Source organism: Parabacteroides sp. ZJ-118 (assembly GCF_011038785.1).
GTDB lineage: Bacteria > Bacteroidota > Bacteroidia > Bacteroidales > Tannerellaceae > Parabacteroides.
Genome location: NZ_JAAKDT010000001.1, coordinates 1 through 57,671, shown reverse-complemented (window position 1 = coordinate 57,671; position 57,671 = coordinate 1). Strand labels below are relative to the sequence as shown.

General features: G+C 46.3%; 52 protein-coding genes (1 of these 52 running past the window's edge). 18 read left to right on the top strand and 34 right to left on the bottom strand.

Annotation, left to right across the window (positions count from 1 at the left end; genetic code table 11):
- From G7Y39_RS00255 to G7Y39_RS00135, 26 genes are all read right to left on the bottom strand, one after another.
- Positions 1 to 262, bottom strand: the 5' portion of a protein-coding gene (locus G7Y39_RS00255; RefSeq protein ID WP_165153927.1) for a sugar-transfer associated ATP-grasp domain-containing protein. It extends 872 nt beyond the left edge of the window; 262 of the gene's 1,134 nt are visible here — the first part of the coding sequence; the start codon lies at positions 260 to 262; the stop codon falls past the left edge of the window.
- 30 nt (positions 263 to 292) lie between these two features.
- The gene (locus G7Y39_RS00250) at positions 293 to 1,399 is read right to left on the bottom strand and encodes a glycosyltransferase family 1 protein (protein ID WP_165153925.1); all 1,107 of its coding nucleotides are present in this window, start codon (positions 1,397 to 1,399) and stop codon (positions 293 to 295) included.
- Positions 1,400 to 1,485: 86 nt separating this feature from the next.
- On the bottom strand, positions 1,486 to 3,003 hold the full coding sequence (locus G7Y39_RS00245) for a lipopolysaccharide biosynthesis protein (RefSeq protein ID WP_165153923.1): 1,518 nt from the start codon (positions 3,001 to 3,003) through the stop codon (positions 1,486 to 1,488).
- A gap of 145 nt (positions 3,004 to 3,148) precedes the next feature.
- Positions 3,149 to 3,907, bottom strand: coding sequence for a DNA-binding domain-containing protein (locus G7Y39_RS00240; protein ID WP_165153922.1), 759 nt, complete (start codon positions 3,905 to 3,907; stop codon positions 3,149 to 3,151).
- Between the two features lie 63 nt (positions 3,908 to 3,970).
- Complete coding sequence (locus tag G7Y39_RS00235; RefSeq protein ID WP_165153920.1) at positions 3,971 to 5,095, bottom strand: hypothetical protein; 1,125 nt, start codon at positions 5,093 to 5,095, stop codon at positions 3,971 to 3,973.
- Between the two features lie 56 nt (positions 5,096 to 5,151).
- Positions 5,152 to 6,420: a nucleotide sugar dehydrogenase gene (locus G7Y39_RS00230; protein WP_165153918.1), complete on the bottom strand. Its 1,269-nt coding sequence runs from the start codon at positions 6,418 to 6,420 to the stop codon at positions 5,152 to 5,154.
- 16 nt (positions 6,421 to 6,436) lie between these two features.
- Positions 6,437 to 7,411 carry an SDR family oxidoreductase gene (locus G7Y39_RS00225; RefSeq protein ID WP_165153910.1) on the bottom strand — a complete coding sequence of 325 codons (975 nt, stop codon included), beginning with the start codon at positions 7,409 to 7,411 and terminating at the stop codon, positions 6,437 to 6,439.
- Complete coding sequence (locus G7Y39_RS00220) at positions 7,393 to 8,148, bottom strand: tyrosine-protein phosphatase (RefSeq protein WP_165153908.1); 756 nt, start codon at positions 8,146 to 8,148, stop codon at positions 7,393 to 7,395. Before G7Y39_RS00220 ends, G7Y39_RS00225 begins: the two co-directional genes overlap by 19 nt.
- Entirely contained in the window at positions 8,149 to 10,521 is a 2,373-nt protein-coding gene (locus G7Y39_RS00215) for a polysaccharide biosynthesis tyrosine autokinase (protein WP_165153906.1), read from the bottom strand.
- Between the two features lie 8 nt (positions 10,522 to 10,529).
- A complete protein-coding gene (locus tag G7Y39_RS00210) occupies positions 10,530 to 11,327 on the bottom strand; it encodes a polysaccharide biosynthesis/export family protein (RefSeq protein ID WP_165153899.1) in 798 nt (265 codons plus the stop codon).
- 40 nt (positions 11,328 to 11,367) lie between these two features.
- A complete protein-coding gene (locus tag G7Y39_RS00205) occupies positions 11,368 to 11,925 on the bottom strand; it encodes a UpxY family transcription antiterminator (RefSeq protein ID WP_165153897.1) in 558 nt (185 codons plus the stop codon).
- A 2-nt stretch (positions 11,926 to 11,927) separates the two neighbouring features.
- Positions 11,928 to 12,053 carry a hypothetical protein gene (locus tag G7Y39_RS13785; protein ID WP_255452997.1) on the bottom strand — a complete coding sequence of 42 codons (126 nt, stop codon included), beginning with the start codon at positions 12,051 to 12,053 and terminating at the stop codon, positions 11,928 to 11,930.
- A gap of 262 nt (positions 12,054 to 12,315) precedes the next feature.
- Positions 12,316 to 13,248 carry a site-specific integrase gene (locus tag G7Y39_RS00200; protein WP_165153896.1) on the bottom strand — a complete coding sequence of 311 codons (933 nt, stop codon included), beginning with the start codon at positions 13,246 to 13,248 and terminating at the stop codon, positions 12,316 to 12,318.
- Positions 13,249 to 13,418: 170 nt separating this feature from the next.
- Positions 13,419 to 13,691, bottom strand: a complete 273-nt coding sequence (locus tag G7Y39_RS00195; protein WP_165153894.1) for a hypothetical protein — start codon at positions 13,689 to 13,691, stop codon at positions 13,419 to 13,421.
- Positions 13,692 to 14,095: 404 nt separating this feature from the next.
- On the bottom strand, positions 14,096 to 15,013 hold the full coding sequence (locus tag G7Y39_RS00190; RefSeq protein WP_165153892.1) for a DUF368 domain-containing protein: 918 nt from the start codon (positions 15,011 to 15,013) through the stop codon (positions 14,096 to 14,098).
- Between the two features lie 18 nt (positions 15,014 to 15,031).
- Complete coding sequence (locus G7Y39_RS00185) at positions 15,032 to 16,489, bottom strand: tetratricopeptide repeat protein (RefSeq protein WP_165153891.1); 1,458 nt, start codon at positions 16,487 to 16,489, stop codon at positions 15,032 to 15,034.
- A 10-nt stretch (positions 16,490 to 16,499) separates the two neighbouring features.
- A complete protein-coding gene (locus G7Y39_RS00180) occupies positions 16,500 to 18,242 on the bottom strand; it encodes a glutamine--tRNA ligase/YqeY domain fusion protein (RefSeq protein ID WP_165153889.1) in 1,743 nt (580 codons plus the stop codon).
- Positions 18,243 to 18,294: 52 nt separating this feature from the next.
- Positions 18,295 to 19,548: an Nramp family divalent metal transporter gene (locus tag G7Y39_RS00175; protein WP_165153887.1), complete on the bottom strand. Its 1,254-nt coding sequence runs from the start codon at positions 19,546 to 19,548 to the stop codon at positions 18,295 to 18,297.
- Positions 19,549 to 19,675: 127 nt separating this feature from the next.
- Positions 19,676 to 20,995, bottom strand: a complete 1,320-nt coding sequence (locus tag G7Y39_RS00170; RefSeq protein ID WP_165153885.1) for a PAS domain-containing sensor histidine kinase — start codon at positions 20,993 to 20,995, stop codon at positions 19,676 to 19,678.
- Positions 20,985 to 22,334, bottom strand: coding sequence for a sigma-54 dependent transcriptional regulator (locus tag G7Y39_RS00165; protein ID WP_165153883.1), 1,350 nt, complete (start codon positions 22,332 to 22,334; stop codon positions 20,985 to 20,987). The genes G7Y39_RS00170 and G7Y39_RS00165 overlap by 11 nt, the downstream gene beginning before the upstream one ends.
- Before the next feature lie 19 nt (positions 22,335 to 22,353).
- Positions 22,354 to 23,127, bottom strand: a complete 774-nt coding sequence (locus G7Y39_RS00160; RefSeq protein ID WP_165153882.1) for a prephenate dehydrogenase/arogenate dehydrogenase family protein — start codon at positions 23,125 to 23,127, stop codon at positions 22,354 to 22,356.
- Between the two features lie 8 nt (positions 23,128 to 23,135).
- Positions 23,136 to 24,206, bottom strand: a complete 1,071-nt coding sequence (locus tag G7Y39_RS00155; RefSeq protein ID WP_165153880.1) for a bifunctional 3-deoxy-7-phosphoheptulonate synthase/chorismate mutase type II — start codon at positions 24,204 to 24,206, stop codon at positions 23,136 to 23,138.
- A 34-nt stretch (positions 24,207 to 24,240) separates the two neighbouring features.
- The gene (locus tag G7Y39_RS00150; protein ID WP_165153878.1) at positions 24,241 to 25,419 is read right to left on the bottom strand and encodes a pyridoxal phosphate-dependent aminotransferase; all 1,179 of its coding nucleotides are present in this window, start codon (positions 25,417 to 25,419) and stop codon (positions 24,241 to 24,243) included.
- Positions 25,394 to 26,239 (bottom strand): prephenate dehydratase, encoded by an 846-nt coding sequence (locus G7Y39_RS00145; RefSeq protein WP_165153876.1) that lies wholly within the window; start codon positions 26,237 to 26,239, stop codon positions 25,394 to 25,396. Before G7Y39_RS00145 ends, G7Y39_RS00150 begins: the two co-directional genes overlap by 26 nt.
- Positions 26,240 to 26,594: 355 nt before the next feature.
- Positions 26,595 to 27,431, bottom strand: coding sequence for an AraC family transcriptional regulator (locus G7Y39_RS00140; RefSeq protein ID WP_165153874.1), 837 nt, complete (start codon positions 27,429 to 27,431; stop codon positions 26,595 to 26,597).
- A 95-nt stretch (positions 27,432 to 27,526) separates the two neighbouring features.
- Positions 27,527 to 28,108, bottom strand: coding sequence for an HdeD family acid-resistance protein (locus G7Y39_RS00135; protein WP_165153872.1), 582 nt, complete (start codon positions 28,106 to 28,108; stop codon positions 27,527 to 27,529).
- 159 nt (positions 28,109 to 28,267) lie between these two features.
- Between G7Y39_RS00135 and G7Y39_RS00130 the strand changes: the two genes are divergently transcribed.
- A complete protein-coding gene (locus G7Y39_RS00130; RefSeq protein WP_165153870.1) occupies positions 28,268 to 28,672 on the top strand; it encodes a lipocalin-like domain-containing protein in 405 nt (134 codons plus the stop codon).
- A 19-nt stretch (positions 28,673 to 28,691) separates the two neighbouring features.
- Here the strand turns inward: G7Y39_RS00130 and ybaK are convergent, their stop codons facing one another.
- Positions 28,692 to 29,174 (bottom strand): Cys-tRNA(Pro) deacylase, encoded by a 483-nt coding sequence (gene ybaK, locus G7Y39_RS00125; RefSeq protein ID WP_165153868.1) that lies wholly within the window; start codon positions 29,172 to 29,174, stop codon positions 28,692 to 28,694.
- A 3-nt stretch (positions 29,175 to 29,177) separates the two neighbouring features.
- On the bottom strand, positions 29,178 to 31,304 hold the full coding sequence (locus tag G7Y39_RS00120; protein WP_165153866.1) for a Tex family protein: 2,127 nt from the start codon (positions 31,302 to 31,304) through the stop codon (positions 29,178 to 29,180).
- A 152-nt stretch (positions 31,305 to 31,456) separates the two neighbouring features.
- Between G7Y39_RS00120 and G7Y39_RS00115 the strand changes: the two genes are divergently transcribed.
- On the top strand, positions 31,457 to 32,965 hold the full coding sequence (locus tag G7Y39_RS00115; protein ID WP_165153864.1) for an ATP-binding protein: 1,509 nt from the start codon (positions 31,457 to 31,459) through the stop codon (positions 32,963 to 32,965).
- Positions 32,966 to 32,987: 22 nt separating this feature from the next.
- On the opposite strand, the gene G7Y39_RS00110 is transcribed toward G7Y39_RS00115, so the two are convergent.
- The 4 genes from G7Y39_RS00110 to G7Y39_RS00095 all read right to left on the bottom strand — a co-directional run bounded on the left by G7Y39_RS00110 (position 32,988) and on the right by G7Y39_RS00095 (position 37,277).
- Positions 32,988 to 34,346, bottom strand: a complete 1,359-nt coding sequence (locus G7Y39_RS00110; protein WP_165153862.1) for an ATP-binding cassette domain-containing protein — start codon at positions 34,344 to 34,346, stop codon at positions 32,988 to 32,990.
- On the bottom strand, positions 34,343 to 35,251 hold the full coding sequence (locus G7Y39_RS00105; protein WP_165153860.1) for an ABC transporter substrate-binding protein: 909 nt from the start codon (positions 35,249 to 35,251) through the stop codon (positions 34,343 to 34,345). The genes G7Y39_RS00110 and G7Y39_RS00105 overlap by 4 nt, the downstream gene beginning before the upstream one ends.
- Positions 35,252 to 35,525: 274 nt before the next feature.
- Positions 35,526 to 35,951: an acetolactate synthase gene (locus G7Y39_RS00100; RefSeq protein WP_165153858.1), complete on the bottom strand. Its 426-nt coding sequence runs from the start codon at positions 35,949 to 35,951 to the stop codon at positions 35,526 to 35,528.
- 24 nt (positions 35,952 to 35,975) lie between these two features.
- On the bottom strand, positions 35,976 to 37,277 hold the full coding sequence (locus G7Y39_RS00095) for a phenylacetate--CoA ligase family protein (RefSeq protein ID WP_165153856.1): 1,302 nt from the start codon (positions 37,275 to 37,277) through the stop codon (positions 35,976 to 35,978).
- A gap of 198 nt (positions 37,278 to 37,475) precedes the next feature.
- On the opposite strand from G7Y39_RS00095, the gene G7Y39_RS00090 reads away from it, so the two are divergent.
- Together G7Y39_RS00090 and G7Y39_RS00085 are read left to right on the top strand one after the other, a co-directional pair.
- Positions 37,476 to 38,747 carry an ATP-binding protein gene (locus G7Y39_RS00090; RefSeq protein ID WP_165153854.1) on the top strand — a complete coding sequence of 424 codons (1,272 nt, stop codon included), beginning with the start codon at positions 37,476 to 37,478 and terminating at the stop codon, positions 38,745 to 38,747.
- A gap of 11 nt (positions 38,748 to 38,758) precedes the next feature.
- Positions 38,759 to 39,331 (top strand): DJ-1 family glyoxalase III, encoded by a 573-nt coding sequence (locus G7Y39_RS00085; RefSeq protein ID WP_165153845.1) that lies wholly within the window; start codon positions 38,759 to 38,761, stop codon positions 39,329 to 39,331.
- A 99-nt stretch (positions 39,332 to 39,430) separates the two neighbouring features.
- On the opposite strand, the gene G7Y39_RS00080 is transcribed toward G7Y39_RS00085, so the two are convergent.
- Complete coding sequence (locus tag G7Y39_RS00080) at positions 39,431 to 40,753, bottom strand: Gfo/Idh/MocA family protein (protein ID WP_165153843.1); 1,323 nt, start codon at positions 40,751 to 40,753, stop codon at positions 39,431 to 39,433.
- A 4-nt stretch (positions 40,754 to 40,757) separates the two neighbouring features.
- Positions 40,758 to 42,248, bottom strand: a complete 1,491-nt coding sequence (locus G7Y39_RS00075; protein ID WP_165153841.1) for a cobyric acid synthase — start codon at positions 42,246 to 42,248, stop codon at positions 40,758 to 40,760.
- Between the two features lie 66 nt (positions 42,249 to 42,314).
- On the opposite strand from G7Y39_RS00075, the gene G7Y39_RS00070 reads away from it, so the two are divergent.
- The 14 genes from G7Y39_RS00070 (at position 42,315) to G7Y39_RS00005 (ending at position 57,488) form a co-directional block, all read left to right on the top strand.
- Complete coding sequence (locus G7Y39_RS00070; RefSeq protein WP_165153839.1) at positions 42,315 to 43,253, top strand: site-specific integrase; 939 nt, start codon at positions 42,315 to 42,317, stop codon at positions 43,251 to 43,253.
- 499 nt (positions 43,254 to 43,752) lie between these two features.
- A complete protein-coding gene (locus G7Y39_RS00065) occupies positions 43,753 to 44,862 on the top strand; it encodes a transcription termination/antitermination protein NusG (RefSeq protein ID WP_165153837.1) in 1,110 nt (369 codons plus the stop codon).
- A gap of 42 nt (positions 44,863 to 44,904) precedes the next feature.
- Positions 44,905 to 45,294, top strand: coding sequence for a hypothetical protein (locus G7Y39_RS00060; protein ID WP_165153835.1), 390 nt, complete (start codon positions 44,905 to 44,907; stop codon positions 45,292 to 45,294).
- Positions 45,291 to 45,956 (top strand): sugar transferase, encoded by a 666-nt coding sequence (locus G7Y39_RS00055; RefSeq protein WP_165153833.1) that lies wholly within the window; start codon positions 45,291 to 45,293, stop codon positions 45,954 to 45,956. The genes G7Y39_RS00060 and G7Y39_RS00055 overlap by 4 nt, the downstream gene beginning before the upstream one ends.
- 47 nt (positions 45,957 to 46,003) lie before the next feature.
- Positions 46,004 to 46,765 carry a DNA-binding domain-containing protein gene (locus G7Y39_RS00050; protein ID WP_165153831.1) on the top strand — a complete coding sequence of 254 codons (762 nt, stop codon included), beginning with the start codon at positions 46,004 to 46,006 and terminating at the stop codon, positions 46,763 to 46,765.
- A 508-nt stretch (positions 46,766 to 47,273) separates the two neighbouring features.
- Complete coding sequence (locus G7Y39_RS00045) at positions 47,274 to 48,719, top strand: lipopolysaccharide biosynthesis protein (protein WP_165153829.1); 1,446 nt, start codon at positions 47,274 to 47,276, stop codon at positions 48,717 to 48,719.
- A gap of 16 nt (positions 48,720 to 48,735) precedes the next feature.
- Entirely contained in the window at positions 48,736 to 49,881 is a 1,146-nt protein-coding gene (locus G7Y39_RS00040) for a glycosyltransferase (protein WP_165153814.1), read from the top strand.
- Positions 49,882 to 49,953: 72 nt separating this feature from the next.
- A complete protein-coding gene (locus G7Y39_RS00035) occupies positions 49,954 to 51,210 on the top strand; it encodes an EpsG family protein (protein ID WP_165153811.1) in 1,257 nt (418 codons plus the stop codon).
- 11 nt (positions 51,211 to 51,221) lie between these two features.
- Positions 51,222 to 52,328 carry a glycosyltransferase family 1 protein gene (locus G7Y39_RS00030; RefSeq protein WP_165153808.1) on the top strand — a complete coding sequence of 369 codons (1,107 nt, stop codon included), beginning with the start codon at positions 51,222 to 51,224 and terminating at the stop codon, positions 52,326 to 52,328.
- Between the two features lie 242 nt (positions 52,329 to 52,570).
- The gene (locus G7Y39_RS00025) at positions 52,571 to 52,909 is read left to right on the top strand and encodes a serine O-acetyltransferase (RefSeq protein WP_165153805.1); all 339 of its coding nucleotides are present in this window, start codon (positions 52,571 to 52,573) and stop codon (positions 52,907 to 52,909) included.
- 56 nt (positions 52,910 to 52,965) lie between these two features.
- The gene (locus G7Y39_RS00020) at positions 52,966 to 54,117 is read left to right on the top strand and encodes a glycosyltransferase family 4 protein (RefSeq protein ID WP_165153802.1); all 1,152 of its coding nucleotides are present in this window, start codon (positions 52,966 to 52,968) and stop codon (positions 54,115 to 54,117) included.
- A complete protein-coding gene (locus tag G7Y39_RS00015) occupies positions 54,108 to 55,208 on the top strand; it encodes a polysaccharide pyruvyl transferase family protein (RefSeq protein WP_165153799.1) in 1,101 nt (366 codons plus the stop codon). Before G7Y39_RS00020 ends, G7Y39_RS00015 begins: the two co-directional genes overlap by 10 nt.
- The gene (locus G7Y39_RS00010; RefSeq protein WP_165153796.1) at positions 55,205 to 56,425 is read left to right on the top strand and encodes a Coenzyme F420 hydrogenase/dehydrogenase, beta subunit C-terminal domain; all 1,221 of its coding nucleotides are present in this window, start codon (positions 55,205 to 55,207) and stop codon (positions 56,423 to 56,425) included. The genes G7Y39_RS00015 and G7Y39_RS00010 overlap by 4 nt, the downstream gene beginning before the upstream one ends.
- 25 nt (positions 56,426 to 56,450) lie before the next feature.
- On the top strand, positions 56,451 to 57,488 hold the full coding sequence (locus G7Y39_RS00005) for a glycosyltransferase (RefSeq protein WP_165153793.1): 1,038 nt from the start codon (positions 56,451 to 56,453) through the stop codon (positions 57,486 to 57,488).
- Positions 57,489 to 57,671: the final 183 nt, after the last annotated feature.

Genomic DNA, 57,671 nt, shown 5'->3' with positions numbered 1-57,671 from the left:
GAATTGGCTGTATTTGCAACTGCATAGCTTCAGTTGGAGGAATATCTACATTTGGGCCAAGGAATCCGGCATATTTACGATAATATTTTACGGTAGGGTGCTTTATTAATGGTGACCATTTCTTCCGCCACTCCTTTTCCCCCTCCATTGGAGATGGAATATTCTTATATCTTCTACGTACAGCTATTCTACACGCTTCTATTATTATCAATGTATAGAATCTGTTGATGTTATTTGTTAATTTTTTTAACGTGCGTATCATATTAATTAAATGTTTATAAGATTGGTGGGATTATTTATGAATACTCGTATAGTAAAATTCTGTTAATAGAGATGTTGATTGCTTTACATCATATTTAGATTTAGATATTTCAATGAAAGCCTCTTTGTTACATTCTTTGAGACTTGTTATAATGACATTTGCCCAATACTCTGATGTCGCATTCAGATTAACGAAAGAAATATTCTTGGTTATGTTTACCGTATGATCAATCGTGTCAGATATAACACATGGAAGTCCTGCCGCTTGTGCTTCAATGACTGAAACAGGAAATCCTTCTAATATAGATGGCATGACAAATACATCAAAAGTCTGTAGCCATTCATTTATATTTGACTGAATTCCAATAAACCGAACACTATCAGACAAACCAAGTAAAACTGTTTTTTTCTTAACTTCCTCCAATAATGCTCCAGAGCCTATCAGGATGAGATAGCTATTAGCATGTCTCCTTTTTAAAGCTTTAAAAATATCAATTAGAAAAAGATGATTCTTTACATGTACGAATCTGCCGACATGCCCTATGACCAATGCGTCTAAAGGTATGTCCAACTGTTGACGAAGCTCACAGCCGACCTTGGGATTGAGTGTGAAATTAGTCGAATTAATAGATATAGGAATGATTTCATACTTTTTTGAATTCCCAAAATAATCAATACCTGCCATTTTTCCACATGCAAATAAATGTGTCGAGTATTTAAGCATATATGGCTTTAATAATTGAACCATCAAATATTTGGGATTAATTTTAGAAACATAGGTTCCTACAGAATGAACATGAGTAATCCTAACTTTGACACCACATTTCTTAGCTACTCCAACAATAGCTCCTGCCAGACTAAAATAGTGTATATGAATTATCTTATATTCTGGATGAGCCGTGAATAGATTTCTCCATGCTTTTTGGTATTGAAAATGATTGTATCCTTTATATTTAGGAATGTGGAAAATGCGTCCTCCCATAGAGCGGATTTCTTGGTCATAGGCGCATTCTTTAGTTGTATGGTTGACAAAATCGAATTGGATCTCGTTGCGGTCAATATTTCTATAATAATTCATTATCATAGTTTCCGCACCTCCACGATCTGTTAAACCGAAAACATGTAATACTCGAATCATAAATTAGTGATTAAGAATGTATGTTATATTAAAAGTAAATCTGTATTATTGGATTTTTATTTATAGGTAATTGTATCGGATTTTTATTATGTTTGTTTTTTTAGTATAGATATCAGTTTTTTTCGTTCTTGATTTGTAAACATAATAATAAAAGAAAGTACAGAGCCAATTAAACCGTACCCTGTTGCGAATATGATAGTTGATAGTGGGGTATATTGAATATGAATAAAATGGTGATGAATAGTAAATAGTATAATAAAAATAATAATACATATTATTACTCTAGTTAATACTACTTTTAAAAATGTTAGAATGTTGAATCCTAAAAGCTTCTTGCAGAGAAATAGTTTTATGATAAGGTTAATAAATTCAAGCATACTCATGATGATGAATACACTATAGTATGGAAATCCTAATTTTAATGAAATCCAAGATAATGGTAAATTTAAAAACGTGATGGCGGCATCATATAATTGGTAAAGTTTAATATTACCCGAAGCTTTAAATAATATATCGATAGAGTAATAAAAACTATGAATGAGAGTGAATAGAAGATATGTTTGAATGAAAATTACAGCGTTTTCTGGAACTATATCTAGCCACAATTGGAGAATAGGATAAGTCATACATTCGATTACAAAGGTTAGGATAATTGTTATCATAAATGTGGCTTTGCTGCTAAAAAAAACTAATTGTAAACATTTGTCCATATCTTTTACGGCGTAATTATTGACAATTTGAGGGCGGAAACTGACATTTAAATCAGAAGTGAATTGCTCTATCATTCCTTGTACTTGATATGCGATAGAGCGTGCGGCATTTATTGTTACTCCTCCAAAAATGTTTATTACAAAGTTTACTCCTGTATTAGCAATTGAATAACAGGCGTTTCCTAGGAATTGCCATCCAGCAAATTTTGTCATTTCTTTCATGAGAGAATCATCTTTTACTTTGCTGTATTTAGCTATTTCTTTGAATGTTTTTTTGCAATAAATAGCGTTTGTAAACCTTACAAGAAGAGTGACGAGAAAAATTAGAGCGCTATAAAATATTACTCTTTGTACAGGACTGAATATAAGTAAAAATATTACCCCTAATTTGAGCGTATATTCGACTATAGAGATAACTGCGTACGCATTGAATTTTTCATTTGCTATGATTAGGGCATCATAGGGCACGGTCATTATAGAAACTATCGCCGTGAATATTGAAAATTGTAAAACCCAGTATGCGGCATTTTCCTTTCCTGATGGTATGTTAAGATCGGGAATCATTATTAATCCAGCGATCTCAACGATTATGAAAAATAGGATTGCTATTACTGTATGTATCTTAATGCCAAGGCTGAATATTTTATTAATCTTTGCTTGATTTTGTTTGCCTATCTCTACATTTATGAATCGTTGAATAGATGATGCGAATAAGCTACGCAGCGAGTTGAATAATATTACAATTGAACCAATCAAACCATAAAGTCCAAATTCTTCTACTCCTAACATCTGAAGAAGTAGTCTTGATGTATACACATTTATAGCGATGACTATTATTTTTCGTAGATAAAGGAACAGTGTGTTTTGAGCAATCTGTTTATTCTTGTTTGACATACTGTGATAATTAATCTGAATAGGGTTAGTAGACAATTTTTTGTGAAACCTTTCCATCAGTCCTAGTGGAGGTGTTCCACTAACTCTGGTGGAGGCCCTCCACTAGGACTGGTGGAAGGTCTCCACTAGAGAGGGGACGAGTTGATCAAATCTCGTCGGGAGAATCATTGTCACCTCCATCAGCCGGTTTCCCACCGATCCAGATCTGCGTGCTGACGCTACGCGGCGTTTTTAGCAATGTGCCGGAGCTGGAATATTGGGTCGTGATCGTCAGTGTGTATTCCCCTTCGGTCAATTCCGCCGGTAGGAGAAGCGTGAGGGAGGAGGGGTTGTTGATGGTGATTAGGTCGTCTGTCAATTTCGTGACAGTCTTAGCCGCGTTGGTCAATGTTACGCCTACCGTCTCATCGTCTCCGGCAACTTTCAGCATCGCGCCGCGTACGAAGAAGTTGCGGCCAGCCGTCGCGCTACCATCCTTCAAGCCCGTTTTCTTATCCTCGGTCTCAAGGATATACATGATGTTCGATTTCTCTCCAAGAATCTCTACTACGGTCTGGGCGATCGCCTCGCGCAAGGCTTTATCTTGCGTGATAGAGACGTAGATGGAGTTGGTCTCCTTGTTCCACACGCCTCCCTCGATCACGCCGGTGAGCTGCGCGACAGCTCGGAAAAGGCCCGTGTTTACGCTGTACCCGTTTAAGATCAAGTCCATTACTACCCGGTGGTAGAGTGTCACCGCATGACGCATCGTCTCCGGACGCAAACCCGTGTCTTGTTTCTGCATCTCTTCCAAAACATCATCGAGAACCAAATTCCCCGCCGATTGTAGCAGCAGGATCTTATCTGTCTTGTTGTTTACGGTCACCGCATTGTCGATGAGCCAACCTTTCAATACTTTCTTCATGTGTAATTAAAATTTAAGTGGAAAGTTTTCACTTCCTGGTTAATACTATGTTGGATTTAACGTTTAATCTTCTTTTTCGTTGGTTCGGATATGAGAAATAGCATAAGCCATTGCGATTGTAGGCATTAATTTAGTACGATGGCGAAATGCTGTTCCTGCATTTGATGTGCCATAGCTGAAGATGAAAGCGGCGGATAAGAATGTCGCAATCAGGAATCTCTTTAAATAGAAGTTCTCTTCTGTCGCATGGCTTTTCATAATGAACCAACACATCCACATATAAATACTTCCGTCTATCGCAAATCCGATGATATCACTTACACGATGCCATTCGGTCGGTAGTGGAGCGAAAAGGAAATAGAACATACGCAGAGGAGCCACTAATAACCCTACTATGGGATTGCTGATAGGTGGAAGCCATGTCAAGTATCCGGAATTTCCAACTCCAGCCTTGTTGGCGTATCGCAGGAATGCTTCAGGGGAATCCGGATCGAACGACTGGAATTTGCCTAGAAACATTGCGGAATTTTCTGAGAACAAAAGAAAGAATATTCCCAGTAGGACGATAGATGATATGGTTTTGGGTGTGAACTGTACTGTTTTTTTCCTAGGGTCGTAAGCTAAAAATCCAGTTATGTATCCTCCTAACAATCCAATAGTTCCGGCATGCATGTAGGATGCCGCAAGGACAAAAAGAATGCATGTGGCCATATTGGATTGTTTGCCGGTCTGATACCAAATGATAAATTGTAGAGCGGATGCCGCTACGAAAAATTCTACCCATGCTTCTCGCAAAAGGATACTTGAAAAAATCACAATGTTGGGCATAAAGGCAACCAGATAGAGGACTTGTTTTTGCCTTTTTAGGGGTATATCAAGTAACCTGAAAACTTTAATTAATATCAGAAGGATGCCAATTCCAAAGAGGATATTGATATATTGGGCGAATAAACGAGAGCTTCCGGAAATAGAATATATGAAAGTAAGGAATCCCGGATAACCTGATTTATGAGTCGGCTCTGCCAGCGAAAGGTTCCTTCTTGCGATCATATCGAACATTTCCGTATCTGCTCCCGAGTTCAATATCGGAAACCAATGTTCTAAATCCGCGATCATAAGGAAGAAACGTAGTACGAATGCCAATAATAATATATTGGTCATTTCCTCGCCATGCTTGATGATATACATGACGAGGATGATACTTACAGTTATTATGGTAATATATACGAACATTCAGCGTAAAATCACAGTCGTGCGTCTACCTCCTCCTGCGGTAATACCGCCTTCACATCGAAAATCACATGATTGGAGGCGAGGAGGGCTTGGATGTCTAACTCCGCGAACTCCTTGTGGGCTACCGCCAATATCGCCGCGTCGAAGTGATCGGCCGGAAGCTCGTTGGTAATCTCGATGCCATATTCATGGCGGGCTGTCGCGGGATTGGCCCAAGGGTCGTAAACCGTCAGGTTGACATTGTATTCGGCCAACGTGCGATAGATGTCGATCACCTTGGTGTTACGCACGTCCGGACAGTTCTCCTTGAAGGTGAAACCTAGGATCAGGATCTTGGCTCCGAGCACTTGGATGCCTTTTTTCAGCATTTGCTTGATCGTCTCGGTGGCTACGTACTCGCCCATGCCATCGTTCATGCGGCGGCCGGCGAGGATGATTTCCGGGTTGTAGCCGTGGCGTTGGGCGCATTGTGCCAAGTAGTAGGGGTCTACGCCGATGCAGTGGCCTCCTACCAGACCCGGCTTGAACGGGAGGAAATTCCATTTCGTGGAGGCTGCCTCTAATACGTCTTGCGTGTCGATGCCTAGTTTGTTGAATATCTTGGATAGCTCGTTGACGAAAGCGATGTTGATGTCGCGCTGGGAGTTCTCGATCACCTTGGCGGCCTCGGCTACCTTGATGCTCGGTGCCAGATGGGTGCCGGCGGTGATGACCGAGGCATATACCTCGTTCACGATCTTTCCGATCCCGGGCGTGGAGCCGGAAGTGACTTTCTTGATCTTCTCTACCGTATGCAGCTTGTCGCCCGGGTTGATGCGCTCGGGCGAATATCCCGCGAAGAAGTCTTCGTTGAGTTTCAAGCCGCTCACCTTTTCTACCACCGGGATACATTCGTCTTCGGTCACGCCGGGATAAACCGTGGATTCGTAGACCACGATGTCTCCCTTGGATATTACCGTGCCCACGGTCGTACTGGCTCCGTATAGCGGGGTCAGATCCGGGTTGTTGTTCTCGTCCACCGGGGTGGGTACCGCTACTACGTAAAAGTTGCAATCGCGGATGTCTTCCGGGTTCGTGGTACATGTAAATCCGTTCGCCAGCGCGGATTGTAACAATTCGTCCGATACTTCAAGGGTCGCGTCGTGTCCTTGCGTCAACGCATCCACACGTTTTTGGCTCATGTCGAAGCCCACTGTTTTATACTTCGTGGAGAATAAACGAGCTAAAGGTAAGCCTACGTAACCTAAGCCGATTACGGCTATTTTCACTTCTGTATGCATGATTTGTCTTTTTGATTTAAATATTTTCCCAATACCATTTAACTGCCTCTTTCAATCCTTGTTTCATGCTGAATTTTGGATCGTAACCCAGCAATTGCTTTGCTTTGTCCACACTAGCCAAGGAGTGGGGGATGTCGCCGGCGCGGTTGGGGCCATGGGTAGGCTCTACGTGCGCGATTTCCGGATCGAAAGCCGAAAGAAACTCTTTCAGGTAGCCGACCAATTGGTTGAGTGTCGTGCGCTCGCCGAAAGCCGTGTTGTAGATCTGGTTGACCGCTTCCGGGTTTTCCGTGCGCATGGCGAGCATGTTCATTTGGATCACGTTGTCTATATAGGTGAAGTCGCGGCTGTAGTTGCCGTCGCCGTTGATGTTGGGGCTTTCGTGGCGCATGAATTGCTTGACGAATAGCGGGATCACCGCGGCGTATGCCCCGTTGGGATCCTGACGGCGACCGAAAACGTTGAAGTAACGCAGGCCGATGTATTCCGTGCCATACGTGCGGGCGAATACATCCGCGTACAGCTCGTCCACGTATTTGGTGATCGCGTAAGGAGACAAAGGCTTGCCTATCACTTCCTCTACCTTGGGCAGCGAGGTGCTGTCACCATAGGTTGAAGAGCTGGCCGCGAAGATGAAACGTTTCACTCGTGCGTCGCGGGCGGCGAGTAGCATATTGAGGAAACCTCCGATGTTCACGGCGTTGGTGGTAGCCGGGTCTTTGATGGATCGGGGCACCGAGCCTAGGGCGGCCTCATGGAAAACATATTCCACCCCTTCCACCGCCTTACGGCAATCTTCCGGGTGGCGGATGTCGCCGACTAACAGTTCATAACGATCTGCGTATTGTTCCGTAAAGCCAATTACGTTTTCCCATTTCCCGGTAGCGAAATTGTCTAAGCAACGGACATGATAACCCTGTCGTAACAGATGTTCGCTTAAATTGGAGCCGATAAAACCGGCTCCTCCGGTTACTAATACTTTGATTGACATATTTTATTCGATTGTTGATGCGAATGGATATTTAAAGAGGATAGAGGGCGTATGAACGCGGCGGTATGCGCCATCCGTTCCAGCGCTTCGCTTTGTCGAGGGGTATGCTGATCCGATCCGATCCGGTCGTACAATCTCCCCGCGCAAAGTTTCTCCGCTTTTACCTTGGCGTGCGGCCCGTAGAGGCCGGTGAGCGAGAGCAGGTTCAATTGGAACCGTACGCCTAGGCCTTTTAGTCGGTGATAATCCGGTTCGCTCATGTAGTTATAGCGTTCGGGATGTGCCAGCAGCGGGGTGTATCCTTTCTCAGCGATACGCGCCAATAACTCGCGCAAATGCTTGGGAGCGTCGAAGTAGGAGGTTTCCACCAGCAGGTGGTCGTCTATCGTTAACAGGTCGTCGGCCTCCAAGCGTTCGGACAGTAGCGGATCGATCATGTACTCGGCGGCTAGGCGCAGACGGATCGGTCCGGTGTAGGCTTGCCGCAATCGCTCGAATATCGTTCTCAACCGATCGGTCGTGTTCGGGATATCTTCCATGATATGTGGGGTAAGCCACACCTCCTCGAAACCTAGTCGCTCGTGAGCCTCCAGGCAGCGCAAGGATTCTTCGATGGTCTCTACGCCATCGTCCACACCCGGCAGGAGGTGGGTGTGGTAATCGGTGAGACCCGCGAACAGGCTTTGCGCACGGGATTTCCCTGTCCGGGTGTATCGGAATAGGTCTAGGAGATGCATTTAGCTCTTGTCGGATGTATAATGGTTATAATTGCCGTAGCCATAACCGTAACCGTATTTGTACCCGTAATGGAAACCTTTCATCGGCGTGGCGTTCAATACGACTGCCATGTTCTTGTATTTTTTCGATTCGTAGATCTTCTCCAGATCGGCCAGCATCGAACGATCGAATACGCCTGTGCGGATCACGAAGATCATCCGGTCTGCCACGGTCTCGATGATCTGTGCATCGGCTATCATCTCCAAGGGCGGGCAGTCGATGAGAATGGTGTCATAGTGTTTCCGGAGTTCCGCTATCAGGCTGGAGAAACGGTCAGACTCCAACAGCTCGGTAGGGTTGGGGGGGATAGGGCCGACCGGCAGTATGCTTAATCCCGGGGTGAGGGTATCCGCTACGATCAGTGAGCCAATCTCTTCTATCGTTCCGATCAGGTAATCGCTGACCCCTTTTCGTGGCGAGCCTACGTATGCGGAAGCGGAGCAGCGACGCATGTCGCCATCGATCACCAATACCTTTTTTCCTTTTATGGCGAGACTCGTACCTATGTTCAAGGCAAGGAAGGTTTTTCCCGATCCGGGGTTGAATGACGAGAGCATGATCACGCCGCATCCGTTGTCTTGGGCGGATAAGAAACTTAGGTTGGTGCGCAGCACGCGGAATGCCTCGTTTATCACATCGCGTTTTCCATGCTTTACCACGATCTTCGTGTCGGAGGTCTCGCCTTTGCGGTTCTTGGCAAAAGGGATCTCTCCCAAGAATGGGGCGGAGAGGACATCGAGATCCTTGCGCCCGCGTACTTTCGTGTTGTTGCTTTCGATGAGGTAGGTTATGCCAAATGGCAAGAACAGACCGATCACGAATGCGCCCAGCAAGATCTTGCTTTTCGCCGGGGCTGTCGGGACATTCGAGCCGTTGGGCTTGGTGATCACTTGCGTATTGTAGGCGGTGAACGCTTGTGATAGCTCGTTTTCTTCCCGTTTTTGCAGCAAGAACAGGTATAAGGATTCTTTTACTTTCTGTTGGCGCTCCACGGAAAGCAGGTATTTGGCTTGTGATGGATTAGCGGAGAGTTGGACGGTGATCTTGTTTTTGCTCTGTTGCAAGTTCTTGATCTGGGTGTTCAATGCGGTGATCCGGTTGTCGATCGTAGAGATAATGGCGTTGCGCATACCGGCTAATACGGCATCTAGGTCTATGACCAGCGGATGCGTGTCGGAACTGTTGGCCGCGTATTGGTTGCGTTGCGCCATCTTCGTGTTGTATTCGGCGATCTGGCTCTCGATCGACATGTTGCCGATACCGGAGTTAGCCGGCAGCAATTGTTTCTTGTTGGACTCGTTGACCAAGTAGCTGCGCATATAACGTGTCATTTGCAGCTGGTTGCTTAGGTCGAGTATTTGTGCGGAGGCGGTTTGATTTTCGGACATGTACATACTGGCCGCCTGCTGCACGTTGGGGATGAGGTGCTCGCTTTGGTAGGAGGATATGTCTTGATCTACCGATCCCAGCTCTTGCTCGATCCGGCCGAGACGCTCGGTGATGAACTCGGAGGTGCTGATTGATATTTGGTTGCGGTTCTCGATCCATTTCTCGTTATATACGCTGATGACCGTATTGAGCAGGTCTTCGGCGCGTAAGGTGGATTGATCTGTGGCTGTTAGGTTGATGGTGCTTCCTTTGTCGCTTTTAAGCGCTACAACCAGTTTCCCGGAGAACATTGCGATCGCTGATTTCAAGGGGATTTTCGCGGCGTAGATCCGGTAGTCCGTGCCGGGCTGGAAATAGGCGGTCTTATGGATTGCGACCGGCCCAAGAGGAGAGGAGAGGGTGTCGCCGGAAATCGCTTTCGGTGAAAACGTGACCTCCTCCCCGTTATGGGTGAGATCGGATAGGGTTAGCGTGCCGCTCTTCGAGATGTCGATCGTTACGGACGCGCTCTCGCTTTCCAGCAAGGAGGGGAACGAGACGGATAGGGGAAGCGACGGGCCGTAAACGATCTCTCGGTGGAAACGTCCGTCTGTCCAATACCCCATGTCCAAGTGCAGGCGTTTCACCACTTCCTCCATGATGTCGGGTGACTGGAGCTTGTTTATCTCATCGTTGATGTTCGTGTTTGTCTGGATAAGCCCCATGTCGGAGAAGGCATCCAACTCCGCTGAGGCGGATTTCCCTTTCGAATCGTCTTTGATAACGATGGCTGCGGTACGGGTATAGGTAGGTTGGCTGCGCAGTAGGTATAGGTAGGCTCCTCCTACGCAGATCGTAAGCGAGGCTAGGATCCAGTACCATTTCTTGAGGGTGATAAACAGGATGTCGCTGATCTGGACTTGACTGATCGCCGGGTTCTTCAAGGTGTTTTTTCTCGCTGTCATAATCGATCTTATTTAAAGACAAGTACTGATATGGTCGTGAGTAAGGATATGATGGATATCCAAAGGCTGGGGGTTTGTACCGTGTTGCCGTTGACCGTGGACTGCCGTTTCTTCATGTCGTTGGGCTCGACATACACAATGTCGTTCTGACGGAGATAGAAGGCGGGTGATTGGAACAGGGATTGCGCGTTTGTCAAGTCCAGACGGTAGGCGATGTTTTTCCCGTCTTTTTTGCGTACGACCAATACATTCTCTCGTAAACCGGTTATGTTGAGATCTCCCGCTTTGCTGATAGCCTGTATGACGTTCAAATCATCTCGGTCTATGGGATATTCTCCCGGACGGCTGACATCTCCTAAGACAGAGACCGTGGTATTCATGAACTCTACCGTGACGACAGGATCCTTTAGCAGGTTTTGGGAGATCAACTCTTTTTGAATGAGCTGGGCTACCTCTTGCCGGTTCAGTCCTGCGATGTATATCTCTCCGATGACCGGATAGTTTATAAAGCCACTGGGAGAGACCGTAAACAAGGCGGTTTGCTGCATATTGTTATTGGTGATAGACTGTCCGACTTGATGACGTGCGACCGCTAAGTTAAAAACTTCGGCAAGTTCCGGATCTTTGGAACTGACTACGATGGACAGCTTGTCGTCCGGCTGAACGGTAATCCTGCTTTGCTGTATGATTTCCTGTGGCATTTCCTCAAACACGCCTTGCATGTAAGTGATGCCTTTAGGCGTGGAACAGGAACTTAGTAATGCGATGGAAACGAGTACGTTGATGAATGTGTATCTTAAACTCATGTTTGTTTATGTTGTTTTGAATGATGATTTTTCTCTGTTGTTAATCGATCAGCATGATATATTCCGGATTTACCTCGATCGCGACTGCCAATAGATTGGGTAATTCCACGAGCAAGCGTTTTATTCGTGAACCTCGTACTGTGACCAAATGGCCCTCGTAATTATTCAACGCTCCTCCGATTATCCGGATTCTGCGCCTATACATATTTGGAGTGATTTCTTCCGGTAGGTAGAAACATGGGGTGTCGCTACTCTGCACGGCATGAATGAAACGTTCCATGTAATCACTTCTTACGATCATAGGCTCATGCTGTTTGCCTCCGCGTACGTAGCGGTGCTGAAGTTTCGGCTCCTCTTGGAGGATAGGCGCAAGTTCTTCTAGGGAGGAATAGGCGAAAAGTAAATCTTTTATCACCGGTACTTGTTCACGTGTTTGTATTCCCGATTTTCCGGTTAATTCCCATTTCATCGGAGTGAATACACGAATCTGTTTTTTCTCAAGCAATTTGTAGCCCGGAAGCTTTGCGTTAGAGCGTTTGAGATCGCGCATCACATACCAGTATTTGGATGTCTTTGTAGAGCCGATTATAGAAGCCATGGTTAGATAAAGGGTAATTCTTTAAATCCTGCAAGACAGTTCTTTCTACTAGAAGTCAAGCAGTTATTGTTATTTGAGCCATAAGTAGAGGAAGATTCCCCTAAAGTGTTACCTTTTTTTTCTTTCATCTGAAAACAGGTATTATGTATAGATCTCTCCGTAAGAGATGAATAATGGGTTGTGTCTGTTTTATAATATGTTAATGAGCAATGATTTATGTGTTTTTTTTATGAATGCTACTTGTTTAGTGTTTATCCTTACGTTTGTAGAGTTGGCATATATCGTAGAATTTTTTTGCGATGAGTAGTGCTATTTTTCAAAGTTTTCATTAACTTCGCACCCGTTGTTCATCTCTTACGGAGAGATGAACATTCTTCCTATCATCTCAAACTATTGTAACAAGTTTAATATTAATTTATTGGCATTGTCTATCGTTGTTGTATCCAATGAAGCTAAGTAGATTCTGGTTGTGGCCTCCGAGTTATGTCCTAAGGCTTCACTGATGACAGAAATAGGTATATTCTCGCTTTTTGCGATACTGGCCCATGTGTGGCGGGCCACATATAAAGTTAAAGGGAGGGGGAGACCCAACTCTTTTCCGATGTTTTTGAGATGCCGATTGATTCGATGCGACTCATTGATGTATTGTTTTCTCTCGTTGGTTCCCGGTTTACTGATAATGGGGAGTAGATAGGGGGAGTCCGGAATGTCGTATTGGTCGATAATCTCTTGCATGCATGTTTCCCATTTGATAAAGAGTTGTTGCCCCGTTTTTTCCCGTCGATAAGAAAGGATGCCGTTGGTGATGTCCCTCTTTTTCAAGAAAGCCATGTCGATCAAAGACATTCCCCTTGTATAAAAACAGAGGAGAAACATATCCCGGGCATAACGTCTGGGAGGATCGCTTGTCAGATCTAGTGCCTTGATTTGTTGGATAGCGCGAAGGGGAATGGCTCTTTTGGCCGTTTTCTCGATCCCGGTATATACCGGTTTGAATGGATATTGTTGAAGGATCTGTCCTTTTTCAACCGCCCGGTTGTAGGTAGCTCTTAGGATACGCATGTAGAAAGAGATCGTGTTCATGGAAATATTCTTCGATCGCAACCAAGTCTCATAAGTGACCATCAGATTTGCGTCGACTTCATCGAGTGACAGATCTTTACCTCTCCTGAACCGCATGAAGCTGTTTAGGGTGGTGAGGTAGGTTTCACTTGTCCGAGTTTTCCCTTGTTGTTTGAGTTTGGAGATCACCTCCTGCATGAATGCGAAAAAAGATGTACCGTTTGTACGCGATGGTCTGGATTTAACTTTAATACTTACCATAATTCTTCATTTATTGAGTGTAAGCGTTCGGTGAAAGCCGACTTGTTTGTATCACAAACAGCCTGTACCACTTATTTTAATAATTGATAAAGATTAAATATCACAAGGGTGACCTTGACAGGATTCAGATCATGTTCTCCTGTTTACCCAATTTTGGGGCAAAAGATCCTTCAACATATCTTCGGGAGTACCCTCACCACGACAGACAAGTTGCGCACGACAACCCATTCCTTGCGGCGCTCCTCGTCAAACTTGGCCTCCAGGCTTGCCTTATATCCGGCGCACCCACGTTCCACCAGTTCATTACGAAGCACCTGTTCGGCCATGAGCCGCTCATCCTTCTCGGCGGCGCTGGAGAGCGCCGCCCGGTACAAGGCCATCAGTTCGGCATATTTGGCTTCCGAAACATAGCTTTGGGGAGCTGTATCTTTATGATTGTCCATGACCGAATCCCTTTTTATTAGGGCATAAAGGTACAAAAAATCAGCGGATTACGCAAATAAACTGACAACTTTTCCCGTCCGCAAGAATACGTGGAACATGAAAACCTCGTCTCCTATCAGGTAACGGCCGAACTGTTCCACTTACTATTGAGTGAATGCTATTTGAAAGAGGCAAAGTTATTCTTGTCAAATCCAAGACAATCGTTTTGTCCGGTCTTCTATGTGTTGCTACTTCTTTATCACCTTACTGGTATGGAGAGGATTTCGCTTATTGGAAAAGTACGATGTGCGATGATAAAATGTAGGTAAATAACAATGGGCATCGTAAGCTCTTTACAATGCCCATTCAAAGAAGGTTATAACGGGCATTCTAATCACCTTATAATGCCCATTGTAATATCCGGTTACGCCTTAGCGCTTTTTTGTGAGAGTTTTTCCAGAAAATATACGATCCCGAAACCTAAGATCATCAATCCGACGGCTTCCCAGACAAACTGATTCGGGGCGATATTCGCCTCCACCAACGGCTTCGTGATGCCATGGCTATCCACATAGGTCTCGATCGTTTGTTTCCAAGGCCATACCTTGTTAAGCGAACCCAGCATGAATCCGGACAATACGGCGATCGTTATATCATGGAATTTACGAAGAGCGAAAGACAATACCCGGGAGAACGTCGTGATACCGATAGCCGCGCCCGCTATAAACACCAACATAACGGGAGCGTTAAACGTCTTGACCGCCTCCATGATATAGAAATACTTCCCGAGCAGCACTAAGATAAAGCTACCCGAGATACCCGGCAAGATCATGGCGCAAATAGCGATCGCTCCACAGAGGAAGATAAAGAGCAAATTACTCGGAGTCTCGGCGGGAGTCGCCACGGTGATATAAAAAGCGACCACCGCCCCGACCACGAAGCTCAAGATCGTCTTCCAGTTCCATCGCTTGATATCCTTAGAGACGAACCAGGTAGAGGCCAGTACCAAGCCAAAGAAAAAAGACCATACCAAGATCGGGTGATGCACCAAGAGATACGTAATGATCTTCGCCAGCGAGAATATGCTGATACTGATACCGGCCACGATAGAAAGCAAGAATTTAGCGTTGATTCCTTTCCAGAAGGCGGCTATCTCCCCTGTGAATAATTGTTTCAACGCCGTCCCGTTAATGCTTTTGATAGCGTTGATCAGTTCCTCGTAGATGCCTACGATAAAGGCGATCGTTCCTCCCGACACGCCGGGAACGACATCCGCCGCTCCCATACCCATACCTTTTAATACTAAAAAAACGTAGTCCTTGAGATTTCGTTTGTCAGGCATATTGCATTACCGATTTGTCTAATTACTGTTATCTTTATTCTTTAAAAACTCTTTTGCCAGATCCTTGGGTTGGATAGGTCCCTCCTCGTTATCAGAATCGATGTCAAGGTCCCCAAACGCGCCCGATTTTATTTTACGAATCAAGCGGAAAAGATCTTCTTCGGGTATCTGATTGATATGATTCGCGAAATTTTTCAGATCTTGGTTATGCAGATAAGCCATGGCCAAATGAATATGAATCAGCGGGGTCTTCGGGTTGATTTGAAGGACTTTCTTGTAATAAGAGATCGCTTTGTCCACCTCTCCTATAGAAAGCAAATATTCCCCGGCATGAATCAATCTGTTGCATTCCTCTTGAATTTCCGGATCGATGTTATTGCTATCGATGATCTTGAATATCTTATTCGTAATTTCGACAGACTCCTCCTTTTTCCCGCTGTCAAGCAGGCTAAGCGATAAAAGAGAAAGGATACGGACATTGTCCGGATACAATTGCACTGCCTTGGTTAACTTGCTGGAAGCTTCGTCGTTACGTCCGGTCTCGGTACAGCAATTGATATAATTGATATAATTGGTTGCCCCATCCTCCATATCCGGATCGTTTATGACCGTGGAAAGCAGTTGGTAAGCCTTCTCATATTGCTCCAGCCTCACATAACATTTCGCCATGAGAGGAGAGATACGCCGCGTCACTTCCTCATCACCCTCGATCTCTTGATATTCCTCGATCGCCTTCTCGTAACTCCCGTTCATGTACAGGCAGTACGCTTTCAATATTTTCAGTTCCGTATCGGAATCGTCGCACGTCAAGGCGAAGTCAAAAGCCTCGATCGCCTTCTCGTAATCGCCAACCGTGGAATGTAGCCTTCCCAACGTGAACCAATACTCGTATGAGTAAGGATTCTTATCGATCAACTCATTACACAACTCGATCGCCCGGGGGACGTCTCCTTCCGCCTCAAAGATGTAGCAAAGCTCATTCTTAAGAATCAAGTTATCCGGGAATAAAGCCAAGCCGCGGTCTACGAAATCCCGGGCCTCTTCATTCATGTCTAAATCAGTCAGGATGGGAGAGATCTCCTCGAATACTTCCTCCAAATAGTCACAATCTCTGGCGATCAGTTCTTCCGTGATTTCCAGAACCTTGGAATATTGGTCGAGCGAGCAATAACATTCCAGTTTTAACATATCCAGATCTTGGTTATCGGTTTCCGCTATATTCTTGAGCATAGCGAGAGCGCTCTCATAATCCTCGTTATACACAAATTGCCTGCTTTTCTTGATTCGCAGGGCGGAATTACCGGGATGAAGCTTCAGCCCGAGGTCTAAGACTTCATCGAAGTAAGTATAATCATTCGAATCCTCAAAACTACTTAGCATTTCATCGATTTGATCGGCATCGAAATAGGGTTCCTTACCCTCTTCTTTCGCTGAGAGGTAACGTTGTAACAAGCGTGAGATATCGTCTTTTTTCATTTGCTGTTTTTTATTTGTTAATCTTGCTCCATGTATCCTTTAGCCCTACGGTGCGGTTGAATACCAAGTTGTCGGGGGTGGAGTCGCTATCTATGTTGAAATAGCCGATGCGTTGGAATTGAAGGTAAGAAAGTGCGGGCAAGGTAGCCGCGAACTTCTCTACGTAACAGTTTTTCCGGATCTCCAAGGAGTCCGGGTTGATGATTTCCTTCATGGCCTCTAGCGGAGAGCAATGCTTCTCCTCATGGATAGCGGCCAATTCGTCTCTAGGGTTCTCCACCTTCCAAAGGCGGTCGTATAGGCGTACTTCCGCTTTTTGGCAATGGGCGCGGCTTACCCAGTGCAAGGTGCCTTTTACTTTACGGTTAGCATCCGGCATACCGCTGCGGGTGTTCGGATCATATTCGCAATATACCTCGGTAATCTCGCCGTCCTCGTCTTTCTTGCAGCCCGTACATTTTACGATATAAGCGTTTTTCAGACGAACCTCTTGTCCCGGTGTCATCCGGAAATATTTCTTGGGAGCGTTTTCCATGAAATCCTCGCGTTCCATCCACAGCTCGCGGCTGAACTCGATCGTATGGCTGCCGGCTGCCGGATCTTCCGGGTTGTTGATCGCTTCCAGCTCCTCGACCTGTCCTTCCGGATAGTTGGTGATAATCAGTTTCACCGGATTGATCACGGCGGATACACGGGTGGCGCGGGCATTCAGATCCTCGCGTACGGCGCTTTCCAGCAAGGCGAACTCGTTCAGGGCGTCGTAGGTCGTATAACCGATCTTGTCGATGAACTTACGAATAGACTCCGGAGAGTAGCCCCGGCGGCGGAAACCGCGGATGGTCGGCATGCGAGGATCATCCCAGCCGTTTACCAAGTTCTCTTTTACCAATGTAAGCAGGTTACGCTTGCTCATCAGCGTATAGCTCAGGTTCAGTTTGTTGAACTCGGTCTGTCTCGGACGGTTGTCGTTCAAGTCCTCGCCTCCCTTCAGCCAGTCGATAAACAAATCATACAGAGGACGGTGTACGACAAACTCCAAGGTACACAAGGAATGCGTCACACCCTCGAAGAAATCACTCTGCCCGTGGGCGAAATCATACATCGGATACGCTTTCCATGTCGTACCCGTACGATGGTGCGGATGGTTAACCACCCGATAGATGATCGGGTCGCGGAAGTGCATGTTCGGGTTTGCCATGTCAATCTTCGCGCGGAGTACCATGGCTCCTTCCGCTATCTCACCCGTGTTCATCTTCTTGAAGAGAGCTAAGCTTTCCTCGATCGGACGGTTTCGATAGGGGCTCTCGATGCCCGGTTGTGTAGGTGTGCCCTTTTGCCGGGCTATTTGTTCGGATGTCTGCTCGTCAATATATGCTTTACCTTCCTCGATGAGGCGGATCGCGAAATCCCATAATTGTTGGAAGTAGTCGGACGCGTAATAAATAGTTCCCCATTGGTATCCCAGCCATCGGATATCCTCCTTGATCGCCTCCACATATTCCTCATCCTCCTTCACCGGGTTCGTGTCGTCGAAACGGAGGTTGCAGATACCACCATGGCGCTCAGCGATGCCGAAATCCAGGCAAATGGCCTTCGCGTGGCCGATGTGAAGGTATCCGTTGGGCTCGGGCGGGAAACGAGTTTGTACACGTCCTCCGTTCTTGCCTTCCGCTAAATCTTTCTCCACGGCTGCCTCAATGAAATTCAGGTTCTTCTTGCCTTCTTCTCCTTCGTTTGTATTGATATCGCTCATACTTAAAAATTGATAGTTTTTCTTCGAATGGGGCAAAGGTAGCGATTTCTTTTTAAAATAGGCTGGTAAGCAGGGCTATATTTAGGGCGGTTACCATCGTTCCCAGTAGTAAGAGGAGGATCGTTGTAGAGCGGCTGTTCGCATAGACACCCATCACCTTCTTGCTGGAGGTGAGATACACTTGCGTGAAGACCGTGATCGGCAATTGCACGCTCAACAGCATCTGCGACAGAATCAGTCCCCTGAACGGATCGCCGATCAGGAAGATGACGGCCAAGGCGGGGACGAACGACAGCAGGACTCCCAGCTTTGAGTGCGGGTCGGTAGGATGGTACGCCTCGCCATAGAATCCGGCGAAGATGGAAGCCCCGGCGATACCGGATGTGATGGTCGAGGAGATTCCTGCCAGTAATAGGGCGGCGGCGAAAATCACCCCGGCGTTGTTTCCTACGAGGGGTACCAATAGTTGCCCGGCTTGTTCGAGCTCGTCTACGGCGATGTTTTGCTTGAAGAAGGTAGAGGCGGCCAAGATGATCATCGCCGAGTTGATCGCCCAGCCGATCACCATGGACAGAAGCGTGTCGTAGAACTCGTACTTCAGTTGTCTCTTGATAACCGACTCGTTCTCCAAGTTCCATTCCCGGCTCTGTATCACCTCCGAGTGCAGAAACAGGTTGTGAGGCATCACGACGGCTCCCAGTACGCTCATGATGATCAGCATGGAGTTCTCGGGGAAGGTGGGTTTCACCCAGCCTGCCGCGGCTTTCCCCCAGTCTACGTCTACCAACGCCAGCTCGTATAGGAACGAGAGCCCGATAATGGACACGAACGTGATGATCCAGCGTTCGGTTTTGTTGTATGTATTACTGAATAGCATGGCAAGGCATGTGATGGTGACGATCACCGCTCCCGCCTTGATCGGCACACCGAACAACATACGGAGGGCGATAGCTCCGCCGAGTATCTCGGCGAGGGAGGTGGATATGCTGGCGAGCATGGCCGATCCCAGGATCGGGCGGCTTAGCATGTGGGGCATGTATTTGTTGGTCGCCTCCGAGAGGCAGAGGCCTGTCACGATACCGAGGTGGGCCACGTTGTGCTGGATAATGATCAGCATGACGGACGAGAAGGTGACGACCCACAGAAGGGCGTAGCCGAACTCGGAGCCTGCCGCGAGATTCGTCGCCCAGTTTCCGGGGTCGATAAAGCCTACGGTGACGAGTAATCCGGGACCGATATATTTTAGCAAATCCAATGCCCCGGAGCGGGGGCGGTGGTTGATCTTCAGTTTGTCTAGTAAATTCATGTCTGTAGGGATCTTTTTTTAATTAAAAACAGCGTAAAGATACGAATGGTTTCGTTGTTACCTAACGGTGGCCGAAAATACGTTCGACGGTCGCGTATCCGCGGTTATGCGGATACGGTAAGCGAAGCTATGGGAATGTCAGCACAAAGGTAGTCTGCCGCTGGGCGGGGTTGCTTCTCAATGCGATGCTGCCGCCGGACAGGCGCATGATCTGCCGCGAGATGGACAGCCCGATACCGCTTCCGCCTTCTTTCGTGGTAAAGAACGGCACGAATATATGCTCGGCTTCCTCGGGGGGGATGATGGGGCCGTTGTTCGTTACTTCCAGGATCACCGCCTCGTTGGGGTCGCAATACGCCTTGAGCAGGATCAGTCCATCTTCTTGCTCGTGCCCGATCGCTTGCATGGCGTTCTTCAGGAGGTTCAAGACTACTTGCGTGATCAGGTTCTCGTCGGCGTAGACGATCAAATCCTCCGGTTCCACGTCGATGCGAATGGTTATGTTCGGGTAGTTATTGTGGTGGCGGGCCAACTGCGTGAGTCGTTCGGCGAATTTGTTGACGTAGAATAAAGAGGGCTGAGGAGTCGGTATATGCGTAAACTTGCGGTAAGATTCGACGAACGCGATCAGGCTCTTCCCGGTAGAGCTGATTACCTCCAAGCCACCCCGTATCTCCTCGTCGACATTCTGATGGAGGGAAAGCAAGGTGTCGCTCAAGGAGGTGATAGGGGTGACGGAGTTCATGATCTCATGGGTCAAGACGCGTGTCAGCCGCATCCATGACTCGATCTCCATATCGTCCAGCTCACTGTTGATATCATTGATGGCGATGATGCGGACGTGTTTCTCTTGGAGCGTCATCTCGGAGACGCGGATCGAGAGATGCACCGTACCCCGCTCGTTGATAAAGGAGATCTGATGCTTCTCGCCGGGACGAATGTCGCTGATGAGGCGCTCTAGGTTCTCGTCGATACGTCCGAGTTGGCGGGCATGGGTGAAGACCGTCAGTCCCAGCAGTCGCAGGGCCTCGTTGTTGGTCTGAAAAATATAGCCTTTATCATCTTCTACGATAATACCCGTATTCACTTGGTTCATGATCAACTCATAATATTTCTCTTTCTGGATCGCTTCGGCTTTCGCTTGAAAAAGTATCCGGGTGATACGGTTTAAGGACTCGCTAACCATCTTGTCGTTGGATGAACGCCCCCGGGTAGCGTATTTGAAGGCGTAATCGTTGTTGTCGATTGCGTCGAACATGAAGGCTACCTTTTGCGCATTCCGCTTGAACAAAAGACTGATGCCCCGCAAGGCCGCCAACCATCCGATGCCAAAGGGCAGGAGCCCTCCCCATTCTTTCGCCAAGGCCAGATAGGTGAGTGCCGCCGTCAGCCCGATAACGAGGGCGAGGCGGAAGGTGAGGCTGTCATAAATGCTTTTAAAGTTCATACCGCTTAATCTTATTGTAAAGCGTTTGTCGAGAGATTCCCAACTGGTTCGCCACGAGCGATAGATTCCCGCCGAATTTATCCATGGCGGCCTTAATCATGGTATACTCCATCTCCTCGAGCGTAGTGATGTCATGCTTGACGGGCGCTTCCCGTTTACGGGGAAAATCGAAATTGTTGCCATCTAAAGTATCGGTGTCGGCGATGATAATCGCTTTCTCCACGGTATGTTCCAATTCGCGGATATTGCCTAGCCAAGGTTGGGCTATCAGCTTTTCCTTGGCGTCGTCAGTAAGGATCATGGGCTTTTTACCGTAGATATGGGTATATTTCGCGACGAATATCTCGGTAAGCGGTACGATATCCTCCGGCCGCTCCCTCAAGGGCGGGATCTCTACGTGTATCGTATTGATACGATACAGCAAGTCCTCTCGGAATTGCTCTTTCCGCACCATCTCCTGCAAGTCGCGGTTCGTGGCGCAGATCAGGCGGATATTGATGGGAACTGGGGTATTGCTGCCTACCCGTACGACGCTCCGGCGTTGCAAGGCGGTCAATAATTTGGCTTGCAAATGATAAGACAGGTTCCCGATCTCATCGAGGAACAAGCTTCCGTTATTCGCTACCTCGAACTTACCGGGGCGATCTGCCCGGGCGTCGGTGAAGGCTCCTTTTACGTGGCCGAACAGCTCGCTCTCGAACAGCGTCTCCGTGATCGCGCCCATATCTACCGATACCATGGCCTCGTCCTTGCGGGGGGATAGCAGGTGTATCTCCCGGGCCAGCATTTCCTTGCCGGTTCCGTTCTCTCCCGTGATTAATATATTGGCGTCTGTCTTGGCTACTTTCTCTATCAGCATCCGTAGCTGTCGCATGGCGTTGCTGTCTCCCCAAAACATACCGCTTTCCTTGGATACCAACTGATTGTCGCCGGCACCGCTTTTATGATTGGCCGATCGGATTTGGTATGCGGCTTGCAAGGTCTCCAACAATTTAGCATTGTCCCAAGGCTTTACTACGAAGTCGGTGGCTCCTTCCTTGATACCTCGTACCGCCAGGTCGATGTCGGCGTAGGCGGTAAAGAGAACGACTTGTATCGAGGGATAAGCCTTCTTGATCTCGGAGAGCCAGAACAGTCCCTCGTTGCCGCTGTTTATACCGGCGCTGAAATTCATGTCGAGCAATACGACATCCACGTTCTCATCGTGCAGCGTGTTTTTTATCTTGTTCGGGGTAGAAAGGGTGATAACCTTCTCGAAGCAAGTTCCTAACAGCATTTGTACGGCGGTCAGGATACCTTTGTTATCATCCACAACTAGTATAGTGCCTTGTTTTGCCATGCCATGTTCATTTGTTTTCCTATTCGATATTCTTCCGTATCTTCGTCAGATATTCTTTCATCTTCCCGGAATCCTTATCCTTGATGATTTCTTGCAGGATATGCAGTTCCTCCTGTATCCGCTCGATTTGGTGGGGAGTACGGGGATTGAAAAGGATCTCGGTCAATAGATAATCGTCCTCGGACAGCAGGCCGCGGGCGATTTTCATATGGCGTTTGAACGTCGTACCCGGAGCGTCCTGATGCTTCATCGTAGCGGCAAATACCATGGTAGAAGCGAACGGGATACCCAGTGAGTAGGCCACCACTTTATCGTGCTCCTCAAACGTATATTCGCAGATATGCAGGCGGAGGCTGGAATAAATATCCTTGAAGAATATCTTGCCTAGATGATCGCCTTCGGAGATAATAATGGTATTCTCATTCTCCAGTTGTCCCAGATTCGCGAATGTCGGCCCGAACATCGGGTGAGTGGAGACATACGGCAAACCGCATGTCTCATAAAACTCCTTCAAATAAGTCTTCACGGAAGCGATATCGGAAATGATGCAATACGGTTGCAAGTAAGGCATCACGGCCTTGAAGGCCTCTATCGTGTAACTTAACGTCACACAGTTGATGACCAACTCGGGATTGAAATCCTTAACCTCTTCCGGGCTTTGCAGGCGAAGGGCGTTATAGATAAAACGCATACGTTTCGGATCTTTCTCCAATACGGCTACCTCATGGTCAAAACTAAGCAGGTCGGTAAAGAAAGAACCCATCTTTCCTGCGCCTAAAATCAATATTTTCATCTTATAAATTATTGTTCGTTCATGATAATCATTTGCTGGCGCACGGATTCCTCGTGGATCTCCTTTAAGATCTCTTTTACAAAGTCCGGGCTCAAGTCCATTTGCTCGCCCATGCTGGAGCGCTTCTCCAAGATCTCGCTGTAACGGGGAGACTGCAAGATCGGCATATTGTGCTCTTTCTTATAAATGCCGATCTCCTTGGAGATACGCATGCGTTTAGCCAAAAGCTCCAATAATTGCTCGTCGATACTATCGATTTGGCGGCGAAGAGCAGTCAGGTTCTCGGTTGTCTGGTTTACGTCGCGGATCACCAATAAGTTCAATACATAATCCAATACATCCGGGGTGATTTGCTGGGAAGCATCGCTCCACGCGCAATCCGGGTTACAGTGAGACTCTACGATCAAGCCGTCGAAACTCAAGTCCATCGCTTGCTGGCAAAGTGGGGCTACCAGCTCACGCTTACCGCCGATGTGACTGGGATCACAGAAAATAGGCAGATCCGGCATACGGCGGCGAAGCTCGATCGGAATATGCCACAACGGAAGGTTACGGTAAATCTTCTTGTCGTACGAGCTGAAACCTCTATGGATAGCGCCTAAACGGCGGATACCTGCACGATACAAACGCTCGAATGCTCCGATCCATAACTCCAAGTCCGGATTAACCGGGTTCTTGATCAATACAGGTACATCAACCCCTTTCAACGCATCGGCGATCTCCTGGACAGCGAATGGGTTTACGGTCGTACGTGCTCCGATCCAAAGGATATCGATACCGGCTTTCAATGCCTCGAATACATGATCTTTGGTGGCTACCTCGGTAGAAACCAGCATGCCGGTCTCTTTTTTCACTTTCTTCAACCAAGCCAATCCCTCGGCTCCGATGCCCTCGAATCCACCTGGTTTCGTACGAGGCTTCCAAATACCCGCACGGAATATCTTAACGCCTCTGGAGGCTAATCCTTGGGCGGTCTCTAACACTTGCTCTTCTGTCTCGGCGCTACAAGGGCCTGCGATTACGATAGGACGTTGTGTGTCAACTCCCGGTAACGCTAACGGTTCAATCTTCATTTCCATCTTTGTGATCTATAGTTTAATTTTCAATTTTCAGTTATAAATTTTCAATTCGCTTCAAGGCTTCTTCCAAAGTCTCGTTCTTGCAGCAAAGAGATATACGGATATAACGCTCGCCACGGCTACCGAAGATAAATCCCGGTGTAAGGAATACGTTTGCCTCGTATAGCACCTTGTTGGCGATAGCCTCACCGCTCTCAGCGGAGTCGGGGATACGTCCCCAAAGGAACATTCCTACTTGGCTCTCGTCGTACTCGCATCCTAACGTGCGCATGATTTGTCCGGCAAGGTCCCGGCGGCTACGGTAGACGCGATTCATGTTATCGTACCACTCTTTCTTCGCGCTCAGGGCCTCTACCGCCGCGTGTTGCATCGGTTTGAACTGTCCCGAGTCGATATTGCTTTTTACCTTCAGTATCCATTGGACGAATTGGGCGTTGGAAGCCAGCATCGCCATACGCCAACCCGGCATATTATGCGCCTTACTCATGGAGTTCATCTCGATACAGATCTCTTTGGCTCCCGGTATGCTTAAGATACTTAGCGGATGCTCATTCAAGATGAAGCTATACGGGTTATCATTACATATGATAATGCCATGCTTCCGGCCGAAGGCCACCAGCTTCTCGTATAGTTCTACGCTAGCGTTCGCCCCGGTGGGCATATTCGGATAATTGGTCCACATCAGCTTTACGTTGGAGAGATCCATTTTCTCCAGTTCCTCGAAATCCGGTTGCCATCCCCATTCCTCTTTCAGCTCGTAAGGGATCAAGCGAGCCTCTACCAGCTTGCTGACAGAACTATAGGTCGGATATCCCGGGTTCGGGACCAGTACGCCATCCCCCGGATTCAAGAATGCCAGCGAGATATGCAAGATACCTTCCTTGGAGCCGATGAGCGGCTGGATCTCTGTTCTCGGATCCAAGTCTACGTTATACCATGTCTTGTACCAGTCGGCGAATCCTTTACGCAGTTCCGGTATGCCGACGTACGGCTGATAACCGTGCTCGTTCGCTTTGCGGGCATGTTCACACAACGTCTCGATGGTTTGTTCCGAAGGAGGAAGGTCGGGGCTGCCCACGCCAAGGTTGATGACGTTCTTGCCTGCGGCGTTCATCTCGGCTACTTCCTTCAATTTCTTGGAGAAGTAGTATTCCTGTACACTACCTACACGGTTAGCGGGTGTAATATTACACACTTTGTCTTCCTTCTGCATATTCGCCTAATATTTTTAAGTCTTTTGTTAACGGTCTGATAGCGTCCAACGCTTGTTTGTAACGGGTGAAATCCGTGAAAGTAAGATCGATGTAGAACAAGTATTCCCATTCACGCCCGATAATAGGCAAGGACTGTATTTTAGAGAGATTCATGTCGTAAAAAGAGAGGACGGAGAGAACTTTGGAAAGGCTGCCGGAAGTGTGAGGAAGAGCGAATACGAGAGAGGATTTGTTTTTATCGGTCCCTCGAAGTATCTCATCCGCCGTCCAGCGGTCCGCTATAGCGAGGAAGCGGGTGAAATTCCGTTTGTTTGTCTCGATCCCCTCAGCGAGGACTTCCATCTTGTAGATCTGGGCGGCTAGTTTTCCGCATATCGCCGCGTGTCCTTTCAGCTGGTTCTCCGAGATCCACCGGGCGCTCATGGCGGTATCCTCTTTCTCTACCACCTTGGCGTTGGGCAAGGTATCCAAGTAATCGGTACATTGCATCAACGCGATCGGGTGGGAGTTGATCTCCGTTATATCATGTATAGAGGTTCCCGGAAGAGCTACCAAGGAATGGGAGATGCGTAGCTTATACTCGCCTGTGACGCTCAGTCCGCTCTCACGGATCAGCTCATGGTTTTGAAGGAGGCTTCCCGCTATCGTATTCTCGATGGCCATCATGCCTAGTACGGACGGGTCTTTCCTGATCGTCGTGATAACATCCCGAAACGTACTGCAAGGGATGATCTCTATTTCTTCACCTTCATGATAATTACGGGCGGCGATGTCGTGATACGAACCGGCTATTCCTTGTATCGCTACTTTCTTTTTCATCTTGTTTCTCTATTTTTACTCTAAACTGTCACAAACAAAAAAAGTCCCACCGAAATCGGCAGGACTTTATATTTTATTGATATCTATATTCAATCATCAACGCTCTACATACAAACTCCTGCCCTTACTCCGCAAAAGTAAAAGTAATAAAAGTAATATGTAAAGCTAAATCGATTCATCGTCTCTTTGTCTTTAAATATGCGGCAAAGGTAACGCTTTTTTGGGAACTACAAGCAAAAAGTGATATTTTTTCTGTTACATTCATGTATGTTTCATTTGAAATACTTTTGCTTTGGAGGTGGCACGGGTCATTGGATTCTAAATGAAAGAGCCGTTCGTTACATTTAATTTTATCTTAACTGTTTCTGAACTTCTGTGGAGATACGCCTACGTACCGTTTAAAGTATTTGCCGAAAAAGGACACATTCGGGAAGTTCAGGGAGTAAGATATCTCTTGGATAGTCAGGTCCGTAGCCATTAATTGTGATTTTGCGTCCATGATTATCATATCGGCTATGATATCGGATACGGAGCGTCCGGTCTTTTGCTTGATGATCATGCAGAGGTGCTGGGGAGAAATACTTAGTTGGCTGGCATAAAAAGCCGTTTGTCGCTTTGAGGTATAATTTTTTATCACCAGTTGGATGAATTTCTTGTGGATCTCGTCGCTACGGGTCGTTATCTTGTTAGGCCATGATTTCCCTTGATACAAGTCGCTGATCCCATGGATCATGGTAAGCAGGATATGTTTCACCATCTCCCTGTTTATGGATTTCTCCTTCGCTTGTACCCGCTCTAGCAAATGGAAATAATCGTTAATGAAGTTGGCCCGGTCCTCGCTCAGTGATATGATCGGATTCTCGTAGATAGCGGGTAAGACGCTCATCGTAGACTTTATCATGTTCACGCAGTCTATGAACACGGATGAGAATCCGATAAAGGAAAGGTGGAAACTCTCCTCCTGCTCGCAGAACTGAATAATGCTTCCCGGCATCAAGGAGATGAAATCATTCGGTTTCAACGTGTACTCTGTCAAGTTGATGGATACCCTTAAATTACCTTCGACGCATAAAACGAAAATACCTGCCTTTAACCGGCAAGTCTGCTTGTAAAAATTTAAAATTGCCTCGGTAATGTCATTTCCCACGACATAATCCCGGGGCAAATCTAATTGCGGTAAGTTTGCGTTCATCCGTTATTTTATTAATGACTGAACACAAAAGTAGTAAAAATGCCTTTGATTCGCTTGGCGATTTAAAAATAGACCAATTAATCCTTGAATCAGACTTACTCCGCTTGTGCCTCTTTATTCCGTTTATGCAAGCTTTTCAGTTCGAAGGATATCATGACACGGAATATACCTATTACCAATAAGGCATAAGCGATCATGTAAACCAACGTGAAGGCTCCTAAAGCAGGTTGCCAGATAATGCCGATGGAGCAAAGGATTGCCAAGACACCGAATACCATGTACCATCCCCAGTTCCGTGTACCGTATCGTTTCAGGTCCATCGAATAACCGGTAGCCGAGAAGCCTCTGAACATAAGCCAGAATGCCAAGATAAACGGAAGCACCTCCATGCTAAGTCCCGGGCTTGCCATCAAGAATATACCTAAGATCAAGTCGATAATACCTCCGGCCAAATACCATCCCCAGCTGTTGATACACTTTTTGTTCGCCAAGGCGAAAGCGATCTCGAACAAGCCGCTTACGAACATGGAGACGCTGAATAAGATACTAAGCGCTACGTAGCTCGCCAATGGCGCGAACATCAAATAAATAGCGACAATGACGTAAAGCAGCCCGACCCATAGTGACAGCCACCAGTTCTTGACCGCGTAATCCATTTTATCAATCAATGTTTTCATATTGGGTAATATTTGTATTGTAATTACCCAATTAACAAAGGGAAGGAAGGAAAAGTTCCGGGTATTTGCGGCTGGGATATCCTTAAAAACTTTGTCCTTTGGAAATTAATTCTTTTCTTTGACGTCTCAAATCGATATAGGTATATAAGTACGAGGATTATGATGAAAAATTTGATAGCGATAACTTGTTTTGTCGTAGCGTTGGTGTCTTGTAACAAGGTGGAACATAAGCTGGAAGGGAAATGGCAACTGAAAACCGTAGAGGCGAATGGGGTAGTCCGGACGGTGGACACGGTTTGGTATAACTTCCAGACCTCTTTGTTCGAGTACCAATTGTATGACACGGCAAAGGAGGTCTATCGTACGAATTTCGGTTATAAGACGTTGGAGGGAGATACGAAACTGGATCTGGAGTTGATCAACTACGGAGGTACGCCTTTGGAACAATTCATGCGTTATACGGATTGGACCTCACCTAAACAAACGTTCGCGATTGAGCAGTCATCTGTAACGAAACTGGTAATGAGCTGCGAAGGAAGAACGTATACGTTTAAGAAATTCTAAGACAACATGTACGGTTAGATCATGCGATCAAATCCGCTTCTATAGCTTTCGCCGCCTTGATTAAATCGGCGGGGGCTATCTGTATCTGTAAGCCTCGTTGTCCGGCACTTACATAGATCTTGTCGAAGCCGGATGCCGTAGGGTGAATATACGTAGGGAAATGCTTTTTCATGCCGATAGGTGAGCACCCTCCCCGGATATAACCGGTGAGCGGTAACAATTCTTTCACGGGGATCATCTCACATTTCTTGTTCCCAGATACCTTGGCCGCCTTTTTCAAGTCCACCTCGTCCGCTCCGGGGATCACGCATACGAAATAACCGCTTTTATCACCATGCAAGATCAAGGTCTTGAATACTTGGTCGATATCTTCCCCTAGCTGCTCCGCTACATGTGTAGCGCTCAGATCATTCTCGTCCACTTCATAAGGCACGAGCTGGTAGGCGATCTTCGCCTTGTCCAGCAAGCGTGCCGCGTTTGTCTTATTAATCTTCTCTTTCATCGTTTAGATCCCTTTCATGGATAATTGAATACGTTTTCTGGATAGGTCCACGCTTAGGACCTTCACCTTGACATGCTGATGGATGGAGACCACCTGGGTAGGATCGCTTACGAAACGATCCGCCAGTTCGGAGATGTGGACAAGCCCGTTTTCCTTGATCCCTACATCGACGAAACAACCAAAGTTGGTGATATTGTTCACGATACCGGGCAATACTTGTCCTTCTTTCAAATCCTTGATCGTTTTCACCGTGGGATCGAACGCGAATACTTGGATTGTTTGGCGGGGATCGCGGCCCGGTTTATCCAGTTCTTCCATGATATCAAGCAGGGTAGGCATCCCGACTTTATCCGTTAGGTAATCTGTTAGTTTTAGTCTCTTTTTAAGTGCTTTGTCAGTGATCAGATCGGCTACGGAGCATTTTAGATCTTTGGCCATCCGTTCTACGATCGGGTAGCTCTCGGGGTGTACGGCCGAGTTGTCCAACGGGTTCTTTCCGTCAGGTATCCGTAGGAACCCGGCGCTTTGCTCGAAAGCCTTCTCTCCCATACGGGGGACTTTCATCAGTTCTTTCCGGGAAGTGAACGGCCCGTGCTCCGCCCGGTAATTCACGATGTTTTGCGCTAACGCGGGGCCTAATCCCGAGATGTAAGTCAGCAAATGCTTGCTCGCCGTATTCACGTTTACACCCACCAAATTCACGCAACTCTCCACGGTTTGATCCAAACTCTTTTTCAAGGCGTTTTGCTCTACGTCGTGCTGGTACTGGCCAACACCGATACTTTTCGGATCGATCTTGACCAACTCTGCCAAAGGATCCATCAGCCGGCGACCGATGCTGACGGCTCCGCGTACCGTGACGTCGTATTCAGGAAACTCTTCACGGGCGATCTTGGACGCAGAGTAGATAGAGGCTCCGTTCTCACTGACCACGAACACCTGTATCTCGCGGTTGTATCGGATATCCGTGATGAACTGTTCGGTCTCACGGCTGGCCGTGCCATTGCCAATGGCTATGGCGTCTATGGCGTATGTGGCTACTAATTGGGCGACCTTGGCGGCAGCTTTGCCTTTCTCGTTCTGAGGGGGATGCGGGTAAATCGCCTCGTTATGCAATAAATTCCCCTGTGCGTCCAGACAGACCAACTTACATCCGGTACGGTATCCGGGGTCCACGCCTAATACCCGTTTTTGTCCCAAAGGGGGAGCGAGCAGCAATTGCCGGAGGTTCTCGGCAAATACCCGGATCGCCTCCTCATCGGCTTTCGCCTTGCTCTGGTTGGAGAACTCCGTCTCGATAGAGGGTTTCAGCAGACGTTTGAAAGAATCATCGATGGCTGTAGCCACTTGCTCGGAGACCTCTCCACGACCTTTTACGAAACGCCGGTTCAAACGATCCAGACAAGATTCTGCGTCGGGAGAGATACTTACGCGCAGGATTCCTTCCGCCTCTCCCCGTCGGAGAGCCAATAAGCGATGGGAACTGACCCGGTTCAAAGGTTCGCTGAAATCAAAGTAATCCAGGTATTTAGCGCCTTCCTCTTCTTTCCCCTTGATCACCTTGGAGGTGATCATAGCGGTGTGAGCGAAAGAGTTACGTACGGTGTTACGTGCCGATTCGTTCTCGTTGATCCATTCGGCGATAATATCCCGTGCCCCTTGCAGGGCTTCTTCGGCGCTTTTCACTTCCCCCTTGATAAAGCCCTTGATGCGTGCGGATAGGTCATTCTCGTTTTGCATCATCACGATCTTAGCCAAGGGCTCCAGTCCTTTCCGGCGTGCGATCTCCGCTTTGGTGACCCGTTTCGGTTTGTACGGGAGATATAAGTCCTCGATCTCGGTGCTATCCCAAGATTCCTCGATACGTTTCCGGAGCTCGGGAGTAAGTTTCCCTTGCTCTTCTATCGTGGTAAGGATCGTTTCCTTTCGTTTGCGCAGTTCCGTCAGTTTATCCAGTTGATCTTTGATGGCACCGATTCGCACCTCGTCTAATCCTCCGGTCACCTCTTTCCGGTAACGACTTATAAAAGGTATGGTAGCGCCTTCGTTCAAGAGCCCGATTGTCCGTTCCACTTGTCCTTCCGGAATTTGTAGAAGACGGGCTATAAGCGAGTGAAATACATTTGTCATATCTAGTGATCTTAGAATCGGAGTGCAAATATACGATTTTGCTTGTATTTTCGGCCGGGGTGTTCACTTCTTGGGCTTATTATTTGTATCTTTCATTAATTTTCAAGAATTTTACGGTCGAAATATTCAGTCCTTTGATCAAAATAATCACCATGGAAGTTAATATCACGAGAAACAAAACTTTGGAACAGGATTATAGAGATTTAGTAAGATCGTTATCTAACATCGTGGACTCGTTGCCCATCTACTTTTTCGTGAAGGATACGGGTGATGACTTCAGGTATGTGTACTCCAGTCCTTTGATGGACCAACTTTACGGACAATATCATAAAGATGTGGTCGGAAAAACAGATTTTGACCTATTCCCAGATCCGGTTGTTGCCCAATCTTTCAGAAATAAGGACGAGGAGGTAGTGAAAACGGGAAGGAAGCAGCGTTTCGAGGAACAAATGATCGATTCGAAAGGTGTCTTGCGTACTATGGATACGATGAAACTGCTAGCGCCACGTGAGGGCAAGCCTCCTTATTTAGTGGGAATTTCATGGGATATTACAAAGCAAAGGCAGGTAGAGGAGGAGTTGCATAGCTATAATAAACGCTTGGCGCTCGCATGTCAAGCCGGTAAGATTTACCCGTGGCTTTGGGATCTGGTAAACGGTACGGAGGAGCTTTCCTTGGAAGAAAACGGCCAGATCAAGCATGTGCAGATCGCCCACGCTAGTTTTGTGGAGAAGATCCATCCGGATTATCGGAAGGTATACGAGGATATTACAACCGCTTTCATGCGGGGCGAGGTCGATTCCGTGCGATTTAGTTTCCCTTGTCGCTATTTCTCGGATGAGTATGTCTGGCTCGAGAAGGTCGGTGAGGTCTATGAGACCGATCCGGAAGGCAAGCCGATTCGCTCGATCGGGATCCTTCGGGATATGACTGTCGATAAACAGCATGAGGCGGATGTGCAAGCCAAGCGTTTAGCGGAAGAGAGCGACCGGATGAAGTCTGCTTTTATCGCCAACATGAGCCATGAGATACGTACTCCTTTAAATGCCATCGTTGGCTTTTCCTCCTTATTGGCTGAGAGTGAAGATGAGGAGGAGAAAAAAGAATATCTGAGGGTCATAAAGAGCAGTAATGAGTTTTTGTTGCAGTTGATCGGTGATATCCTGGATATTTCGAAGATCGAGTCCGGAAAGATGGAGTTTATTTATACGACTCTGCGTTTGAATGAGATATTTGCTCCCCAGCAGCAAGCTTTTTCCTCGAGAGTGACCCCGGATGTAAAGGTAATCTTTGAGTCGGACGGTAATGATTATTGTATTGTGTCGGAAAAGACTCGTTTGACTCAGGTTTTGACCAATTTCCTTTCCAACGCTGTGAAGTTCACCAGCTCGGGTTCTATACGGTTTGGCTATCGTTTGACCGATGATGGAATCTATGTCTACGTAACGGATACGGGGATAGGGATCAAGAAGGAGTCTCAAGCGAGCATATTCAATCGTTTCGTGAAATTGAACAATTTTAAGCAAGGAACAGGATTAGGGCTTTCTATCTGCAAGACGATCATTGAGAGGTTGAAAGGTGAAATCGGGGTTGAGTCGGAGGAAGGAAAGGGCTCTACATTCTGGTTTACGGTACCTTGCCAGCCGATGAAAGTGAAATAGGGCATTCAAGTCGGGTAGGAACTTATAGGTAAATCACCTCATCCGCCAACAACCGGATCTCATCCGGGTTATGCGACGTGAAAAGAATGATCCGCTCTTCTTTCAGTCGCTTTTCTCGTATGCGTCCTATGATACGATGGCTTAAGGCTTCATCCAAGCCCTTGAATGGCTCGTCCATCAAAAGGAGCGGGGAAGGGTATGCCAGTGCCCTCGCGATGGCGATACGTTGTTGCTGTCCGTAACTAAGCTCTTTCGGGAGTCGGTTCCCGAAGGATCCCATTTCCATTGTTTGTAAATATCTTTGAGCGATTCGCCGGGCTTTCTCCTCCGCGAGAAAAGAGGAGAGGGGGAGCATGATATTTTCTTCCGCGGTCAGGTGGGGCAGGAGCTGTGGCTGTTGGAATACGGTGGCGATTCCAAAGTGCCTTGTGGGATATATCTCACCTTCCGTAGGCAATAAGATACCTCCGATCAAGTTTAATAACGTTGTTTTCCCTTTGCCTGAGGGTGCGCTAATTCCATAGATAATTCCTTTTTGGAAGGAGTGGGAGAAGCGCTTTACACCGTATTGGTAACTTATAGCTCTTGCGTCTAAAAACGATAACGTACGATCCGGAGTGATCTTGTCTTCACCGGTGAAGGATATTTTAGGGGTGATACCGGCAACCTTGCTAATCCCTTTGTCAAAAAAGAAACTGATGAATACCGCCACGATGGTCCAGGCGAGCAGCTCGGGGACGGCGATAAAGTTTTGTGCCCTTTTCATCTCGCTCCCGATTCCGAATGCGCATTGCGACAGGACTTCTCCCATAATGATCGCACGCCAGCCGAATCCGGCGGCAGAGGCAAGCCCGCTATGTAAGAATGGCTTCAGCTGCGGATAGATGATCTGGAATAAGACATTGGAACGTTTGATATGGAACTGACGTGCCATAATGGATAAACCCGGACGCAGGTCGAGGATTCCCCGTGTCAGATTCTCTGTCAGTAACGGAAACATGGTGAGAAAGGCGATCATCAAGGGGATACTTTCCGGATTTAGAAATATAAGCGCTAAAAGTATGAAGGATATGACCGGGACCGAACGCATGAGGGCAAGCAGCGGCCTAAATAATTCATACACCCACTCAAAGCGGGCGAATAACCCGGCCATTCCTATCGCACAGACGAGTGAGACCGACATACCCAAGATTCCCCTAAACAGGGTCGCTCCGACTGACCGGTAAAAACTACCGGAGACGAGCCATTCGCAAAGTGTCCGTACGAGTCGTGGAAGCGAAGGTATCAGCTCCGGTTGATTGGCTGTCACGGCGAATAATTGCCATCCCGCCAACAGGATAACGGTAGCGACTATCGTAGTGATCGTTTTTCGAAATCTCATGGTTCTTGGGGTATAAATCCGGCATCGGGAAGCTTCCCGCCGATGGCCTTGGGCTCATACTGCTCGATAAGACGAAGGAAATCCATGACAGCGCTTTTCGCCTCGATAGCCGATAAATAATGGATTTTACACCGCTCGATACTCTCAGGGGTTAAGGCCCCTTGGGCGAAGATCCCATGCTCTTCCAAGGAATGGATGGTCTCTTTCGGATATCGTACGGCTTTTTCGCAAGAGGCTCGTAAGGCATCCTCAAAAGCCGTACGATATTTCTCCATCGTTGGGGCGTATACGACTGCTGTTTGGGCGAATCCGAGGGTATCGTTGTCTGTAAAATGATTCAAGTCCGCGGTTATTCGTAGGCTGCTGTCTCGTCGTAAAGCGATGCTTAGGAACGGTTCCCCGAGTACGGCACGATTTACTTTTCCGGCAAAGATGCCTTGGGTGATTTCCCCGGCGGTATTGAAGGCGTAATTCAATGGATAATCCAATTGCTGGCGACTGAGGTAGTACCGGGTAAGGATATCAGGAGTCGTACCGTTGCCGAATACATACAATGCCGGTTCTTTCAAGGGCGTTTTCTCAACGAGGTAAAGGGTTCCCCAGATCGAGCACCCCGCTAGTTTAATCTGGATCCCTTTATTGTATAAGTTCGCCGCGTTGATCAAGGGGAGTACGGCCATATCGGTCTCCTGCTTGATCAGTGAGGCCTGCGCCAGATCGGGCGAGTCTGCCACTTCTACTAGTACTTTCTGGTTGTCTATAACCGGGGGATTCTCAAGCCAGTCGGCGAATGCGATAACGGACGGACCCCGAAGTACCGAGACCTTGATTACGGCATCTTCCGTTCGTGCATGCCGACAACCGGCGCAACACAATATGAATAGTAGAAAAATGTATTTAATCATATCCAGACCTCTATAAAACAATTAAGGATTGCCTCCCGGCAACCCCTAACCAACTTTGTTAACCTTAAATCTAATACTATTATGAAAAAACCACAGTGCAAATATACGGCTTTCTGTATGTCTGTCAATAGAATAAGCGTTAATTAGTGTTTTGAGACTTATAAGAAAAGCTAAACACCTTTCTTTTGAGTCGCTAGGCCAACCAGCACAATCGTTATCGCCGATACGTACATCATAATGTAGCGCTCGGATTCCGAACATATACCCGTGCCTATTAAAGTTTTATTAGATCACTTTCACAGATATACCCGAGATTCTGGCGGCGGATTACTTCACGGGCGCTTTCCCGGTTATTCGTACGCAAGATCAAGATCGCTTTTTCATGGATGGAGAAACAATACATATATTCTATGCTGATACCCGCTTTCGTGAAATAAGACAATGTGTTGGCAAAACTCCCGGCGCATGAGCTGGTTACGATCGCCAATACGTCGGTCAGGTTTGCGCTGACATTGTTTTCTTTTAATACGCTGTAAGCCTTCTGGGGATCGCTTACGATGATACGAAGGATCCCATACTCGGAGGTGTCGGCCACGGTAGCCGCGATGATGTGGATGCGCTCTTCCGCCAATAAGGCTAATATCTCGCTTAATTTCCCGTACTTGTTTTCAAGGAAAATAGAAATTTGATGGATTGTCATAAGGTTGTTGTTTTAATTGTTTCTTTAACAGAGTTTGCGATGATCTCTCACTCGTACCGCCTTGCCATCCGTGGCAGGCAAAGATCCCTTGGCTACCAGCTTGATATGCGGCGTAAGTAATAATTCGTCCTTCAACTGGCGGGTGATACCTTTCGTCAAACGCTGCAAGGCTGAATAGTCGTCGGTGAATAGATCGCTCAACTCGACCTCGATCAACATCTCGTCGTTATTGCCGATCGTTTCGAGGGTGATCAGGTAATTGCTGCCTAATTCCTTGAATTGCATCAAGATCTTTTCGATCTGGACGGGGAATAGGTTCACGCCCTTCAGGATTATCATATCGTCGCTACGTCCTTTGAAACGGGCAAGGCGTTTATGGGTACGTCCGCAAGGGCAATCACCCGGTAAGATGCAAGTAAGGTCACGGGTACGATAGCGGAGTAAGGGCATCGCCTCCCGGTTGATGGTGGTTAATACCAATTCTCCGACCTCTCCATCGGGCACCGGTCGCAAGGTAATCGGGTCAACGATCTCTACGATCACGTAGTCTTCCCAGATATGCAGGCCGTTTTGCTCCGTACATTCGAACGCCACACCCGGTCCGTTCATCTCCGACATACCGAAACAGTTGTAAGCCTTGACGCCCAGAAGCTGTTCGATGCGTTTACGTTGTTCTTCCGAGTGAGGTTCGGCACCGATGCATACGGTGTGTAGTTTGGTATCCCTTCTTGGGTCTACTCCCTCCTCATACATAACCTCGGCCAAACGGGTGGCGTAGCTCGGTATGATATGTAAGCAGGTCGTGCCGAAGTCGGTGATGAACTTAATCTGTCGTTTGGTATTACCGGCTGCCGCTGGCACTGTCAGCGCACCCAGTTTTTCTGCTCCATACTGGAAACCGAGGCCACCGGTAAACATACCGTAACCGGATGTATTCTGGAATACGTCCGTATCCCTTAGCCCCACCATATACATGCAACGGGCTACTTGGTTGGCCCACCGGTCCAGGTCTTTGGCGGAATGTAAGACGACGGTAGGATTACCTGTCGTTCCGCTGGATGAGTGGATACGTACGCATTTTTGCAATGGGATGGCTGCCAATCCGAACGGATAGTTATTTCTAAGATCGTCTTTCGTTGTAAACGGAAGCTTTCGCAGGTCTTCCAAAGACTGAAAGCTGTCCGGGGTGATTCTTTTCTCTTTGAATATTCTATTGTAAAAAGGGGAGTTGCCCGCTAATTCTATGGTTTGTCTCAGTCGTTCAAGTTGAAGTTTTACCAGATCTTTACGATCCATGGTCTCTATTTCCTTTTGCCAATACATCATTGTTTTTTCAATTAGAGTGTGTTTAATCCATGAAATTAGATTGCAAATGTATCTTTTATTTTGGATAATGCCATACACTTGTGTCAAAATATTAGTTAGGGTCTTTTGAAAGTGAGAATTATTAGCCCGTGAACCATTGTAAATAAAAAAATAATAGTTACTTTTGCCCGATACGCAATTAAACTTAATGTACGGGCTATGGGGAAATATGACCTCCTTTCCAAAGAGGAGTTGATTCAAAGGATTGAGAGATTAGAAGCCGATCTGGAAAAAGCCACTTTGACACCATCTCCAAGCGATGACAAGCTTGGAATGCATCAAAGTCAACATACGATCAACTTCTTAAATATCTTGATGGATACGATCTTGTCGAACGTATTTGTGGAGATCTCGGTGAAAGATATTTTCAACGGTTTCCGGTATATCTATTTTAATAAGGCGGCGGAAGAGTTCATGGGAGTCAAGGCGGAGGATGTCTTAGGGAAGACGGATTTCGAGCTTTTCCCCGATTCCAGGCGGGCGCACGAGATCCGAACGGAAGATTACCATACGATCAAAACGGGACGTATGGTAAAGGAAGTGGTAGAGTATGAGAAACCGAATGGAGAGGTGAGGATCGTGAATATCGTGCGTTTATTGATCACGAATCCGGATCCGGGAGCCTCGCCTCTGTTATTGGTCATGCTGAATGACATCACGGAGCGACGTCAGGATCAGTTGAAGCTGATGAAAGTACAAGAGGCGGATAAGATGAAAAACGCTTTTATCGCCAATATGAGCCATGAGATCCGGACCCCGCTGAATGCTATCGTCGGTTTTGCCCATCTCGTGACGGAAACGACTGATGCCAACGAGCAAAAGGAATACTTCTCGATTATAGATAAGAATTGCGATTTATTGTTGAAAGTGATCAATGATATCCTGGATTTGTCGAAGATCGAGTCCGGTCGGTTAAACTATAACGTGTCGGAAGTAGAGTTGAGGGATATTTGTCAGGAGGCCTATGTGGTACAATCCTTGAAGATGTCTTCCGTTGTGGCATTGGTATATAACTCGGTCGCCATGCCTTCCGTTCGTCTGTGGACCGATCCGCACCGGGTGGAACAGGTCTTGTTAAATCTCCTGTCTAATGCCATTAAGTTTACCTCCAAAGGTTTTATCTCGCTTTTTTATGAGGTGGAAGATATGTTCGTACGTGTCTCTGTCATGGATACCGGAATCGGGATATCAGAGGATAAGCTGGAGTCTGTTTTCGAGCGTTTCGTGAAACTGGATGATTTTTATCAAGGGGCTGGTTTGGGATTATCGATCTGCAAGATGATTGTAGAGCAGTTGGGTGGCGAGATCGGTGTGCGATCAGAGCTTGGCAAAGGTTCCACTTTCTGGTTTACCTTACCGTTGGTTGTTACGGATAAGGCTGTTGTGGAGAAGGATGATCCTTCTGTTTTGAGTGAATATCAACTATACTAAATAAAAGAGAAATGAAAAATGCGGTTATCTTTTTAGCGACAGGCTTTGAGGAAATAGAAGCCTTGGGTACGATTGATGTTTTGAGGCGCGGTGGTGTACGGGTTGTGATGGTATCCATTACGGGTGACCGTTTGGTGATGGGTGCTCATGATATTCCGGTAATGGCTGATTATCTGTTCGAGGAGGCGGATTTCAGTTGCGTCGAAGCCTTGATCCTCCCGGGTGGAATACCCGGAAGCAACCATTTAAATGAGCATGTCCATTTGAGAGAATTAGTCAAGGAAAAAACGGAAGAAGGCGTATTAATCGGCGCTATCTGTGCCGGGCCGATGGTTTTAGGCAGTCTTGGATTGCTACAAGGAAAAAGGGCTACCTGTTTTCCTTTCTTCGAGCCAACAATGGTAGGCGCTATTCCTACGGAAAATGGGGTAGAGCAAGATGGAAATATCATTACAAGCAGGGGACCGGGCTTTATGTTCGAGTTCGGCTTGGCGATCTTGAGGAATCTGAAAGACGAGGAAATCGCTCTGGAAGTGGCGGATGCCTTATTGTACGACGCTTTGTTACATGGGGCAAAGCACTAAGCTTGATATTAAAACCCCTCGGGAGAATGAATGTCTTAGAGGCATTCTCCCGAGGGGTTTTTGTTGTAAAGAGGTTCCCTTGACGTTATGCCGCGATTGTTACAATTTAGGCAATTCCCAAGGTGCCCGGTAATAGGCTTTCGACAGGGCGGTAGCTTCGTTATCGCCGACGAACAAATTGTTTTTGTCATCCCAATGGACTTCCCGTTGAACCCGGCAGGAGATATTCGCCAAATGAGCCATCTTCGCTACGCGGGCACCGATAGCGACATCGGCGTTCGGAAGTTCGCGGCTTTTAATGCAACTCAACATGTTTCCCACATGATTATAAAGCCCTTTGCCTTCCCCTTTCTTGAAAGGAACGGCTTCCATGCGGGCTACGTTATTGGATACGACCGGTATGACTTCCCAACCGGCTCTGTCGAGTACCATCGTACCGTTCTCCCCATAGAACGCTAATCCTTCCTTCCGGTTATAGAGTCCGTGATTGATCCCGCAGGCGTGATCCCAAATGATCGTAAAATCTTTGTAAGCGTAAGTTGCCATTAACGTATCGGGTGTCTCCATAGCGTCGTCCGGATAGGCGAACTTGCCGCCGCTTGAGAATACACGGTTGGGAAGACCCGCGTTCATGCCCTCCAAGGCATAATCCAATAAATGTACGCCCCAGTCCGACATCAAGCCTCCCGCATAGTCCCAGAAGAAACGGAAATTATAATGAAAGCGATACGGATTGAACGGACGTTTGGGAGCCGGGCCTAGCCACATGTCATAATCCACTCCGGCGGGAGCGTCGCAATCCGGTTTGACCGGAAGTGTCGGTTTGCCATCTTGGTAAGCCCATACCTTGACCGTACGGATTCGTCCGATATTTCCGGCTTTCAAGAAATTAGCCGCCTCGTCCCAATGCGGGTCGCTACGTTGCCATTGGCCTACCTGTACGATCCGGTTGTATTTACGAGCGGCTTTTTCCATCAAATTACATTCCTCGATCGTATTGGAGAGCGGCTTCTCTACATATACGTCTTTTCCCGCTTGGCAAGCCCAGACCGTCGGAAGGCAATGCCAATGGTCCGGCGTACCGATAATGACTACGTCTACGTCCTTGTTATCGATGACTCGCCGCCAGTCCTTGTATAAATGAGGTACTTTTTTCCCTGTTTTCTTCTCAACGTCGGCAGCCCGTTTGTTTAACCATTCGTCATCGACATCGCAAAGAGCCACGCATTCCGTCTCCGGATAATCAAGAAAAGTATTCAAATCCCCGTATCCCATACTGCGGCATCCGATGAGGGCTACTTTTACTTTGTTGCTGGGGGCGGTTTGTCCGTATACGGAGGAATACGATTTACCGGTAAGCGGCGATAAAGTAAGTCCGGACATGATAAGCCCGGTTTTTTGCATAAAAGTACGTCTGTTCATGATATTAGTGTTTAATACTGTCATAAATATATTCCATATCCACATGCTCCCTTACGAGGGCGGCGAGTTTATCATACTGCTCTTCCTTAAAAGCGGCATAATCGAAAGGACCCGCAGTCGTTTCCGTGTCAAAGCCCTCGGCCAAGTTGTCCAATACGGCCGGATTGTCAAGGATACCATGCATATAACTTCCCCAGCATCGGTTGTTGAGGTAATATCCGTCCGTTCGTCCGTCTTCCAGCCGGGCTACGGGCTGTTCGGGGGCGTCGCCCAATAGGCTGGTTCGTCCCATATGTATCTCGTATCCTTTACAATCCCTATTCTCCGAAGAGGGGAGGAACGCGAAGTCGCTTTGTCTCGTGATCTTCTCCTGCTCGATGACTGTGCATTGAGGCAGCAGACCGAGACCGGGAATCGCCGGGATATTTCCCTCGATACTTTCCGGATCTTCCAATCGGACTCCCATCATTTGATAGCCACCGCAAATACCGATCACCTTTTTACCCGCTTTATGTGCCCGGATAATCGCCATCGCTATCCCATTGGCCCGTAGGCTTTGTAGGTCCGATAACGTATTCTTTGAGCCGGGGAGCAGGATGATGTCGGCTTTCTCTATCTCATCGATATGATTGGTGTAATACGGATTGAAGCGAGGGTCTGTCTCCAATACATCAAAATCCGTGAAATTAGACATTCGTCTCAGCAGGATGATAGCTACATTGATTTTCCCGTCCTTATAGGTATTGTTTTTCATATCCAACGCTACGGAATCCTCTTCCTCTATCTTGATATCCCGAAACCATGGGATTACGCCAACCACGGGAATCCCGGTCAATTCCTTTAACAGGCTCCGTCCTTCCTCGAATAAGGAGGCGTCTCCGCGGAACTTATTGATGATAACCCCTTTCATCAAGGCCCGTTCCTCCGGCCGTAACAGGGCGATCGTTCCATATACGGAGCCGAATACGCCGCCCCGGTCTATATCCGCTACTAAGTAGGTAGAGGCTCCGGCCGCAATCGCCATCCGCATATTGGTGATATCCCGGTCTCGCAGGTTTAGTTCGGAGATGCTTCCGGCACCTTCCAATACGATCGGATTATAGCGAGCTTCCAGACGGTTGAAGGCTCTGACAGCTTCCTTGAATAGCTCCTCCTTCTGGTTTTGTATCCCGAAATAATCTTTGGCGGACATATTGCCGACAGGTTTTCCGTTTAATACGACTTGCGAGCTTTTGTCATTTGTCGGCTTTAGTAATACCGGGTTCATATCCGTATGCGGGGAAATGCCGCATGCCTCCGCTTGTACGACTTGCGCCCGGCCCATCTCGCCGCCTTCTGGGGTAGAGTAGGAATTGAGGGACATATTTTGTGCCTTGAACGGTGCCGGTTGATAGCCATCTTGCTTGAAAATACGGCAAAACGCCGCATTGATAACGCTTTTACCCGCATCCGAGCAGGTTCCGACAAACATAATCGGTCGTAAGTGTCGCTTCATCTGTATCGATTTTATTTACACGGTACACAAAGGTAGTATTTTTGGCTTTTTTATTAAGGAGAAAATATGAAAAAAGAAGAAGAAGATTTTGTTATGGGCATGCTAGTCTACATAGCTTGTCTGCGTGAGAAAAAGCGGTATTCCACGGCGAAGAGTTATCAAGATGCGTTGAACTCGTTCCGGAGGTTTTGCGGCAAGGAGAGGATACCTTACTCTCATATTAACAGGGACACGCTCTCGCGTTATCAGTCCTGGTTGTTGGACAGGGGATGTTCCATGAATACGGTGTCGACCTATATGCGCCGGATCCGTCACATCTACAACATAGCCGTGGAGGCGGGCGAGGCACCCTTTGTACCTAACCTGTTCAAAGATGTCTTCACGGGCGTGGAGAGCAAGCGGAAGAGGGCGTTGCCTTCGGGAAGTTTGTGCTCGTTGATGGGGACCGCGGAAGTCGAGCCGGAGATGCGGAGAACCCGGCTGGCCTTTAGCCTGATGTTCGCGTTCAGCGGTATGGCGTTCGTGGATTTCGCCCATTTGAGGAAAGAGAACATCAAGGGCGGGGTCTTGTCGTACCACCGACAGAAGAGCGGGTCCCTCATCCGGTTGGAGATCCCCGCCGAGGTACGTCACCTGTTGGACGAGCTGGCGGCTTGCACGGACAAGGGGTCACCTTACCTGTTCCCATTCCTGAGCGGGAAGAAAACGGGCGAGGAGGCCTACGTGGAATACAACAAGGCCCTGTACCGTTTCAACCGCGACTTGAGGTTGTTGGCGGAGACTTGCGGCGTGGACGAGCCGGTCACCTCTTACACGATCCGCCACTCGTTCGCCACGACCTTGCGGGAACAGGAGGTACCGATCGATGTGATCAGCGAGTTGCTGGGGCACACGTCCATCAAGACCACCCAGATCTATTTGAAGAGCTTTTCCTTGGAGCGTCTGTCGGCGGTGAACCGGGCCTGTTTCGGGAGCGTGTACAAGCCGGTATCCGGGGCTGGGTAAGGGATTTAGCTACTCGGGAAGTAGCGTAAAAGCTCGTATTAGGGGAAACAGATGGCGCAGACCGGGCAGATGGACCGGATATTTATTTTTTTATCTATAAAATCCACGTCCATCCGCATCATCTGCGTGCCACTTCAAGGTCTTGGATGAATAAAGGCAAAAGGGGAATCCCTTCTGCCCGGATTGTCATGTCCATGAGACAACAAAAAAGGCAGAATCACACATGTGTTTTATGAAATTAGGCAGATCGCCCCTAAGAAAAAGAAAGTTTTCTCCTTGGAAGGCTTGCCTATTATCTTTTTTTGCTACATTTGCGCCGTGAAAGAATACGCTACTTCCCGAGTAGCTTAATATTCTCGGGCGATGGTAATTTTCAGAGATGCCATAATTGAATACGTAAAGTGTTGTGTGTCAAGGATAAACGGGATCGTCTTGGCAGGGCTTTGAATTGCCGTTCGCCTTGGGAGGTCCTGGCATAATCAGGGGGGAAAAGAGAATCATGTCGATAAATGCTTTGAGGAACGATTGCCCGGATAGGGGCATGGCGCAGGTTCGTAAGCGTCAAGACCTGAGAACCGTTCGCTGGTATGTGCTGACGCTCCCTACCGCCGCGGGTGGCAGGCGCGACAGGATCAGCCCCTCGAGGGGGCTGGACGTGGAGCTTTCCCGGCGCGAGCGTCGCGGGGAGACGTTGTTCGAGTATTTCGCCCCCTCGTACGTGGAGGTGAGGAAGGTGGGCGGCAAGCTGGTCAACACGAGGCGTCCCCTGCTGTTCAACTACGTGTTTATCCGCTCCTCCGTGGAGGAGATCTTCCGGATGAAGCGCACGCTTCCCCTGTACAATTTCCTGCCCCGGATCTCTTCCGGAGACGCGGCCCGTTTCCCTTACCTGTCGGATAGCGAGATGGAGAATCTGCGTTGGGTGGCGAGATCGTATTCCAATGAGCTTCCCGTATATGTCCCGGACAGCGGCCGCCTGCTGAAGGGGGACCGCGTACGCATCACGTCCGGCTATTTCGCCGGGATGGAGGCGGAGGTGGTGATCCAGCCGGGCGGCGGTCATAAGGATGTCATGGCACGTATCCTCGATTGCATGTGGGTTCCCCTGTTCGAGGTGAAGCCGGGCGAGTATGAGTTGATCGAGCTGAACACCAAGGGCAAGCACGCCTATACCCACCTGGACAACGACCGCCTGCGGGAGGGCTTGCACGATGCCTTGGGGCGTTACCACGCCTCCGGCAGCGTAGCGGAGGGGGATACGCGCTTGGCGCGTGAGGTGTTGAGATCCTACGGCTCGCTCCGCGCGGAGACGGACGTGATGCGTTGCAAGATCTACTCGTCGCTCCTTTCCGCCTACAAGCTGTTGGGCGAGGAGGATGAGTTCGTGCGCTTGCTCGCCACGATGCGCGGCATGCTCCCGGCGGTGAAAGCGCCGCAATCCCGCGCCCTGTTGCTGGTGACGCTCTACGGTTGCACGGACAGCAGCGTCTACCGGCAGATGGCGCACGATTTGGTGGATCCGTGGAGGGTTGAGTCCTCACCCAAGAAGAGCAAGCAGACTTTAATCCGTCGGTTGGCCGATTACGACCGGTGGCTGAGGCACGGATAGCGTTGATCGCTTAAATCATAAATCAACAATCATAGTCAAAACATGTCTTCCCTTCCTTCCGGCGTCCGTTTGGTGAGGTTGCTGAACGAGCGTTTGGCAGAGATCATGGATCGCGAGCGTGCGAACCGAAACGCGATACACCTCTATTGCACGGGACCCTATTGGGTGGCTTTCGAGCGCTCGGCCTACCAGTTGCGCCGTGCGTTCCCGGACAGCGAGATCACGCCGATGCGCCTGCTCGGCTACCCGTTCCCGGTGGTGATGGTCTCCGTGACGGATCGCTCGTTCCGTGCGTATGCCCGCAAGCACATCTTGCGAAGAGACGACATGGATTACAAATTATTAACCGCATCCCAACTCTCCCGTGAGGACTACCAAGCATGGCACGCCGGCGAGGTGGAAGGGTTGCCTTCATTAAGTGAGATCGTATGAGTGAAGAGAGCAGTGTTCCTTTCGAGAAAAGAGAGGGAGAGAGTCCGGAACGATTCATCCCGGATGGGATGAACGCCTTCGAGCGTAACGTGAAGCGTATCGGGGATTGCTTTTTGGCCTTGATCGCCTTGGTCGTATTCTCTCCTTTGTCCTTGATCTGCTACATCGCCGTAAGGCGCGAGGATGGCGGTCCGGCCATTTTCAAGCAGGAGCGAATCGGCCGTTTCGGCCGCCCGTTCAACATCTACAAGTTCCGCAGCATGCGTTTGGACGCTGAGAAGTTCGGCCCCGCTCTTTACAAGGGAGGAGCGGATCCTCGCATGACCCGCGTGGGCAAGTTCCTGCGTGAGCATCATCTGGACGAGCTGCCCCAATTATGGAATGTCTTCGTCGGTGACATGTCCTTTATCGGCCCTCGTCCCGAGCGAAAGTTCTACATCGACCGGATCATGGAGCGTGATCCCCGCTATCGTTATCTGTACCAGATCCGTCCGGGCGTGACCTCCTACGCCACGCTTCACAACGGCTATACGGACACGTTGGAGAAGATGCTTCGCCGTCTGCGCTACGACCTGTTCTATCTGGAGCACCGCTCGTGGTGGTTCGATTTCAAGATATTGGTGAAGACGTTCTTGAACATAGCGTTCGGGAAGAAATTCTGAAAATATAAAGGAGAGGCAATTCCGCCCCTCCGTTAAAACAAAGAACTATGAAGAAAGTATTGAAAGGCTGGCTCATCGACAATTCGGTGACCACCGACAACAAGACGGACAAGATCTTGTTGCTGGCTTCGGCCGGAAGTTTAACCCTTGACGACGTGCTGGAGGAGATGTACAAGCAAGACACCGGCTTGCGTCCGGAGACGCTGCGTCACTCCGTGACGCTCTACCACCGAATCGTGATGGATTTGGTCTTGAACGGTTACAGCGTGAACACGGGCCTGTTCCGTGCGGTTCCGCAACTGACCGGCGTGGTCGAGGGCGGCGTATGGAACAAGGAGAAGAACTCCATCTACGTCTCCCTGACGCAGGACAAGGTGTTGCGCGAGGAGATCGCCAAGACCTCCGTGGAGATTCTCGGCGAGAAGTCGAATATCATGTACATCCTCGAGACCGAGGATAAGAAGACGGGCTTGAAGGACGGCAGCGCGACGGCGGGCCGCAACCTCTTCGTGCGCGGCGCGATGCTGAAGGTGGTGGGCGACGACGAGTCGGTAGGCGTTACGCTGACCAACGCGGCGAAGGCCGTCACGAAACTGACGGACGACCTGATCACGATCAACAACCCCTCCTCGCTTACGTTACTCTTGCCGGCTGATCTGGCGGAGGGCGAGTACACGCTGACGGTGACGACGCAATACGCCAACTCCGGTCATTTGCTGAAAACGCCCCGTAGCGTGAGCACGCAGATTTGGGTCGGCGGCAAACCCACCGAAGGAGGTGACGATAGCGAGGTCCCGGGCGAGATTTGATAGATTTGGGAAGTCACTCTTCCCTTATCGGGGAATAGTGTCTTCCCTTATCAGGGAAAGGTGGTTTCCCTGGTAAGGGAAATCATCTTTCCCAACCTGGCTCTATCAAGTCAGTGTGGTTATGTGGACATCAATATATAAAGAGCACATGTTGAAGCTGGAAGAAAATACTTTGAGAAAGTGATGCAAGACTACAATCAGCATCGCAAAGGTCGCAGCCTGAGAAAGTACTGCAAGGATGAAGGGGTTGACTATGCCTGGCTCATAGAGTACAGTAAGCAGCCTCTTTAGCTCCTTAACGGGTCCAGAGTGACTACTTACGATTCATTTCAATTAGAAAGAGTCGTATAATTGAATGATATAATTAAAATATACAGACATGAATATCGCTGTAGTAGGCACGGGCTATGTAGGCTTGGTATATAGAGAAGGGGGTAAGAAGGACGGTGGATTGGTACAAGGAGTTTTATGGGAATAGAGGGGGGATTTGCAATTAGATGCTAATTTTATGGCAGTAGATAATAAGAAACGAGTTTTTAAAGGCTTGGCTTGGAGTGGTATAGAACGATTTTCCGCACAGGGAGTTAATTTTGTTTTTACATTTATTATTGCTCGCCAATTACTCCCTTCTGATTATGGTTTAATTGCCATGTTGGGGATTTTTGTGGCATTAGCGCAAACATTTGTTGATTCAGGATTCCTTAATGCGTTAGTTCAGAAGCAAGATAGAACAGAAGTGGATTACTCGACTGTGTTTTATTTTAATATTGTTGTAGCCATACTGATTTATTTGTTATTAATCTCTTTGTCTGATAAAATTGCTTCATTTTATAACCAGCCGTTGTTGACCGATTTAATAATATGGGTATCTATCAATTTTGTGATAAGTTCTTTTGCTACAGTCCAAAAGGCGATTTTGACTATCGACTTAGATTTTAAACGACAGGCTTGGATTTCTTTATCCTCTGTCTTTATAAGTGGAGCTGTCGCGATGTTTATGGCCTACAAAGGATATGGAGTATACACTTTGGTACTCCAAGGGATCATTAAGAATTTGATAAATGTCTTATTGTTATGGTTCTCTTCTTCATGGAGGCCTTCGTTGGTTTTTTCTATTCAATCATTTAGAGGATTATTTGGTTTTAGCTCGAAAATATTATTGGGTGGATTTATCGCTAATATATATACTAACTCTTATACATTGTTGATCGGTAAATTTTTTCCAGCTTCTGATTTAGGGCTATATAATAGGGCTGAGACTATCTCTAAGTTTCCCGCATACAATTTTACTAATATATTAGTTCGAGTCTTTTATCCGATTGAATGTGAGTTGCAGGATGATGCGGAAGCCTTGCAAGGTAAATTTTATGCTTTCCTCCGTATGACTTCGTTTGTGGTTTTCCCTATTATGCTTGGTCTCTGCGCGATGGCAGAACCAATAGTTAGGTTGACACTTACGGATAGGTGGATGGATACAGTTCCTTTTATACAAATAATGTGTGTGGCCTATATGTGGGATCCTATAATGAGAATGACAGTAGATTTGTTAAATGTCAAGCATAGAAGCGACTTGACTTTAAGAGCAGAAGTGATTAAAAAAATAATCGCATTCTTAATCCTTTTTTTGTCTCTTAGAGGAGGTTTGATAGTTGTTTGTTTAGGATTGATTTTTTATTCTTTTTCGGATTTGTTAGTTGTGACTTATTTTGTACGTAAATTACTTCCTAAAGTCTCTTTTAAACAAGAAATGATAGTCTTGTTTCCTGTCTTTCTTAAAGCTAGTATTATGGGAATTAGCATGTATTCTCTTAAGTGGTTAGGGTTAGACGATCTACCTCTGTTGCTATTAAGTATTCCAGTTGGGATTATAGTGTATATAGGCATCTCCTTGTTGACTCATACTCCAGAAAGTGAGTTTGTGGTTAATAAAATGAGAAATGTGATATATAAATAGAAATTAATAAATTAATATGAATATCCTTTTTGTTATTCCTGGAAGTTTTAGCCCTTCTCTAGGAGGAGTAGAGCGTGTGACTGATCTTCTCGCAAGAGAATTTCTACAAAGGAATCATAAAGTTTATTTCCTCTGTACATATAGTGGATTAGATCACTCAAATTCTGCGGTGGATGTTTTTTGTTTGTCACGAGCGCAAGAATCTGTATTTAGCGATCGTTCCGTATGTGAATATCAAAAGATATTGGAAGATAATAAAATTAAGATTGTTATAAATCAAAAGCCTTTGTGTGAGGACGGCTTGTTTATATTGGAAAATACTCCATCCTCTGTGAAAGTTGTTTCTGTATATCATTCTAAACCATTTGGCGATTATTTGGCAAAGTTGATAATCTGGAAAAGAAAAGGTATTATGGGGAAATTTGTCTCTTTATTTTATAGATATAAGATTCAACAAACGAAGCATATATTTAGAAAAATTATCGATAAATCGGATTGTTTGTGTTTATTGTCTGGCTCCTATATAAAGGAACTTGGTAGATTTTTAGATTTAGAGGACTGTAAAAAGTTACGGGCGATCAATAATCCCAATATATTCGATCATGGAAAGAATTCTCTTTGTTATTCAGCTAAGGAAAATGTGTTGCTTTTCGTAGGTCGTTTGGCTTTTTTCCAAAAAAACACCTTGGAATTTATAAAGGTTTGGGAAATTGTCAGTAAAAATAATCCTTCTTGGCGTGCGGAGATTGTGGGAAACGATACTGGATGTCAAAAAGAACATGATTATGTAGAGAAAAATCGGATAAAACGTTGCGAGTTTGTCGGTTATGTTCAAGATGTATCTTCGTATTATGAGAAAGCATCAGTCATTTGTATGACTAGCCATTACGAGGGATGGCCAATGGTTCTCATTGAAGCGATGAGTAGAGGATGTGTTCCAGTTGTTTATAAAACATTTAGTGCTATTCATGATATCATCACGGATACGAATGGGATATTGATTGAACCTTATGACATAAATTCTATGGCTCGAGGCATTCAATATTTGATAGACAATCCGCATGTGCGATCAAGAATGGCAGTTTCGGCAGTGGATAGTCAAAGAAAGTTTGATGTGTCATCTATTGCAGATGAATGGGAAAAATTGTTTGCTGATATATAGGCCAATGAAATTATGCAAATATGATATCAGATATTGAGCAATGTTTATTGAATCAAATTACTGTAAGGAATAATGATTGAAAATTCACATACTGCAAGGAGTCTGAGTCATGGAGTTAATGACCTGCCACTGAAACTTGCCCTTTTTGTGGTTTGGCCTTTCGGTGCGTTCTTACATTCGTTATTTAAGAATCCTGCGTCGAGATCTTCTTATTGCATATATTGGGGTGTGGGACTTCTTTTTTGTTGGTCTATGTATTATAGTCCGTCTAATACTTTTTATATTGATTTAATATTGACTGTAGAACATTTTTATGAAACCCATTTAACTTTTGAACAATTACTGGAAGAAATAAAGAAAACTTTGACAATGAGTGTTGGAGCCCATCCAGACTTTTATAGACTTATTATTTATTGGTTGACAGGAAATATCTCTACTAATTTTCATTTAATGTATGTTATCGCAGGTATTCCTACTCTTTATTGTATGCTCAATTCTTTGAAATACATTATAGAAGATAAGAATTTTAAGGCAACAGTATATGGATATATTCTTATGCTGCTTTTTGTGTTGCCTAGATCTATTTTTCATGTGCAGAATTTTAGATATTTTACTGCGTTTTGGATTTGCGTGTATTGCTCACTCTGTTATTTTCGTACGAGATCAAAGAAATATTTGTTTGGCTTTGGGGTGCTACCATTTATTCATTATTCTTTTTTACTTTTACTCTTCTGCCTTTTTCTTTTTTTCTTTTTAAAGAAATATCCTAGGTTTAGTAAGTGTTTATTCTATGTATCTATTCCATTTGCATTGATTCCTTTCGATTTTTTGCTTCAGAGTTTTGTTAGTCTTGATATTTACCCACTTCTTTTTAATGATAAAATTGGACTATATCTTTCAGATGATATGAACGATAAACTAGGAATTTATGCCAATGGTTTGCGATCGTTGTTTAAGGCTATAAATGTGATTATCTTGGTCTTTACAACTTTATATATGTTGAATCGGGTAGAGAAACAAAAAACACATTCATATCTTTATTCTCTATTTTATTTCTCTATGATTTGTCTATCTGTGTTTGGTTTTATAAATGTGATACCTGTTTTAGGCGAACGTTTTTTTTTGTTGAGTAGAACACTCTGCATATTTTTATGGTTCAAGTTAGTTTTTCCAAAGCATAAGAAATTTCTATTTGTTTTTTTGCTAGGATCCGCTTTAGATATTTATACGGATGCTGGATTGTATATGAAAGTGTTGTCTCCAGATTTCTTTTATTCTAATATGGTGAGTTTAATTGTTAAAAATATAGATATTTCCTTTTATAATTAGTGTATTTGGTCATGGTAAGAGTTTTACATGTTAATAGAAGTATGCATCGCGGAGGGATCGAAACGTTTGTCATGAACCTTTATCGTACGATAGATCGCTCTGAAATTCAATTTGATTTTCTTTTGAATCAGTTGGATGATGATTATAAAGATGAGATAGAACGATTAGGTGGTCATATTTACATCATACCTCCTAGGAGTAAAGGCTTTTATAAATATTATCGAAACCTAGATTCCTTTTTTGAAGAAAATGCGCATAGATATAATGCGATTCATTTGCATGCTAGTTCCTTAAGTTTGATATCTCCTTTGTATTACGCTAAAAAATATGGTATAAATAATCGAATTATACATTCTCATAGCTCGAATCAATCAGGTGCTTTACATTATGTATTGCATAATGTGAATAAACTTTATATTCGAATATTGGCAACGGATTTCTTTGCGTGTAGTGATAGTTCTAAAGAATGGATGTATAAATATACCGGAAGAATGGATTCTGTTAAAATTATAAATAATGGAATTATAGCTAATGATTTTAGATATAATGAATCTGTTCGAACAAGAATAAGACATTTGTTAAATATTAAAGTTGACGAATGTGTGCTTGGACTTGTCGCAAATTTAATTGCTGTTAAGAATCATAAGTTCTTAATAGATATATTTGAGGAATTTCAGTTAATAGTTCCAAATAGTAAATTGATAATAATTGGTGACGGGAAGTTGCGAGTTCAAATAGAGGAGAAAATAAAGGAACTCGGGTTATCCATTAAAGTATTGTGTTTGGGGAAGAGGAGTGACATTCCTGAACTGTTGCAGGCTATGGATGCGTTTGTTATGCCTTCTTTATGGGAAGGTCTACCTCTTTCTTTGGTGGAGGCACAAGCTGCCGGATTGCCTGTCTTTTGTTCTGATACTATATCTTCAATGAGTAAAGTTACGGAAAATTATTATTCACTTTCGTTATCCTGTTCTGCAAAAGAATGGGCTAAGTTTATTGCGAAAACACTGATTGGATTTATTCGAGAGGATATGGTTTTTAAAATTATTTCTTCGGGATTTGATATTCGAACATCGGCTCAATACTTGGCAGAAATATATAGAAATAATCTTGATTGATAATGCTTGGATCATATGATACAGACTAAAGAAGACTATAAAGAGTATCGGCGTATGGACGATGCACGATACGTGAAAAGCAAGCACCCTTTTTTGTTATGGCTGATGGGTGGGGATGAGAACTCTCATATGCGTTCGTTTATGCGTACACTGAGACGTTTAGAATATTATACGAATGTTAAAACTTGTATAATGGGGGGGTGATTCGTGCCTTTCTAACCTATAAGCATAGGCGTAATTGCATGAAATATGGAGTTTTTGTCCGTCCAAACAGTTGCGGTCCGGGTTTACGTATCGTACATATCGGGGGGATCCATTTGAATTGTACCAGTATGGGAGCTAACTGTACGGTGACACAAGGAGTTGTGTTGGGGAATAAAAACTTGCCGGAGAACCGACCAGTCGTGGGGGACTATGTCGAGCTGACTTTAGGTTGTAAAGTGATTGGAGGGATCACAATTGGAAATAATGTGATAGTGGCTCCTAATTCTGTAGTTGTTAAAGATGTGCCCGATAATTCTGTCGTTAGCGGAGTCCCTGCCCGTATTATTAAGCATAATGACAAGAAAGTCGGTATTTGATCTCTGCCGAGATGGCTTTTTGATCACAATTTTCTAGAAATTAAATAGTATTCATTATGCATATACTTTTCTCCTCCACCGCTACGGTTGATCGTTACGGGGGGAAGTTTTACAATAACGCCATCAAGGCAGCATTGCCGCGTTATCATTATTTGGGTGAACAGATTACCTGCCTGGCCTTTGAGCGGGAAGTAGACCGTGTGAAGCAGGAGCTTATAGAGGATCCGGGTGTGGATTTTGTCTTCTTGAAGAAGGTGAACACGATGAGATCTTTGCTGGTAGACAGACTGGAGAATGAGCGGATTATCGAATGGGAGGTGTTAGCTTGCGACATCTGCGTAGCGCATGTACCCTCGTTCTTGGGTGACACGGTAGCTCGTATCGCCAAGAAGCATGGAAAGCCTTGCTTGAACGTGGTGGTGGGTTGCGCATGGGACGCTTATTGGAATTATAGCTGGGTCGGGAAACTTATGGCTCCCTTTCGTTATCTCTCGTTACGTCGGGTACAAGCCGATGCCGCCTATTCGATCTATGTGACGAATGATTTTTTGCAGTGTAGGTATCCTACTAGAGGGTACTCTATAGGATGCAGCGATGTGAATATCACGACTGGTGATGAGACTGCCTTACAGAAGAGGTTGGAGAAGATTGCCGTTAGGAGAGATATTTTGAAATTGGGGACGGTGGCTGCCGTGAATGTACGTTACAAAGGGCAAGAATATGCGATCAAGGCGTTGCGGAGATTGAGAGACTGCGGCATTGATATCGAGTATCATCTGGTAGGTGGCGGGGATAATACGTTCCTTCGTTCGTTGGCAGATAAATATGGGGTTGGTGACAGGACGTTTTTTCATGGTTTGATTCCTCACGACCAAGTCATTCCTTTCTTGGATGAGATGGATCTATACATCCAGCCTAGCAAGCAAGAGGGACTGCCTCGTGCCTTGATCGAGGCGATGAGCCGGGGATGTCTCTCTCTAGGTTCTCGGACGGCCGGTATACCAGAATTATTGGATAAGAAATATGTTTTCCGTAGGGGAAATGTAAGCGATATTGTCCGTATCCTTTCTAAAGTCGATAAGAATACACTCAAGGAACAAGCCTTGCGTAATTTCGAGGTGGCCAAGCAATACGACCGAGATCTGCTCAATAGGAGAAGGTGTGAGTTTATGGACTTGTTTAGGAAAGAATGTGGAATATGCGAATAGGTATCCTTACACATTACGATGTAAACAATCAGGGTGCCCAATTGCAAATGTATGCTACATATATGCAGTTGAAACAGCTGGGGCATGAACCTGTGGTATTAACTTACAAGAAGAATTATGATTTTGAGCCGCAACTGGAGAAGCGCAATCAGATAACAGTGGCATCAGTCCCTTATATTATCAAACATTTTCTGTTAGAGAAAGGCGTGAGACTTACATGGCATAATGTCCGAAAATATTTGGTCAATAAGAGGTTTCGTGAACAAAATTTTCGTAGCGACTGTTATTGCTCGGCTTCGATAGATGCCGCTTTGGTCGGAGCTGATGAGGTCTTTAGTTTGGAACTGGGGGTGAATATGATGATGTTCGGTCATGGTGTGAATACGGATAATATGATCGCCTATGCACCATCGAGCGGACAGACCGATCTGAATCGGATCCGTCAATTTCATTGTGAGGAGCTTATTGGAAGCGGCTTGAACCGTTTTAAGGCATTGTCTGCTAGGGATGAGAGGACTAGAAAAATTATTCATGAACTGACCGGGAAATTTGCGGAGTTGGTATGTGATCCGGTGTTATTGTATAAGTTCCCATTAGATACCTATAAATTACCTAAAGGAACACCCCGGAAGGATTATATGGTAGTGTATTCTTACGATGCTCGTTTTGTGAGCCCTTCAGAGATAGCGGCTGTGAAGGAGTATGCGAAGAAAAATCGTTTGTTGATCGTTTCGCCGGGAACGTATCATGGATGGTGTGATGTTAATATCGTTTGTAACGCGTTGGAATGGTTGAAATGTATTCAGGGGGCGAAGGTCATTGTCACGGATACTTTCCATGGGGTTATAGCCTCAGCTATCACGAATAGACCCATGGCTATTTATTACAGTAAGACCGTTAATTCTTCGAAGATGTTGGATTTGGTAAGCCGGTTGGGGTTGCGAGAGCGTCTGCTTGGGGAAGTCACTTTCAAGGAGTTGGAACGGGTCTTGTCTGTTGATGTTGATATGGTGGCTCTGAATGAGCGTATCGATGATTATCGACAAAAATCGATCACTTATTTAAAAAACGCGCTAAGCATTGTGAAATGAGAAAGAATATCTTAGCGGACTCGCAAATATCATGTACCGGATGCGGGGCTTGTGTGGCTAGTTGTCACAAAAAAGCGATTACTTTATCGATCAATGAGGAGGGTTTCTATGCTCCTGTGGTGGATGGTAATCTCTGTGTGGATTGTGGAGCTTGTCAAAAGGTTTGTTACCGTTTTATCGCCTTTACTAACCATACTTGCGAAATGCGGGATAAAACTGTATATGGAGTCTATTCCTCCAATCAAGTGATACAACATACAACAACCTCGGGAGGCTGTGCATATGAGTTATCTTTATGGGGCATAGATCATGGATATAAAATAATGGGGGTAATCTATGATTATGAGAAGGATCAAGCAAAAACTGTTTTAATAAGCCAGCAGAAAGATTTGGAATTGTTGAAAGGGTCAAAATATATTCAAAGTGATACCTCGGAAGCCTTTGCCCTATTATTGGAGGAGGCAAAAAAAGATCAATCGCAAAAGTATATTTGTATAGGTACTCCTTGTCAAATATTTGGATTAAGGCAGTTGATACGACGGCATCACCTGGCTAATGAATTAATATTGGTCGATTTGTTTTGTCATGGTGTTCCTTCCTATAATGTATGGAAACCCTACATCTCTCAAAAGCGAAGAGAACTTGGTAAACTAAACCAAGTGCAGTTTCGCCACAAAGGGAATGGATGGCATCAATATACGATTCGGTTATTAGGAGAGAAGGGTATATATAGTGAGTTTGCCTATAAAGATATGTTTTATCGTTATTTTTTTGATAATGTAGCGTTGAACACCTCATGTTTTACTTGTGCCTTACGTAAGGAATATGTAGCGTCCGATCTTCGTTTAGGTGATTTTTTGGGGGGAGCCTATGAACAGCGGGAAGACGGTGTATCCGCGGCGCTGGTAGCTACAGATAAGGGGGATTGGTTATTGAAAGAGTTGGCCAAGGAGAAACGTATTATTATTGATAGGGAATGGCTGTCTACTGATTGCCTGAAAGCTCAAAGTACTTGTGATTATTTGAATTTGTATCTAAGAGATAAGGTTATAATGAAATTGAGAGATGGTGAGGATTTAGGTAACGTTCAACATTTTTATTTCCGATACTTGCCATTCAAAAACCGTTTACGATCGTATTTTAAACGACTGGTTACCTTCTTGCCCCCATCTATGTTAATGATTATTCGACGTTTCTACAGAGCATTTTTTTCTTAGTAAAAAGAGATAATCTTGTTGAATTATGCGCATCCTCCAACTAATAACCCTCTCCGAGCTCGGAGGGGCTCAGTCTGTTGTAGTTAATTTGGCGAATCAATTGAGTGAGATCGGCCATGAAGTGATAGTCGCCGCCGGCGAAGGTGATGGCAAGATGTGGTCTATGTTAAGACCGGAAATAGAGCAGGTGCGGTGCAAGTATCTGAGACGGGCATTATCTCCGTTGAATGATTTCCTTGCGATCGTTGATTTCCTGGGGATTTATTGGAAATGTAAACCCGATGTCATCCATCTGCATTCCTCGAAGGCGGGGATGTTGGGACGTGTGGCTTTCCCTTCCGGGAAAGTGATTTATACGGTTCATGGCTTTGACTCTATTCGCCTTGCTTATCGTAAGTTCTTGCCGATTGAGCGGTTTATGCAGCGGGCGTGTAAGGCGATCGTTGGGGTAAGCCGCTATGATGAGCGACTTTTGAGGGAAGAAGGGATAACGCATAATGTGAGTACCGTTTACAACGGCATTAAGAAATTACAGCCATTGCAGGAGGATCCGTTTGCCCATATCGTTGGCTATAAGGCTAAGGTGTTGTGTGTCGCCCGGTTGTCCCCCCAAAAAAAAAGTGACTTGTTTGTGGAGATCGCTCGGAGTCTTCCGGAATATGCTTTTATCTGGATCGGGAATCAGCATGAGGTGGATGGTGGTTTGCCTGGGAATGTCTTTTTTATGGGAAATTTGCCGAACGCGGGTGCTTACAATCAATTTGCGGATTTGTTTATACTGCCAAGTAATTATGAGGGACTTCCGATGGTGATTATTGAGGCGATGAGTTTTGGATGTCCTGTGGTAGCCTCTGATGTAGGGGGTATCAGCGAGATCGTGGTTAATGATTGGAACGGATATACCGTAGAGAATAATGTGCGATCATTCGCTGATAAAATAAAGTATATTTTGGAGAATAGGGCCGTTTGCGAACGGTTCTCAAGAAATGCCAAGGAGCAATTCGAGAAGAAGCTGACCGTTGAGGAAATGGCATCTGCTTATATTACGATTTATCGTTCATAGACAAATAGTCTTGTAAAATAGAGGGGCGATATTCTACTTCCCGCTTATGAGAAGTGGAATATCGCCCTTTTTATATCAAACCTTATCTGTATGTGGGCAAGTTTCATTATCTTTGGTGCGAATCAAAAACCGAATCGATATGACATTAATCGCGAATCCTATTTATGACTCCGTCTTCAAGTA

Excerpts from the sequence above, each read along its gene's own strand:
- G7Y39_RS00250 (WP_165153925.1), bottom strand. The coding sequence starts at position 1,399 with ATGATTCGAGTATTACATGTTTTCGGTTTAACAGATCGTGGAGGTGCG.
- G7Y39_RS00245 (WP_165153923.1), bottom strand. The coding sequence starts at position 3,003 with ATGTCAAACAAGAATAAACAGATTGCTCAAAACACACTGTTCCTTTAT.
- G7Y39_RS00240 (WP_165153922.1), bottom strand. The coding sequence starts at position 3,907 with ATGAAGAAAGTATTGAAAGGTTGGCTCATCGACAATGCGGTGACCGTA.
- G7Y39_RS00235 (WP_165153920.1), bottom strand. The coding sequence starts at position 5,095 with ATGTATATCATCAAGCATGGCGAGGAAATGACCAATATATTATTATTG.
- G7Y39_RS00230 (WP_165153918.1), bottom strand. The coding sequence starts at position 6,420 with ATGCATACAGAAGTGAAAATAGCCGTAATCGGCTTAGGTTACGTAGGC.
- G7Y39_RS00225 (WP_165153910.1), bottom strand. The coding sequence starts at position 7,411 with ATGTCAATCAAAGTATTAGTAACCGGAGGAGCCGGTTTTATCGGCTCC.
- G7Y39_RS00220 (WP_165153908.1), bottom strand. The coding sequence starts at position 8,148 with ATGCATCTCCTAGACCTATTCCGATACACCCGGACAGGGAAATCCCGT.
- G7Y39_RS00215 (WP_165153906.1), bottom strand. The coding sequence starts at position 10,521 with ATGACAGCGAGAAAAAACACCTTGAAGAACCCGGCGATCAGTCAAGTC.
- G7Y39_RS00210 (WP_165153899.1), bottom strand. The coding sequence starts at position 11,327 with ATGAGTTTAAGATACACATTCATCAACGTACTCGTTTCCATCGCATTA.
- G7Y39_RS00205 (WP_165153897.1), bottom strand. The coding sequence starts at position 11,925 with ATGGCTTCTATAATCGGCTCTACAAAGACATCCAAATACTGGTATGTG.
- G7Y39_RS13785 (WP_255452997.1), bottom strand. The coding sequence starts at position 12,053 with ATGAAAGAAAAAAAAGGTAACACTTTAGGGGAATCTTCCTCTACTTAT.
- G7Y39_RS00200 (WP_165153896.1), bottom strand. The coding sequence starts at position 13,248 with ATGGTAAGTATTAAAGTTAAATCCAGACCATCGCGTACAAACGGTACA.
- G7Y39_RS00195 (WP_165153894.1), bottom strand. The coding sequence starts at position 13,691 with ATGGACAATCATAAAGATACAGCTCCCCAAAGCTATGTTTCGGAAGCC.
- G7Y39_RS00190 (WP_165153892.1), bottom strand. The coding sequence starts at position 15,013 with ATGCCTGACAAACGAAATCTCAAGGACTACGTTTTTTTAGTATTAAAA.
- G7Y39_RS00185 (WP_165153891.1), bottom strand. The coding sequence starts at position 16,489 with ATGAAAAAAGACGATATCTCACGCTTGTTACAACGTTACCTCTCAGCG.
- G7Y39_RS00180 (WP_165153889.1), bottom strand. The coding sequence starts at position 18,242 with ATGAGCGATATCAATACAAACGAAGGAGAAGAAGGCAAGAAGAACCTG.
- G7Y39_RS00175 (WP_165153887.1), bottom strand. The coding sequence starts at position 19,548 with ATGAATTTACTAGACAAACTGAAGATCAACCACCGCCCCCGCTCCGGG.
- G7Y39_RS00170 (WP_165153885.1), bottom strand. The coding sequence starts at position 20,995 with ATGAACTTTAAAAGCATTTATGACAGCCTCACCTTCCGCCTCGCCCTC.
- G7Y39_RS00165 (WP_165153883.1), bottom strand. The coding sequence starts at position 22,334 with ATGGCAAAACAAGGCACTATACTAGTTGTGGATGATAACAAAGGTATC.
- G7Y39_RS00160 (WP_165153882.1), bottom strand. The coding sequence starts at position 23,127 with ATGAAAATATTGATTTTAGGCGCAGGAAAGATGGGTTCTTTCTTTACC.
- G7Y39_RS00155 (WP_165153880.1), bottom strand. The coding sequence starts at position 24,206 with ATGGAAATGAAGATTGAACCGTTAGCGTTACCGGGAGTTGACACACAA.
- G7Y39_RS00150 (WP_165153878.1), bottom strand. The coding sequence starts at position 25,419 with ATGCAGAAGGAAGACAAAGTGTGTAATATTACACCCGCTAACCGTGTA.
- G7Y39_RS00145 (WP_165153876.1), bottom strand. The coding sequence starts at position 26,239 with ATGAAAAAGAAAGTAGCGATACAAGGAATAGCCGGTTCGTATCACGAC.
- G7Y39_RS00140 (WP_165153874.1), bottom strand. The coding sequence starts at position 27,431 with ATGAACGCAAACTTACCGCAATTAGATTTGCCCCGGGATTATGTCGTG.
- G7Y39_RS00135 (WP_165153872.1), bottom strand. The coding sequence starts at position 28,108 with ATGAAAACATTGATTGATAAAATGGATTACGCGGTCAAGAACTGGTGG.
- G7Y39_RS00130 (WP_165153870.1), top strand. The coding sequence starts at position 28,268 with ATGATGAAAAATTTGATAGCGATAACTTGTTTTGTCGTAGCGTTGGTG.
- ybaK (WP_165153868.1), bottom strand. The coding sequence starts at position 29,174 with ATGAAAGAGAAGATTAATAAGACAAACGCGGCACGCTTGCTGGACAAG.
- G7Y39_RS00120 (WP_165153866.1), bottom strand. The coding sequence starts at position 31,304 with ATGACAAATGTATTTCACTCGCTTATAGCCCGTCTTCTACAAATTCCG.
- G7Y39_RS00115 (WP_165153864.1), top strand. The coding sequence starts at position 31,457 with ATGGAAGTTAATATCACGAGAAACAAAACTTTGGAACAGGATTATAGA.
- G7Y39_RS00110 (WP_165153862.1), bottom strand. The coding sequence starts at position 34,346 with ATGAGATTTCGAAAAACGATCACTACGATAGTCGCTACCGTTATCCTG.
- G7Y39_RS00105 (WP_165153860.1), bottom strand. The coding sequence starts at position 35,251 with ATGATTAAATACATTTTTCTACTATTCATATTGTGTTGCGCCGGTTGT.
- G7Y39_RS00100 (WP_165153858.1), bottom strand. The coding sequence starts at position 35,951 with ATGACAATCCATCAAATTTCTATTTTCCTTGAAAACAAGTACGGGAAA.
- G7Y39_RS00095 (WP_165153856.1), bottom strand. The coding sequence starts at position 37,277 with ATGATGTATTGGCAAAAGGAAATAGAGACCATGGATCGTAAAGATCTG.
- G7Y39_RS00090 (WP_165153854.1), top strand. The coding sequence starts at position 37,476 with ATGGGGAAATATGACCTCCTTTCCAAAGAGGAGTTGATTCAAAGGATT.
- G7Y39_RS00085 (WP_165153845.1), top strand. The coding sequence starts at position 38,759 with ATGAAAAATGCGGTTATCTTTTTAGCGACAGGCTTTGAGGAAATAGAA.
- G7Y39_RS00080 (WP_165153843.1), bottom strand. The coding sequence starts at position 40,753 with ATGAACAGACGTACTTTTATGCAAAAAACCGGGCTTATCATGTCCGGA.
- G7Y39_RS00075 (WP_165153841.1), bottom strand. The coding sequence starts at position 42,248 with ATGAAGCGACACTTACGACCGATTATGTTTGTCGGAACCTGCTCGGAT.
- G7Y39_RS00070 (WP_165153839.1), top strand. The coding sequence starts at position 42,315 with ATGAAAAAAGAAGAAGAAGATTTTGTTATGGGCATGCTAGTCTACATA.
- G7Y39_RS00065 (WP_165153837.1), top strand. The coding sequence starts at position 43,753 with ATGTCGATAAATGCTTTGAGGAACGATTGCCCGGATAGGGGCATGGCG.
- G7Y39_RS00060 (WP_165153835.1), top strand. The coding sequence starts at position 44,905 with ATGTCTTCCCTTCCTTCCGGCGTCCGTTTGGTGAGGTTGCTGAACGAG.
- G7Y39_RS00055 (WP_165153833.1), top strand. The coding sequence starts at position 45,291 with ATGAGTGAAGAGAGCAGTGTTCCTTTCGAGAAAAGAGAGGGAGAGAGT.
- G7Y39_RS00050 (WP_165153831.1), top strand. The coding sequence starts at position 46,004 with ATGAAGAAAGTATTGAAAGGCTGGCTCATCGACAATTCGGTGACCACC.
- G7Y39_RS00045 (WP_165153829.1), top strand. The coding sequence starts at position 47,274 with ATGGCAGTAGATAATAAGAAACGAGTTTTTAAAGGCTTGGCTTGGAGT.
- G7Y39_RS00040 (WP_165153814.1), top strand. The coding sequence starts at position 48,736 with ATGAATATCCTTTTTGTTATTCCTGGAAGTTTTAGCCCTTCTCTAGGA.
- G7Y39_RS00035 (WP_165153811.1), top strand. The coding sequence starts at position 49,954 with ATGATTGAAAATTCACATACTGCAAGGAGTCTGAGTCATGGAGTTAAT.
- G7Y39_RS00030 (WP_165153808.1), top strand. The coding sequence starts at position 51,222 with ATGGTAAGAGTTTTACATGTTAATAGAAGTATGCATCGCGGAGGGATC.
- G7Y39_RS00025 (WP_165153805.1), top strand. The coding sequence starts at position 52,571 with ATGAAATATGGAGTTTTTGTCCGTCCAAACAGTTGCGGTCCGGGTTTA.
- G7Y39_RS00020 (WP_165153802.1), top strand. The coding sequence starts at position 52,966 with ATGCATATACTTTTCTCCTCCACCGCTACGGTTGATCGTTACGGGGGG.
- G7Y39_RS00015 (WP_165153799.1), top strand. The coding sequence starts at position 54,108 with ATGCGAATAGGTATCCTTACACATTACGATGTAAACAATCAGGGTGCC.
- G7Y39_RS00010 (WP_165153796.1), top strand. The coding sequence starts at position 55,205 with ATGAGAAAGAATATCTTAGCGGACTCGCAAATATCATGTACCGGATGC.
- G7Y39_RS00005 (WP_165153793.1), top strand. The coding sequence starts at position 56,451 with ATGCGCATCCTCCAACTAATAACCCTCTCCGAGCTCGGAGGGGCTCAG.